Origin of the sequence: Massilia sp. CT11-137, assembly GCF_047302885.1 — a bacterium.
GTDB lineage: Bacteria > Pseudomonadota > Gammaproteobacteria > Burkholderiales > Burkholderiaceae_D > Telluria > Telluria orientalis.
Map to the genome: position 1 here is coordinate 1375115 of NZ_JBKYMP010000002.1, position 56588 is coordinate 1431702.

The 56588-nt window shown below is 65.5% G+C and carries 54 protein-coding genes (2 of these 54 running past the window's edge); 30 read left to right on the forward strand and 24 right to left on the reverse strand.

The genetic code is table 11. The features are described from left to right. Positions 1–376: the 3' portion of a helical backbone metal receptor gene (locus tag ACEN98_RS22840; RefSeq protein ID WP_413387235.1), read on the forward strand. 413 nt of this gene lie to the left of the window's left edge; 376 of the gene's 789 nt are visible here — the last part of the coding sequence; the start codon falls outside the window, past its left edge; it ends in the stop codon at positions 374–376. On the opposite strand, the gene ACEN98_RS22845 is transcribed toward ACEN98_RS22840, so the two are convergent. From ACEN98_RS22845 to ACEN98_RS22870, 6 genes are all read right to left on the reverse strand, one after another. Next, the gene (locus ACEN98_RS22845) at positions 369–1463 is read right to left on the reverse strand and encodes an acyltransferase family protein (protein WP_413387236.1); all 1095 of its coding nucleotides are present in this window, start codon (positions 1461–1463) and stop codon (positions 369–371) included. The genes ACEN98_RS22840 and ACEN98_RS22845 overlap by 8 nt on opposite strands. A gap of 121 nt (positions 1464–1584) precedes the next feature. Next, a complete protein-coding gene (locus ACEN98_RS22850; RefSeq protein WP_413342307.1) occupies positions 1585–1959 on the reverse strand; it encodes an HPF/RaiA family ribosome-associated protein in 375 nt (124 codons plus the stop codon). A gap of 75 nt (positions 1960–2034) precedes the next feature. Beyond that, positions 2035–2715, reverse strand: a complete 681-nt coding sequence (locus ACEN98_RS22855; RefSeq protein WP_413387237.1) for a DUF1345 domain-containing protein — start codon at positions 2713–2715, stop codon at positions 2035–2037. Further along, positions 2715–3977 carry an MFS transporter gene (locus ACEN98_RS22860; RefSeq protein WP_413387238.1) on the reverse strand — a complete coding sequence of 421 codons (1263 nt, stop codon included), beginning with the start codon at positions 3975–3977 and terminating at the stop codon, positions 2715–2717. Before ACEN98_RS22860 ends, ACEN98_RS22855 begins: the two co-directional genes overlap by 1 nt. A 158-nt stretch (positions 3978–4135) precedes the next feature. Further along, on the reverse strand, positions 4136–4894 hold the full coding sequence (locus ACEN98_RS22865) for a class I SAM-dependent methyltransferase (protein WP_413387239.1): 759 nt from the start codon (positions 4892–4894) through the stop codon (positions 4136–4138). A 121-nt stretch (positions 4895–5015) separates the two neighbouring features. Next, the gene (locus tag ACEN98_RS22870; protein WP_413387240.1) at positions 5016–6044 is read right to left on the reverse strand and encodes a CDP-6-deoxy-delta-3,4-glucoseen reductase; all 1029 of its coding nucleotides are present in this window, start codon (positions 6042–6044) and stop codon (positions 5016–5018) included. An 11-nt stretch (positions 6045–6055) separates the two neighbouring features. On the opposite strand from ACEN98_RS22870, the gene ACEN98_RS22875 reads away from it, so the two are divergent. Beyond that, positions 6056–6937: an NAD-dependent epimerase/dehydratase family protein gene (locus tag ACEN98_RS22875; RefSeq protein ID WP_413387241.1), complete on the forward strand. Its 882-nt coding sequence runs from the start codon at positions 6056–6058 to the stop codon at positions 6935–6937. A gap of 146 nt (positions 6938–7083) precedes the next feature. Further along, positions 7084–7347, forward strand: coding sequence for a hypothetical protein (locus ACEN98_RS22880; protein ID WP_413387242.1), 264 nt, complete (start codon positions 7084–7086; stop codon positions 7345–7347). A gap of 5 nt (positions 7348–7352) precedes the next feature. On the opposite strand, the gene ACEN98_RS22885 is transcribed toward ACEN98_RS22880, so the two are convergent. The 7 genes from ACEN98_RS22885 to ACEN98_RS22915 all read right to left on the reverse strand — a co-directional run bounded on the left by ACEN98_RS22885 (position 7353) and on the right by ACEN98_RS22915 (position 18718). Then, positions 7353–8018: a glycine-rich domain-containing protein gene (locus tag ACEN98_RS22885; RefSeq protein ID WP_413387243.1), complete on the reverse strand. Its 666-nt coding sequence runs from the start codon at positions 8016–8018 to the stop codon at positions 7353–7355. A 164-nt stretch (positions 8019–8182) separates the two neighbouring features. Continuing rightward, complete coding sequence (locus tag ACEN98_RS22890) at positions 8183–10036, reverse strand: CHASE domain-containing protein (RefSeq protein ID WP_413387244.1); 1854 nt, start codon at positions 10034–10036, stop codon at positions 8183–8185. 171 nt (positions 10037–10207) lie between these two features. Continuing rightward, positions 10208–11416: a glycine-rich domain-containing protein gene (locus ACEN98_RS22895; RefSeq protein ID WP_413387245.1), complete on the reverse strand. Its 1209-nt coding sequence runs from the start codon at positions 11414–11416 to the stop codon at positions 10208–10210. 299 nt (positions 11417–11715) lie between these two features. Continuing rightward, positions 11716–13572: a CHASE domain-containing protein gene (locus ACEN98_RS22900; RefSeq protein WP_413387246.1), complete on the reverse strand. Its 1857-nt coding sequence runs from the start codon at positions 13570–13572 to the stop codon at positions 11716–11718. Positions 13573–13785: 213 nt separating this feature from the next. Further along, complete coding sequence (locus ACEN98_RS22905; RefSeq protein WP_413387247.1) at positions 13786–14616, reverse strand: glycine-rich domain-containing protein; 831 nt, start codon at positions 14614–14616, stop codon at positions 13786–13788. 327 nt (positions 14617–14943) lie between these two features. Continuing rightward, positions 14944–16734 carry a CHASE domain-containing protein gene (locus ACEN98_RS22910; protein WP_413387248.1) on the reverse strand — a complete coding sequence of 597 codons (1791 nt, stop codon included), beginning with the start codon at positions 16732–16734 and terminating at the stop codon, positions 14944–14946. Between the two features lie 235 nt (positions 16735–16969). Continuing rightward, positions 16970–18718 carry a glutamine--tRNA ligase/YqeY domain fusion protein gene (locus tag ACEN98_RS22915; RefSeq protein ID WP_413387249.1) on the reverse strand — a complete coding sequence of 583 codons (1749 nt, stop codon included), beginning with the start codon at positions 18716–18718 and terminating at the stop codon, positions 16970–16972. Positions 18719–18901: 183 nt separating this feature from the next. Here ACEN98_RS22915 and ACEN98_RS22920 point away from each other — a divergent pair, with 183 nt between their 5' ends. The 5 genes from ACEN98_RS22920 (at position 18902) to ACEN98_RS22940 (ending at position 21972) form a co-directional block, all read left to right on the forward strand. Next, positions 18902–19192, forward strand: coding sequence for a DnaJ domain-containing protein (locus tag ACEN98_RS22920; protein WP_413387250.1), 291 nt, complete (start codon positions 18902–18904; stop codon positions 19190–19192). A gap of 41 nt (positions 19193–19233) precedes the next feature. Next, positions 19234–19749, forward strand: a complete 516-nt coding sequence (locus ACEN98_RS22925) for a hypothetical protein (protein WP_413338422.1) — start codon at positions 19234–19236, stop codon at positions 19747–19749. Beyond that, positions 19746–20528, forward strand: a complete 783-nt coding sequence (locus ACEN98_RS22930; RefSeq protein ID WP_413387251.1) for a hypothetical protein — start codon at positions 19746–19748, stop codon at positions 20526–20528. The genes ACEN98_RS22925 and ACEN98_RS22930 overlap by 4 nt, the downstream gene beginning before the upstream one ends. Before the next feature lie 17 nt (positions 20529–20545). Beyond that, a complete protein-coding gene (locus ACEN98_RS22935; protein ID WP_413389071.1) occupies positions 20546–21424 on the forward strand; it encodes a hypothetical protein in 879 nt (292 codons plus the stop codon). A 227-nt stretch (positions 21425–21651) separates the two neighbouring features. Next, on the forward strand, positions 21652–21972 hold the full coding sequence (locus ACEN98_RS22940; protein ID WP_413387252.1) for a hypothetical protein: 321 nt from the start codon (positions 21652–21654) through the stop codon (positions 21970–21972). 6 nt (positions 21973–21978) lie between these two features. Here ACEN98_RS22940 and ACEN98_RS22945 read toward each other — a convergent pair whose 3' ends face one another. The 3 genes from ACEN98_RS22945 to ACEN98_RS22955 all read right to left on the reverse strand — a co-directional run bounded on the left by ACEN98_RS22945 (position 21979) and on the right by ACEN98_RS22955 (position 27402). Further along, a complete protein-coding gene (locus ACEN98_RS22945; RefSeq protein WP_413387253.1) occupies positions 21979–23247 on the reverse strand; it encodes a CaiB/BaiF CoA transferase family protein in 1269 nt (422 codons plus the stop codon). A gap of 36 nt (positions 23248–23283) precedes the next feature. Then, positions 23284–25065, reverse strand: coding sequence for a cation:proton antiporter (locus tag ACEN98_RS22950; protein ID WP_413387255.1), 1782 nt, complete (start codon positions 25063–25065; stop codon positions 23284–23286). Positions 25066–25140: 75 nt separating this feature from the next. After that, positions 25141–27402 (reverse strand): family 1 glycosylhydrolase, encoded by a 2262-nt coding sequence (locus ACEN98_RS22955; protein ID WP_413387256.1) that lies wholly within the window; start codon positions 27400–27402, stop codon positions 25141–25143. A gap of 301 nt (positions 27403–27703) precedes the next feature. Here ACEN98_RS22955 and trpS point away from each other — a divergent pair, with 301 nt between their 5' ends. Both trpS and ACEN98_RS22965 read left to right on the forward strand, forming a co-directional pair. Next, positions 27704–28726, forward strand: a complete 1023-nt coding sequence (gene trpS, locus ACEN98_RS22960) for a tryptophan--tRNA ligase (RefSeq protein ID WP_036238519.1) — start codon at positions 27704–27706, stop codon at positions 28724–28726. 125 nt (positions 28727–28851) lie between these two features. Next, complete coding sequence (locus ACEN98_RS22965; RefSeq protein ID WP_413387257.1) at positions 28852–29901, forward strand: serine endopeptidase; 1050 nt, start codon at positions 28852–28854, stop codon at positions 29899–29901. A 9-nt stretch (positions 29902–29910) separates the two neighbouring features. Here ACEN98_RS22965 and ACEN98_RS22970 read toward each other — a convergent pair whose 3' ends face one another. The 3 genes from ACEN98_RS22970 to ACEN98_RS22980 form a co-directional block, all read right to left on the reverse strand. Next, on the reverse strand, positions 29911–32100 hold the full coding sequence (locus ACEN98_RS22970) for a glycoside hydrolase family 9 protein (RefSeq protein WP_413387258.1): 2190 nt from the start codon (positions 32098–32100) through the stop codon (positions 29911–29913). A 242-nt stretch (positions 32101–32342) separates the two neighbouring features. Then, complete coding sequence (locus ACEN98_RS22975) at positions 32343–32801, reverse strand: DUF3597 domain-containing protein (RefSeq protein WP_413387259.1); 459 nt, start codon at positions 32799–32801, stop codon at positions 32343–32345. A 31-nt stretch (positions 32802–32832) separates the two neighbouring features. Further along, on the reverse strand, positions 32833–33351 hold the full coding sequence (locus tag ACEN98_RS22980; protein ID WP_413387260.1) for a hypothetical protein: 519 nt from the start codon (positions 33349–33351) through the stop codon (positions 32833–32835). 210 nt (positions 33352–33561) lie between these two features. Between ACEN98_RS22980 and ACEN98_RS22985 the strand changes: the two genes are divergently transcribed. From ACEN98_RS22985 to ACEN98_RS23030, 10 genes are all read left to right on the forward strand, one after another. Then, positions 33562–33750, forward strand: coding sequence for an alpha/beta fold hydrolase (locus tag ACEN98_RS22985; protein WP_413387261.1), 189 nt, complete (start codon positions 33562–33564; stop codon positions 33748–33750). 51 nt (positions 33751–33801) lie between these two features. Next, positions 33802–34143, forward strand: coding sequence for a DUF1294 domain-containing protein (locus tag ACEN98_RS22990; RefSeq protein WP_413387262.1), 342 nt, complete (start codon positions 33802–33804; stop codon positions 34141–34143). Between the two features lie 21 nt (positions 34144–34164). Then, positions 34165–34917 carry a glycerophosphodiester phosphodiesterase gene (gene ugpQ, locus ACEN98_RS22995; RefSeq protein ID WP_413387263.1) on the forward strand — a complete coding sequence of 251 codons (753 nt, stop codon included), beginning with the start codon at positions 34165–34167 and terminating at the stop codon, positions 34915–34917. 69 nt (positions 34918–34986) lie between these two features. Next, on the forward strand, positions 34987–36645 hold the full coding sequence (locus ACEN98_RS23000) for a flagellinolysin (RefSeq protein ID WP_413387264.1): 1659 nt from the start codon (positions 34987–34989) through the stop codon (positions 36643–36645). A gap of 145 nt (positions 36646–36790) precedes the next feature. Then, entirely contained in the window at positions 36791–39406 is a 2616-nt protein-coding gene (gene alaS, locus ACEN98_RS23005; protein ID WP_413387265.1) for an alanine--tRNA ligase, read from the forward strand. Positions 39407–39729: 323 nt separating this feature from the next. Beyond that, complete coding sequence (locus ACEN98_RS23010) at positions 39730–39957, forward strand: sulfurtransferase TusA family protein (RefSeq protein ID WP_036238555.1); 228 nt, start codon at positions 39730–39732, stop codon at positions 39955–39957. Between the two features lie 201 nt (positions 39958–40158). After that, entirely contained in the window at positions 40159–40908 is a 750-nt protein-coding gene (locus ACEN98_RS23015; RefSeq protein ID WP_056129015.1) for an electron transfer flavoprotein subunit beta/FixA family protein, read from the forward strand. Between the two features lie 13 nt (positions 40909–40921). Further along, positions 40922–41854, forward strand: coding sequence for an electron transfer flavoprotein subunit alpha/FixB family protein (locus tag ACEN98_RS23020; protein WP_413387267.1), 933 nt, complete (start codon positions 40922–40924; stop codon positions 41852–41854). A gap of 132 nt (positions 41855–41986) precedes the next feature. Further along, the gene (locus tag ACEN98_RS23025; protein ID WP_413387268.1) at positions 41987–43777 is read left to right on the forward strand and encodes an acyl-CoA dehydrogenase; all 1791 of its coding nucleotides are present in this window, start codon (positions 41987–41989) and stop codon (positions 43775–43777) included. Between the two features lie 170 nt (positions 43778–43947). Then, positions 43948–44673 carry a hypothetical protein gene (locus ACEN98_RS23030; RefSeq protein WP_413387269.1) on the forward strand — a complete coding sequence of 242 codons (726 nt, stop codon included), beginning with the start codon at positions 43948–43950 and terminating at the stop codon, positions 44671–44673. A gap of 17 nt (positions 44674–44690) precedes the next feature. Here ACEN98_RS23030 and ACEN98_RS23035 read toward each other — a convergent pair whose 3' ends face one another. Beyond that, positions 44691–45104, reverse strand: coding sequence for an NINE protein (locus tag ACEN98_RS23035; protein WP_413387270.1), 414 nt, complete (start codon positions 45102–45104; stop codon positions 44691–44693). A gap of 203 nt (positions 45105–45307) precedes the next feature. Here ACEN98_RS23035 and rpsP point away from each other — a divergent pair, with 203 nt between their 5' ends. From rpsP to ACEN98_RS23085, 10 genes are all read left to right on the forward strand, one after another. Next, positions 45308–45556: a 30S ribosomal protein S16 gene (gene rpsP, locus ACEN98_RS23040; RefSeq protein WP_036238507.1), complete on the forward strand. Its 249-nt coding sequence runs from the start codon at positions 45308–45310 to the stop codon at positions 45554–45556. A 65-nt stretch (positions 45557–45621) separates the two neighbouring features. Continuing rightward, complete coding sequence (rimM, locus tag ACEN98_RS23045; protein WP_413387272.1) at positions 45622–46152, forward strand: ribosome maturation factor RimM; 531 nt, start codon at positions 45622–45624, stop codon at positions 46150–46152. A 26-nt stretch (positions 46153–46178) separates the two neighbouring features. Further along, a complete protein-coding gene (gene trmD / locus ACEN98_RS23050; protein WP_413387273.1) occupies positions 46179–46940 on the forward strand; it encodes a tRNA (guanosine(37)-N1)-methyltransferase TrmD in 762 nt (253 codons plus the stop codon). Positions 46941–47029: 89 nt separating this feature from the next. Beyond that, positions 47030–47413, forward strand: coding sequence for a 50S ribosomal protein L19 (rplS, locus tag ACEN98_RS23055; RefSeq protein WP_413387274.1), 384 nt, complete (start codon positions 47030–47032; stop codon positions 47411–47413). A 60-nt stretch (positions 47414–47473) separates the two neighbouring features. Continuing rightward, positions 47474–48139, forward strand: coding sequence for a CoA pyrophosphatase (locus ACEN98_RS23060; RefSeq protein WP_413387275.1), 666 nt, complete (start codon positions 47474–47476; stop codon positions 48137–48139). 215 nt (positions 48140–48354) lie between these two features. Then, positions 48355–49314 carry a CobD/CbiB family protein gene (locus ACEN98_RS23065; RefSeq protein ID WP_413387276.1) on the forward strand — a complete coding sequence of 320 codons (960 nt, stop codon included), beginning with the start codon at positions 48355–48357 and terminating at the stop codon, positions 49312–49314. Between the two features lie 113 nt (positions 49315–49427). Then, entirely contained in the window at positions 49428–49772 is a 345-nt protein-coding gene (locus tag ACEN98_RS23070; RefSeq protein WP_056129044.1) for a DUF3579 domain-containing protein, read from the forward strand. Between the two features lie 62 nt (positions 49773–49834). Further along, positions 49835–50284, forward strand: a complete 450-nt coding sequence (locus ACEN98_RS23075) for a CBS domain-containing protein (protein ID WP_056129047.1) — start codon at positions 49835–49837, stop codon at positions 50282–50284. Positions 50285–50351: 67 nt separating this feature from the next. Further along, positions 50352–53084 carry a M16 family metallopeptidase gene (locus ACEN98_RS23080; protein WP_413387277.1) on the forward strand — a complete coding sequence of 911 codons (2733 nt, stop codon included), beginning with the start codon at positions 50352–50354 and terminating at the stop codon, positions 53082–53084. Positions 53085–53234: 150 nt separating this feature from the next. Further along, complete coding sequence (locus tag ACEN98_RS23085; RefSeq protein WP_371764849.1) at positions 53235–54017, forward strand: SDR family oxidoreductase; 783 nt, start codon at positions 53235–53237, stop codon at positions 54015–54017. An 11-nt stretch (positions 54018–54028) separates the two neighbouring features. Here the strand turns inward: ACEN98_RS23085 and ACEN98_RS23090 are convergent, their stop codons facing one another. The 4 genes from ACEN98_RS23090 to ACEN98_RS23105 all read right to left on the reverse strand — a co-directional run. Then, positions 54029–54286, reverse strand: a complete 258-nt coding sequence (locus ACEN98_RS23090; protein WP_371764848.1) for a hypothetical protein — start codon at positions 54284–54286, stop codon at positions 54029–54031. A gap of 23 nt (positions 54287–54309) precedes the next feature. Next, a complete protein-coding gene (locus tag ACEN98_RS23095) occupies positions 54310–55050 on the reverse strand; it encodes a GntR family transcriptional regulator (RefSeq protein ID WP_036238498.1) in 741 nt (246 codons plus the stop codon). 55 nt (positions 55051–55105) lie between these two features. Beyond that, positions 55106–56173, reverse strand: coding sequence for a flavodoxin family protein (locus ACEN98_RS23100; protein WP_413387278.1), 1068 nt, complete (start codon positions 56171–56173; stop codon positions 55106–55108). Positions 56174–56310: 137 nt separating this feature from the next. After that, positions 56311–56588, reverse strand: the 3' portion of a protein-coding gene (locus ACEN98_RS23105; RefSeq protein ID WP_413387279.1) for a tetratricopeptide repeat protein. The gene runs 1021 nt beyond the window's last position; only the last 278 of its 1299 coding nucleotides appear in the window; its start codon lies beyond the right edge, outside the window; the stop codon is at positions 56311–56313.

Consider the following 56588-nt stretch of genomic DNA (forward strand, 5'->3'; position numbering starts at 1 on the left):
TGCCTTCGAGGCCGAGTACGCGGCGCTGCACGCGTCGCCGAAGGGACCGGCGCGCACGGTGCTCTACTGCATCTGGCAGGATCCGTGGATGACGGTGTCGAAGGACACGTATATCGCGAACATGCTGGCCGAACTGGGCTGGCGCGTGCCGGACCTGGGCACGGACCGGTATCCGCGCTTCGCCTGGTCGCAGGCGCTCGTCGACGGGCTCGATGCCGTGCTCCTGTCGACCGAGCCTTACCGCTTCACGGAAGAGCACACGGACGCGCTGGAAAAGCAGCTGGGGATTCCCGTGGTTCTCGTCGACGGCGAGATGATGTCGTGGTACGGCAGCCGTGCGCTGGCCGGGCTGCGTTACCTGCAGACGCTCAAGTAAAGGCCGGGGCCGCGCCGCGGCGGGCCCACACGTTGCGCAGCCACCTGGCCACCGGCTTTTCGACGCAGCGGTGCACGACCAGTGCCGCCACGCAGGCCACGGCCACGGCACCGGTCAGCAGCAGGGCGCCCGATCCGGCGTAGTGCAGCTTGCGCGCGGCCTCGACGGCGATGCTGATCGCGATGCCGTGCGTGAGGTAGAGCGGATAGGACAGCGCGCCCAGCAGGCCGCCGATGCGGCCCACGCGCAGGTTGCCGGCGGCCTCGGCCGCGACGAGGCCAATGATGATGCAGGCGGAACTCACGCCGTACAGCACGACCGGCAACAGGCCGTGCTCGGCCATGCTCTTGTAGAGACCGGTGTCCTCCACGAGGCCCGTGGCCAGGAAGGCGAGGCCCCCCGCCAGCGCGAGCAGCCGCGGGAAGCGGATCGTGCGGTGGCGCAGCACCCACGCGACGCCCATGCCGAGGAGGAACAGCAGGTTGTACGGGGAGGCGAGCGTCCGGACGGTGTCGCCGAACAGCCCGGCCGGCAGCTGGAGATCGACCACGCGCGCCGTGCAGAACAGGATCGCCCAGGCAAGCAGCACCCAGCGGCTCACGCGCACGCGCCAGATGGCCAGGCCGAACAGGGCGTAGAACAGGACTTCGTGGACGAGGGTCCAGGACTGGATCAGCATCGGCAACTGGCTCTGCGGCAATAGCAGCACGGATTTCACCCAGTAATCCCACGCGAGGTTCCCCGCGAACCAATATTTCGCGGTGATCAGGACCATCACGACCAGGTACAGCGGATAGATGCGCGTCGCGCGCTTCCACGCGAACGAACCCAGCCTGCCGGAACGGTCGAGGTCGGCATGGTGGATGTAATAGATGATGTAGCCGGACAGGACGAAGAAGAACGGCACGCCCGCGTGGCCGAAGGCGAAGAAGCCGCCGAACGGCGCGCCGCGGTCGGGCTGGGCCAGTTCGACGACGTGCGATCCGTGGAAGAAGGCGACGAGCAGGGCGGCAATGCCGCGGGCCGCTTCGATGGTCAGGAGCTTGTCGGTCCGGGCGACGGGTGTGGGTTGTGCAGTCGTGGTCATGATGCTTGCAGTTGTCCGGACAAGCGTATATGGACGCTCCGGATGACGCAAGCATATTTTAATTTTTGCAACACTTTTGGCGGGCAACGGACTGGCGGCAGTCCGTTGCCCGCGACTGCGATCAGGAATTGCTGGTCAGGTCTTTATCGGACTCGGCGTCCACGGGCAGCGGTTCGCGCTTGTTCTTGTCGTTCAGCCGGCCGATGGCGCTGTCCAGGGCGCGCTTGAGCTTGCCGACGGCGCTCGTGATCGACTGCTGCAGGTTTTCCGCATGCGCATGCACGACGACGGGCGCATAACCGGAGACGAGCGCTTCCATCATGCAGTAGTTGCTGCCGTCTTCGTGCTTTTCCTTGTTCTCGTTGGAGAGGTGCACGTCCACGCGGCGCACGTGGTCGCCGAAGCGGGAAATGGCTTCTTCGACCATGGTGCGGACGCGTTCGTCGAGGCCCGAATGGCGCTGGATGGTGTTATCGGTGTTGACATTAACTTCCATAAACTCCTCCAAAAGTGGTCACATTTGCATCGATGTTACCCGCTCCGGAGAAAACCCGGCGTCCCGCACGCGCACTCAGGTGTTCACGAGGCTCGCCGCGATGTTCACGGACAGGCCGAGGATGACGAGGTTGAAGAAGAACGCCAGCACGCAATGGCCCAGCACGAGCTTGCGCATGGCGCGCGTCCTGACGGTCACGTCCGACGTCTGCACGGCGACCGACAGCGTGAACGAGAAGTACAGGAAGTCCCAGTAGTTCGGCTGCGTGTGCTGGTCGGGGAATTCCAGCGGCAGCGCGTGCTTGCTGGCCGTGTAGTAGATGTGCGCGTAATGGAAGCAGTACATCACGCCGACCAGCAGCCAGGAACCGATCACGGTCAGCGCCGTGAATCCGTAGTGCAGCGCCTTGACGTGCTCCGACGCTTCCTTCATGTTCGCCAGTTCCGTCACGATGGCATAGACGCTCAGGATCGCGCCGACGATGACGGCGCCCAGCACGGCGCCGCCGCTTTCGTCCTGCCTTTCGGCGATCGCGCGCACGCGGCTGTGGTCGGCGCGGAACATCGTCCACGCCATGATCAGCAGATAGGACCAGACGCCGCTGTTCCAGCCGATCAGGGCGCGCCGCAGGTCGCTGCCGTGTCCCATGTTGCGGTCCGGGACGAGGATCCCGACCGCCACGCCGAGCATCAGCGCGCCGAGCAGGTACGGGCGGCTGCGGATGAAGCGCAACAGGAAGCCTGGCTGCTGTTCCATCACGCGGCCCCGGCCTTGGCCGCCTGTTCCGCCTCGTGGTGCGGGAAGCGGTCCATGCGCGACAGCACGGGGAACAGCTTCATCCACGTGCCCGTGACGACGAGCGTGGCGACGCCTCCGAACACGATCGCGCGCACCAGGCCGAACCAGCTCGCCGTGAGTCCCGATTCGAATTCGCCCAGTTCGTTGGACGCGCCGATGAACACGGCATTCACGGCGCTGACACGGCCGCGGATCTCGTCCGGCGTCTCGTACTGCACGAGCAGGTGGCGGATGTAGACGCTGACCATGTCGCCCGCGCCCAGCAGGAACAGCGCGACGAGGGCGACATGAAAACTGTGCGTGAGGCCCATCGTCACGGTGGCCGCGCCGAACAGGGCGACGCCGCCGAACATCCACGCGCCGACCTTGCGCGTGATGGGCCAGAACGCGAGCGCGATCGAGCACAAGGTGGCGCCGGCGCCGGGGGCCGTGCGCAACAGGCCCAGGCTCGTCGGCCCGGCATGCAGGACGTCGTGCGCATACGCGGGCAGCAGGGCGGTGGCGCCGCCGAACAGCACGGCGAACAGGTCGAGAGAAATGGCGCCCAGCACGATCGGCCGCGACCACACGAAGCGCAGTCCTTCCAGCAGGGTGTGCCAGCTGACGGGCGCCTTGCTTCTGGCCTGCGGCGCGCTCTTCGTGCCGGCCATCAGCAGCACAGCGATGACGAGCAGCGTGCTCGATACGGCATAGACGACGTTCGGCCCGAACACGTACAAGAGGCCGCCCAGCACGGGACCGGCGATCACGGACACCTGGAACGTCGACGAGCTCAGCGCCACGGCCTGCGAAAAGTCTTGCGTGGACACGAGGTTGCGCAGGACGGCCTGCGAAGCGGGCTGCATGAACGCGCGCGCGCTGCCGAACAGCACGAGCACGGCGTAGACGGGCCACACGGTCTTGCTGCCGGACAGGGTAAATGCGACGAGCAGCAGGCTGCACAGCAGTTGCGTGGCCATGCACGCGAGGACGATCTTGCGGCGGTTGTGCGTGTCGGCCACGTGGCCGGCCCACAGGATCAGGACGAGGAACGGGGCGAACTGGGAGAGGCCGATCAGGCCGAGGTCGAACAGGCTGTGCGTGATCTGGTAGACCTGCCAGCCGATGGCCACGCTCTGCATCTGGACGGCGAGCGTGCCGAGGAAGCGCGAGGAGAGGTAGAACGAAACGTTACGGTTGCGCAGGACGGCAAGGCGCCCTGTCGGAGAAAGCACGGACATAGGTTGGGAGAGGGAATGGCGGGAATGCAACCCTCATTGTGCCCGATGTCGGGGGAATGCGCTGTCTTGACGCTTGCGCAGGGTGGGCGGAGGCCGCCCACCCTACCTCGAACGTGGCCGTAGGATGGGCACCCCGTGCCCACCAGCCAGGCCGCGGTTTATTTCTTGACGAACCGGATCGCGAACTTGTCGTCCGGGGCGCCCTTCATTTCGAAGAACGGCTGCTCGCGCGGGTCGGACGGCGCGCGCAGGTAGTCGCTCTTCGCGTCGACCTTGAAGCCGGCCTTCGTCACCTCGTCGACGACCGTGTCCTCGTCGATGCGGTGCAGGGTCTTCGTCGCCGTGAGGCCGCTGCCCTTCTTCGCCGCGTTGTCGATGATGACGAGGTGGCCGCCCGGCTTGAGGGCGTCGTACAGGCGCTTGTTCAGCGCGGCGCGGTCGGCCGGCGTGTTGGCGATGTCATGGTACGACATGTTGATCGTGACGAGGTCCAGCGGCGGCGTGCCTTTCGGGACCGGATCGTTGAAGTCCGCGACGACGGCGTGCAGGTTCGGCAGCGTGGCCTGGCCCAGGCGCGCGTCCAGCTTGGCGTTCGGCTTGGCGTTCTGGGCCCAGACCTCGCCCTTGGGGCCCACGGCCGCCGTCAGCAGGGCCGCGGTGGCGCCGCCGCCGGACGACACGTCGAGCACCTTCATGCCCGGCTTCACCTGGGCGAACGCGAGGAATTCGGCGGATTTGCGGTGTGCGTCGCCCTTGCGGTCGTCGTCCGTGCGGAGCGGGCTGGCGAGGACGGTTTGCCAGTTGTTGCCCGCCTGGTCGGCGGCGTGGGCGGGGAGGGCACCCGAAAGGAGAGCTGTCGATACGAGGGCGGCCGACAGGGCGAGCAGGACAGGGGCACGGCGGAGCGTCTTGTACATGTTATTGGACCCTTTCTTGTTTGGTAACCGGCCGGTGCGGCCGGGGCAAACGGGAACATACTCCAAATCCTTGTCGAGATATACAGGAATCGCGTCTGCATGTGCGCCCCGCCCGAGGACGTCAGGACTGGGCCAGGTCCGCTTCCGTCGTGAAGGCGTCGGCGTAGAACTCGTCGGCCGGCAGGCCGCATTGCTCGACGTAGTCGCGCCGCGCGGAATCGACCATGATCGGCGCGCCGCACGCATACACCTGGTGGTTCGACAGGTCGGGGATGTCCTGCATCACCGCCGCATGCACGAAGCCCGTGCGGCCCGTCCAGCCGTCTTCCGGCAGCGCGTCCGAGATGACCGGCACGTACGTGAAGTGGGGCAGCTCGCGCGCCCACTGCTCGCACAACTCGTGCATGTACAGGTCCTGCGGCCGGCGTCCGCCCCAGTACAGGGCGACGGGGCGTTCCGATTTCAGGTGGATCATGTGCTCGACGAGCGCCTTGACCGGGGCGAAGCCGGTGCCCGAGGCCAGCAGCACGATCGGCTTGTCCGACTCCTCCCGCAGGAAGAACGTACCCAGCGGACCCTCGAAGCGCAGGATGTCGCGTTCCTTCATCGCCCCGAACACATGGTCCGTGAAGGCGCCGCCCGGGAGATGGCGGATGTGCAGCTCGAGCGGGCCGCCCAGCGACGGCGCGCTGGCGATGCTGTAGGCGCGGCGCTTGCCGTCCTTGAGCATGAATTCGATGTACTGGCCGGCGCGGTAGGCGAGGGCTTCGTTGGCCGGCAGTTGCAAGGTGAGGATGGCGACGTCCGGCGCGGCGCGGCGGATGGCGGTGACGCGGGTCGGCATCTTGCGCACCGGGTACTCGCTGCTGCCGCCCACTTCGCGCGCTTCGATCACCACGTCGCCCTCGGGCACGGCGCAGCACATCAGCGCGAAGCCCTGCAGCTTTTCCTGCTCGGTCAGCGCGCGCGCCTGGTGCGGCTTGTGGTGGATCGTGCCTTCGACGACCTTGCCCTTGCAGGAACCGCAGGCGCCGTTCTTGCAGCCGTACGGCAGGCCGATGCCGGAGCGGATCGCGGCCGCGAGCACGGTTTCGTCCGCGTCGCAGTCGTAGTGGTGGCCGCTGGGCTGGACAGTGATCTGAAACGTCATACAATCCTCGAATGGATACAAAAAACAAAGTCAGGTTCAACAAGCCGCGCCTCCTGATCGTGGGCTGCGGCGACGTCGGCATGCGTTTGCTGCCGCTGGTGCGCGAGCGTTTTCGCGTGTTCGCCGTGACGAGCCAGCCCGCCCGGTGCGCGGCACTGCGTGCGGCGGGCGCCGTCCCCGTCGTGGCCGACCTCGACCGGCCAGCGACGCTGAAGCGATTGGCAGGACTGGCGCGGCGGGTCGTTCATCTTGCGCCGCCACAGCAGGACGGCGTGCTCGATTTGCGCACGCGCAATTTGACCGCCATTCTACCCGAGGGCGCGCGGGTGGTTTATGTCAGCACCTCGGGCGTCTACGGCGACCGTGGCGGCGCGGCGACCCCCGAGACGACGCCCGTCGCCCCGCGCAATGCGCGTGCGCGGCGCCGCGTGGACGCCGAACGCGTGCTGCGCGCATGGGCCGTGGCGAGCGGGGGCAAGGTGGCGATCCTGCGCGCGCCCGGCATCTATGCGGCGGACCGCCTGCCCATCGAACGGCTGCAGCGGGGCACGCCGGCGCTGGCGAGCGCGGACGACGTGTACACGAACCACATCCACGCCGACGACCTGGCGCGGCTGTGCGCGCTGGCGCTGTTCCGCGCCTGGCCGGGGCGCGTCTACAACGCGTCCGACGACACGCGCATGAAGATGGGGGATTATTTCGATCTCGTGGCCGACGCATTCGGCCTGGCGCGGCCGCCGCGTCTCGCGCGCGCCGAGCTGGAGAAGGCGGTGTCGCCGATGCTGCTGTCCTTCATGTCGGAATCGCGCCGGCTGGACAACCGCCGCCTCGGCACGGAGCTGCGGGCCCGGCTGCGTTATCCGCATGTCGGCGGCGGCATAAGGGCGTCTTAAGCATTTCGCAACTAATCCATGTATCATTCGGGTACGCCATAGAGCGACCACACAAAGAACTTATATTTCCCGAAACTGGCTGATTTTCCATAACCCGCTATGGGCTGTGGAAAATTTCCCATGGATGTCACAAGCGAAAGACGAACATGCCCATCAGACGCATACCTGACGGCGCCGAGTACGACCCGAACCGGATCCTCGACGCCATCATCGATAAACTCAAGCTCAAGAACGACGCCGCGCTGTCGCGGCTGCTGGAAGTGGCGCCGCCCGTGATCAGCAAGATCCGCCATCACACCCTGCCGATCGGCGCCACCCTCCTGCTGCGCATGCACGAGGTGTCCGACTACAGCATCCGCGAGCTGCGCGCGCTGATGGTGCGGTCCCACGGGGAGACCAGCGCGGCCTGACCCGCTCAGGCGGCCTTGTCGGCGCTGTGCGGGCTGGCGCACCAGGCGGTGGCGCTGCCGCCCTGGGTCAGCTTGCCGATGTGCGGGCTCGCGCACCAGGCCGTGTCGATCGCGCGCCGGGTCAGTTTGTCGATGTGCGGGCTCGCGCACCAGGCGGTGGCGGCAGCGCGCTTGCCTGCGGTATGCGGGCTCGCGCACCATGCGGTCGCGCTGTCCGTCGCCTGGCCCGGCTCGATGTGCGGGCTCGCGCACCACGCGGTCGCGCCGTCCGCGGCCTGGGCGACGGCGCCCGGATAGGCGTCGCCGAACGTGGCTTCGTACAGCTCTTTCATGCGGTCGCCGCTGGCGAGGCGGAACTGTTCGTCATCGTCGCCGCGCATGCCGACGTACGGGTAGTGGTGCAGGAAATAGCCGAAGGCCTGCTCGCAGTCGGCGGCATATTTCATCGTGTCGAGGATGTGGTAGTGCCAGAACGTGTCGACGTCGACCAGCGGCGCCGTGTCCTCGTCCGGATACATTTTCATCAGGCACAGGAAGCGGCGGTATTCCTTTTCCACGGCGTTGGCCTTCTCCAGGCTCCAGCCTTCGCCCGATGCCGCATGCATCAGCTTCATCTTGATCGGTTCCAGGTCGAGTTGCATCACGGCGTTAAACAGGTCGTTGGTGTTCATGGTCATCCTTGTCAAGGGTTCAGGAGTGGTCGGGCGTGTGTTGCATGTCCTCAATGTAGTTGAGGGAATTCGCCCAGATTTTGATATTTGTCAAACAAATAATATGAGTTGTTTGAACGGCTATGCAGAAGTTCGATAGTGGAGTAAGGCGAGCCGGTGAAATGTCAGATGACGGCCGAACCCGCGCCCTGTTCCTGTTCCTGGGAGAGAACGGGTTCGGGGCCGCCGATGACGGGCGCCGAGACGATGACGGTCGTGCCGCCGTCCGGCTCGCTGAACACGGCGCAGGTGCCGCCGAGGATCACGATGCGTTCCTCGATGCCGACCAGGCCGAATGAGCCGTACTTGTTGCGCCCGCCCGGCGGCAGGCCGCAGCCGTTGTCGCGTACCGTCAGCGACAGCCAGCCGCCGTTCAGGCGCAGCTCCACTTTCACGCGCGTCGCGTTGGCATGGCGGACGATGTTCGTCAGCGATTCCTGCAGGATGCGGAAAAAGGCCGTCGCGCAATGGTCGGGCAGGGCGATCTCGCCGTGGTCGTCCTGGATGTCGCACTGGATGCCGGTGCGGCGCTGGAACTGGTTGACCTGCCATTCGACGGCCGCGGACAGGCCAAGGTCGAGCACGGTCGGGCGCAGGTCGTTGATGATCTGGCGCACGCTCCTGATCGTCGTGTCGATCTGCTGCAGCGTGGCGCGGGCGCGCTTGTGCAGGTGGCTGTGCGTGTCCTGCGTGCGTCCGGCCAGCAGTTCCGCCTCGATGCGCAGGGCGAGCAGGCTCTGGCCGAGGTCGTCGTGGATCTCGCGCGCGATGCGCTTGCGCTCCATTTCCTTGATCTGGTACGCATGGTCGGCCAGGCGCCGGAGCTTCTGGTGCGACAACTGCAGCCTGGCCTGGCTTTCGCGCAGCTCGCTCGTCATCTCCCGCGCGAGCGCGAGGGCGGCGCGGCGCGACGACGTGAGCGTGTGCAGCAGGGCATAGAGCAGGATCGAGCCGAGGAAGCCGAACGCCATCATGAGCTTCGGATAATAGGTGTCGAATTCCGTGTACAGGGCGGCCCTGGGCGCGCTGAACGTCGTTTTCCATGGACGGCCGTTGAAATCGAGCGGCAGGCTGGTCGTGAAGACGTCATCGCCGACGTCGAGCGCCGGCGTCGGCTCGGCGCGCGTGCCGCGGCTGTCGAACAGCGCGAGCGGCTTCGATACCGTAGGCTGGCCGCGGGCGTCGATGCCGGGGCCGACGTCGTACAGCGTCATGCGCAGGTTCGCGACCGGAACTTCGTCCATGACGCCGTTCAGCAGCTTGGGGATACTGAACGCGATGCCGAGCGAACCCGTGTAGGCCGCGCGGCGCTGGTCGACTGTGCGCAGCGGCACGCCTTTGCGGTAGACCGGCATACGCATGCCCACGTAGATGTTGTTCGGACGCGACAACATTGGGATCGGCGTACCGGTCGAAAAAATCATGCCGCTATCGCGCTCTTGCAGCAGCAAGTTCCCGAAATAGCGGTTGGCCTTCAGGTCGATCGCATAGTAGTGGGCGCCCGGCGGCGCGGGTTCGACGAAGGCGACGACCAGGTACGACGGCCGGATGCCGGGCGGCATGATATCCAGGTCGACCGGCTTGCCAAAGATGTGCGACACGTCCGTGCGCAGTGCGGCAACGAACGCGTCGCGCCCCTCATGCGGCACCTGGACCGCGTAGTTGATGTAGTCGACCGCCGGGAAGCTCCTGGCCAGGTCCAGTCCGGCCACGAATTCGTGGAAGCCCTGGTGCGTCAGGACGTCGGAACTCTGGATCATGCTGCCCGTGGCGCGCAACAGGTCCGTATACGATTTCACGCGGACCGTGATGACGCTTTGCGCATGCCTGGCATGGCTGATGAAACGGGCTTCGGCGTCGCTTTCGATGGAACGTGCCGTGAACAGATACAGCAGCGCGCCGACCAGCGAAGACAGCAATGCTCCGGCCCAGAACGAGAACCGGGTCACGGAAAAAGTGTCTTTCAGCGTCGTCGCCATCAAATACGCTTTCGAAAAGAATGTGTTCCAGCACGGCCGGATATGCAATGTTAATTTGTTGCAAAACTTGTGTCGAGAGTCGCGCGAAGTCCTTTGCACAAGAAAAAGCCCGCTCCGGAAACCGAAGCGGGCTGGGATGTTGCAGGAATTGAAAGGTGTTCCTGTGGCGGGTCAGGCGGTGGCCGCTTCACTGCGACCGGGCTGCGTCTGGACCCGGGGGCTGGCGCAGTAGGCCGTGGCGGCGCCTTTGCGTGCTTCGATGCGCGGGCTGGCGCAGTAGGCGGTGTCGATCCGCGGGCTGGCGCAATACGCAATCGCCGCCACGGCGTCTTCGCGTGCTTCCTTGCGTGGGCTGGCGCAGTACGCCGTGTCGATCCGCAGGCTGGCGCAATATGCGGTCGCCGCCACGGCGCCTTCGCGTGCTTCCTTGCGCGGGCTGGCGCAGCGGGCCGTGCCGATCCGCGGGCTGGCGCAATACGCGGTCGCCGCCACGGCGCCTTCGCGTGCTTCCTTGCGCGGGCTGGCGCAGTAGGCGGTGTCGATCCGCGGGCTGGCGCAGTACGCGGTCGCCGCCACCGCACCTTCGCGTGCTTCCTTGCGCGGGCTGGCGCAGTACGCCGTGTCGATCCGCGGGCTGGCGCAATATGCGGTCGCCGCCACGGCGCCTTCGCGTGCTTCCTTGCGTGGGCTGGCGCAGTACGCCGTGTCGATCCGCGGGCTGGCGCAATATGCGGTCGCCGCCACCGCACCTTCGCGTGCTTCCTTGCGCGGGCTGGCGCAGTACGCCGTGTCGATCCGCGGGCTGGCGCAATACGCGGTCGCCGCCACGGCGCCTTCGCGTGCTTCCTTGCGCGGGCTGGCGCAGTAGGCGGTGTCGATCCGCGGGCTGGCGCAATAGGCCGCCTCGATACGGGGGCTCGCGCAGTAGGCGGCTTCGATGCGCGGGCTGGCGCAGTAGGCGCCGGCGCCGGCGCCGTCCGCGGCCTGGGCGACGGCGCCCGGATAGGCGTCGCCGAACGTGGCTTCGTACAGCTCTTTCATGCGGTCGCCGCTGGCGAGGCGGAACTGTTCGTCATCGTCGCCGCCCATGCCGACGTACGGGTAGTGGTGCAGGAAATAGCCGAAGGCCTGCTCGCAGTCGGCGGCATATTTCATCGTGTCGAGGATGTGGTAGTGCCAGAACGTGTCGACGTCGACCAGCGGTGCCGTGTCCTCGTCCGGATACATTTTCATCAGGCACAGGAAGCGGCGGTATTCCTTTTCCACGGCGTTGGCCTTCTCCAGGCTCCAGCCTTCGCCCGATGCCGCATGCATCAGCTTCGTCTTGATCGGTTCCAGGTCGAGTTGCATCACGGCGTTAAACAGGTCGTTGGTATTCATTGGTCATCCTCGTAGTAGTTAGTGAAGTACTGCTATCCCTAGTTATGGTTTTATGCGGTGAATCTGCCGCTTTCAAACAACATTTCCATTAAACATGTGATGACGCCCGGCAACTCTTCGTCAGATTTGCGGACGTGTCTTACACGTGCTCAATTTAGTTGAGGCAATTCACAGCGTTATTGATATTTGTCAAATAAACAACATTTGTTGCTTAGGTAGATACGCCAAAGCCTTTGGATAGGGTAGGCGTATCTGGAGAGAATAGCGGAGGGAAAGGAAGCCGGGGAGGGGGGCTTCAGTCAGATGACGGATGAGCCGGAGCCGTGCTCGATCGGCGCGGGCAGCGGGCGGTCCGGACTGCCGATGACGGGCGCCGACACCATGACGGTCGTGCCGCCGTCCGGCTCGCTAAACACGGCGCAGGTGCCGCCGAGGATCACGATGCGTTCCTCGATGCCGACCAGGCCGAAAGAGCCGTACTTGTTGCGCCCGCCCGGCGGCAGGCCGCAGCCGTTGTCGCGTACCGTCAGCGACAGCCAGCCGCCGTTCAGGCGCAGCTCCACTTTCACGCGCGTCGCGTTGGCATGGCGGACGATGTTCGTCAGCGATTCCTGCAGGATGCGGAAGAAGGCCGTCGCGCAATGGTCGGGCAGGGCGATCTCGCCGTGGTCGTCCTGGATGTCGCACTGGATGCCGGTGCGGCGCTGGAACTGGTTGACCTGCCATTCGACGGCCGCCGACAGGCCAAGGTCGAGCACGGTCGGGCGCAGGTCGTTGATGATCTGGCGCACGCTCTTGATCGTCGTGTCGATCTGCATCAGCGTGGCGCGGGCGCGCTTGTGCAGGTGGCTGTGCGTGCCCTTCGTGCGGCCGGCCAGCAGCTCGGCTTCGATGCGCAAGGCGAGCAGGCTCTGGCCGAGGTCGTCGTGGATCTCGCGCGCGATGCGCTTGCGTTCCAGTTCCTTGATCTGGTACGCGTGGTCGGCCAGGCGCCTGAGCTTCTGGTGCGACAGCTGCAGCTTGGTCTGGCTTTCGCGCAGCTCGCTCGTCATTTCCCGCGCGAGCGCGAGGGCGGCGCGGCGCGACGACGTGAGCGTGTGCACCAGGGCATAGAGCAGGATCGAGCCGAGAAAGCCGAACGCCATCATGAGCTTCGGATAATAGGTGTCGAATTCCGTGTACAGGGCGGCCTTGGGCGCGCTGTAGGTCGTTTTCCAGGTACGGCCGTTGAAATCCAGCGGCAGCGTCGTGCTGAACATGCGCGTGTCGCCGTCCGCGAGCGGCGGCATCGGGTTCTTGCTGGTACCGTGGCTGTCGAACAGCGTGCGCGGCGTCCCCGCGGTTTCATGGCCATGGACGTCCAGGCCGGGGCCGATGTCGAACAGCGTCATGCGCAGCCCCTTGACCGGTATCTCGTCCATGACACCGTACAGGAGTTTCGGCACGCTGAACGCAATGCCCAATGACCCGACATAGGCGGCGCGGCGTGCCGCCACGGTGTCGGGCTTGGTGCCGAAATAATAGATCGGCATGCGCATGCCCAGATGGGTATCGTTGGGACCGGACAAGGCAAGAATGGGTGTGCCGGAAGCGTAGACCGTGCCGTTGTCGCGCGACTCGGCCAATTGCTTGCTGAAATAACGGTTGGCCATCAGGTCGATGCCGTAATGGCCCGGGCCCGACTGGTCCGGTTCGATGTAACTGATGATCAGATAGGCGTCGCGCTGCCCCGGCGGCACGATGTCCAGCGGCGCCGCGGCGTCGATGTGCCCTCCCATTTCCTCGCGCAGGTCGCTGAGGAAGGGCTGGCGCCTGTCGTCCGTGACGTACAGCGCAAAATTGATCGAATCGACCGCCGGGAAGTTGTTGGCGAGGTCCAACCCGAGCACGTATTCGTGAAGTTTGCGGTGGCTCAGGATGTCGGTGCTATGGATCAGGCTTCCGGTCGCGCGCAGCAGGTCGGTATAGGACTTGATGCGCACGTTGATGACGCTTTGCGCATATTTGGCATGGTTGATGAACCGTTCCTGGGCATTCGTTTCGATCGACCGCTGGGTCATCACGTACAGGGCGCTGCCGACGAGCGTCGACACCAGTGCGCCGGTCCAGAACGAAAACCGGTTAACGGAAAATGCGTCCCTCAGAACGGCCTGCATAATCTTCCCAGAGGCGTGCGGCCGAATCGCGTTCGGCGACACAAAGTTTGTAATTTGCAACTTACTCGTCTCGGATGCGGTGCGACACCTAGTCATTCGAAGAGTTGTTCACTGGCAGAATTATCTCAAAAGAAAAAGGCCCGCGCCTGTTCCGGAGCGGGCAATGGGTAGGCGCGGGGAGTGCGTACGAGGAACGCGCTCCCCGGCGGTACTTCACACGTTCAGCGGCGACGTCGCGGTGGCCGGTTTCCAGGGCCCGGCGCAGTACGCGGTGGCGGCATTGTTCCCGGTCCGTGCGCCCTCCTGTTTCCACGGGCCCGCGCAGTAGGCGGTGGCGGCGTGCTTGTCCCACGGGCCGGCGCAGTAGGCGGTCGTGGCCTGGGCGGCGCCATGGGCATGCGGCTTGTCCCACGGACCCGCGCAGTAGGCGGTGTTGGCGTGCTTGTCCCACGGACCCGCGCAGTACGCCGTGCTGGCGTGCTTGTCCCACGGGCCGGCGCAGTAGGCCGTACCGGCGCCGGCGGCGGCGCGGGCACGGGGTTTGTCCCACGGACCGGCGCAGTAGGCGGTCTCGCCGCGGGCGGCGGCCTGCGCGCCCTGCTTGTCCCACGGACCGGCGCAATAGGCCGTGCCGGACGCTTCTACCGGCGCCGCGTCCGCCACCGGATAGGCTTCGCCGAACGTCGCTTCGTACAGGCTCTGCATGCGCTCGCCGCTGTCGATGCGGAACTGTGCGTCGTCGCCACCGCGCATGCCGACGTATGGGTAATGGTGGACGAAGTAGCCGAACGCCTGCTCGCAGTCGACCGCGTACTTCATCGTGTCGAGGATGTGGTAGTGCCAGAACGTGTCCACGTCGACCAGGGGCGCGATGGACTCCTCGGGATACATCTTCATCAGGCACAGGAAGCGCCGGTATTCCTTTTCCACGGCAGTGGCCTTGTCCAGGCTCCAGCCTTCGCCGGACTCCACGTGCATCAACTTCGTCTTGATCGGTTCCAGGTCGAGTTGCATTACGGCGTTAAACAGGTCGTTGGCGTTCATGTTTGTCATCCTCATTCGTTGTCGAAGATTGCGTTGTGACTGCTTCCCTAGTTATGGTTGTGTCGGCTTGTCGGGCCAGCGCTGGACAGTAATTCCTCAAGGCTCGTGATGACATCTGCCAGCGAGTGGGTCGATTCGTGGGCGCGCCTTACACGTAGTCAATGTAATTCAGGCAATCTGATGAGATATTGATATTTGTCAAAGAAACAACATTTGTTGTTGAAGCGGCTATGTAATTTCTTTCTTATGAAGTTGCGATACCCGCGGGGAACAGGCGTGACGAGGCGTCGCCCGGTTGGGCGGCGCTGGTCGTTGCGAAGGAAGTGTTTAGACGACGGCCGAACCCGGGCCGTGTTCCTGCTGCAGGGGAGCGGCAGGTTCCGACCCGCCGATGACGGGCGCCGACACGATCACGGTCGTGCCGCCGCCCGGTTCGCTGAAGACGGCGCAGGTGCCGCCGAGGATCACGATGCGCTCCTCGATGCCCACCAGGCCGAACGACTCATACTTGTTGCGCCCGCCCGGCGGCAGGCCGCAGCCGTTGTCGCGTACCGTCAGCGACAGCCAGCCGCCGTTCAGGCGCAGCTCCACCTTCACATGGGTCGCGTTGGCATGGCGGACGATGTTCGTGAGCGATTCCTGCAGGATGCGGAAGAAGGCTGTCGCGCAATGGTCGGGCAGGGCGATCTCGCCGTGGTCGTCGCGGATCTCGCACTGGATGCCCGTGCGCTTCTGGAACTGGTTCACCTGCCATTCGACGGCCGCCGACAGCCCCAGGTCGAGCACGGTCGGACGCAGGTCGTTGATGATCTGGCGCACGCTCTTGATCGTCGTGTCGATCTGTTGCAGCGTGGAACGGGCGCGTGTGTTCAGGTGGTTGTGCGTGCCCTGCGTGCGTCCGGCCAGCAGTTCGGCTTCGATGCGCAGCGCGAGCAGGCTCTGGCCGAGGTCGTCGTGGATCTCGCGCGCGATGCGCTTGCGCTCCAGTTCCTTGATCTGGTACGCGTGGTCGGCCAGGCGCCTGAGCTTCTGGTGCGACAGCTGCAGCCTGGTCTGGCTCTCGCGCAGCTCGCTCGTCATCTCCTGCGCCAGTTCGAGGGCGGCGCGGCGCGACGAGGTCAGGATGTGCAGCAGGGCGTACAGCAGGACGGAGCCGATGAAGCCGAACGCCATCATCAGCTTCGGATAATAGACGTCGAAATGCGTGCGCAGGCGGGCTTTCGGCACGCTGTACGTGGTTTGCCATGGACGCCCGTTGAAATCGAGCGGCAGCGTGGCCGTGAACACGTCATCGCCGCCGTCGAGCGGCGGCGTGGGATTGGCGGCCGTGCCATGGCTGTCGAACAGCACCTTGGGCCAGGTCGTCGTATCGTGCCCGATCACCTCGCGCGGGCCGACGTCGAACAGCGTCATGCGCACGCCGGGAATCGGCATCTCGTCCATCACCCCGTGCAGCAGCTTGGGCAGGCTGAACGCGATCCCGAGCGAGCCGAGATAGGCCGCGCGCCGTTGTTCCGCGCCGGCCAGCAGGGGGCCGTGCCGGTACACCGGCAGGCGCATGCCGAGGTGGTTGTCGTTGGGCGCCGACACCGCCGCGATCGGCCGGCCGGACGCGCGCAACCTGCCGTCGTCGCGCGACTGCGCGAGCTGCGTGCGGAAATACGGATTGCTCATCAGGTCGAGGCCGTACAGCTGCGTATTCGTGGCGTCCGGCTCGATGTAGGTGACGACGAGGTACGCGGAACGGCGGCCGGATGGCGTGACGACCGGGCGCGCGCCCGGGCCGAGGAAGGCCTGCAGTTCGCGCGCGAAGTCCGCCTCGAATTGCGGACGCTCGTCTTCGCGCACCCAGGTAGCGAAGTTGAGGGTGTCGACGGCCGGGTAATTCCTGGCCAGGTGCAGCCCCTGCACGTAGTCGTGGAACTGGCGGTGGCTGATCGTATCGCCGCTCTGCAGCAGGCTGGCCGCGCCGTGCAGCAGGTCCGTGTACGACTTGATGCGCATGTTGATGACGGCCTGCGCATATTTCGCGTGGCGGGAGAAGCGTTCCTGCACGTCGCTCTCGATGGAGCGTGTCGTGACCACGTACAGCACGCCGCCGACCAGCGTCGACAGCATGACACCGGTCCAGAACGAGAACCGCGTAACGGAAAATGCGTCTCTCAGCGTGATCGACATGTGGCACCGCGACGGCACGAAATTGTTGGTTTAATTCAACTTACGCGGCTTGGGTGCGTGATGAACCTAGCAGATCGGGGAGTTGCCGAGCCAGCACGACGCTGGGCTCCCAGTGGAGAAAAGAAAAAGCCCGATTCGTCGCCGAACCGGGCTTTTGCGCTAGATCAAATGAGTTTTACTTGCCCCAGCTGTCCTTGAGCGTCGTCACGCGGTTGAACACGGGTTTGCCCGGCACCGAGTCGACGCGGTCGGCGACGAAATAGCCGTGGCGCTCGAACTGGAAGCGCTGGTCGGCCTCGGCCCCGGCCAGGCCCGGCTCCAGGTACGCGGTGACGGTTTCCAGCGCGTTCGGATTGAGCACGCTCATGAAATCCTTGCCGCCGCCGTCCGGTTGCGGGTCGAGGAACAGGCGGTCGTACAGGCGCACTTCCGCTTCCAGCGCGTGCTGCGCGCTGACCCACGTGATATTGCCCTTGACCTTGTAGTTGTCCGCGCCCGGCGTGCCCGATTTCGAGTCCGGGAAATAGTTCACGTGCACGGCGACGACGTTGCCGTTCTCGTCCTTGTCGAAGCCGGTGCACTCGGTCACGAAGCCGTACTTCAGGCGCACGCGCGAGCCCGGCTTGTCGTCGATGGGCGGGTAGAAGCGGTGGTACCCCTTCGTCGGCACTTCCATGAAGTCTTCCTGCTCGATCCACAGCTCGCGCGCGAACGGGAACGAACGGGTGCCCCATTCCGGATGGTGCGGGTGGACGGGTGCGCTGCACTCCACCGTTTCGCCTTCGGGGAAGTTGTCGACGATGAGTTTCAGCGGACGCAGCACGGCCACGGCGCGCGGCGCCTTCGGGTCGAGGTCGTCGCGCAGGGCGCCTTCCAGCGTGCTCATGTCGATCCAGCCGTCGGCCTTGGAGACGCCGATGCGCTCGCAGAACAGCTGGATGGATTCGGGCGTGTAGCCGCGGCGGCGCAGGCCGACGATCGTGGGCATGCGCGGGTCGTCCCAGCCGGACACCACACCGTCAAGCACGAGCTGGCGCAGCTTGCGCTTCGACGTGACGACGTAGGTCAGGTTCAGGCGCGCGAATTCGTACTGGCGCGGCACCGGACGTTCGAAGAAGCCGCCGGCCGCCAGCGTCTCGACGAGCCAGTCGTAGAACGGGCGGTGGTCCTGGAATTCCAGCGTGCACAGCGAATGCGTGATGTTTTCCAGCGCGTCCGAGAGCGGGTGCGTGAAGTCGTACATCGGGTAGATGCACCACTTGTCGCCCGTGCGGTGGTGATGCGCATGGCGGATGCGGTACAGCGCCGGGTCGCGGTTCGTCATGATGGGCGAGGCCATCGCGTCCTCGCTCATCTTGGCGCGCAGCACGTGTTCGCCGTCCTTGTACTTGCCGGCCTTCATGTCACGGAAGATCTGCAGCGATTCCTCGACCGGACGGTCGCGGAATGGCGAGTTCGTACCCGGCGTGCCGAAGTTGCCGCGGTTGCGCGACATGTCTTCGGCGCTCTGGCTGTCGACGTAAGCCTTGCCATTCTGGATCAGGTATTCGGCCATCGCGTACAGCTGGTCGAAGTAGTCGCTGGCGTAGTGCAGGTGGGAGTCTCCGCCTTGCTCCCACGTGAAGCCCAGCCACTTGACGCTGTCCATGATCGTGTCGACGTATTCCTGGTCTTCCTTTTCCGGATTCGTATCGTCGAACCGGAGGTGGCAGCGGCCCTGGTAGTCGCGTGCCAGCCCGAAGTTCAGGCAGATGGATTTGGCGTGGCCCACGTGCAGGTAGCCGTTCGGCTCCGGCGGGAAGCGCGTGATCACGGACGGCATGCCGGCACGCGTGTGGGTGCCCGCGGCGAGGTCGGATTCGACGATCGCGCGGACAAAATTCGGCGACGGGGTGGCCGCCGCAGCGTTCTTGTCGTTACTCATGAAGCCTATCTTGAATGGGTATGATTCCCGGCATTTTACCGTAGAAGGCGGCATGCGGTCCGCTATGTGGCCAAGCGCACGGTCCACGCGCGGGGCAGTCCGCATACTGCGCCTGTCAAGTTGGCGCTTTCTATAGGATAATCTCGGTTTAATGTTTTTTCGGCCACAGCCGGAGAGTTCCAAGTGGAAAATTTATACGCGATCCTCGGCGTCGCGCCGAATGCCAGCGACGACGACATCAAGAAGGTCTACCGTTCGCTCGCCATGCGCTACCACCCGGACCGCAACCAGGCGCCGGGCGCGGAAGCGCGCTTCAAGGCCGTCACGAAGGCGTACGAGGTGCTGTCCGACCCGATCAAGCGGGCGGAATACGACCAGAGCGTGAACCACCGCATCGTGCTCGACGCGGAGGCCGAAGCCTTCGAATTGTGGCGCTCGGTGTTCGCCCTGAACGGCGTCAATTTGGTCAACTGAGCTCCCTGCCTGAACACGTTCCAACAGAATACGAGTCAATCATGAAAAAAGTACATCCGGAGTTCGCTTTCCAGTCGCGCGAGCTGGAAGGCCAGATCGAAGGTACCCTGGGTGACCCGCCCAACCGCAAGAACTACGACATGATGGTGCAGGCCCTCGTGTCCGAATACGCCAACGGCGATGGCCTCGACGACGTCAACATGATGGCGTTCGCGCTCGTCGACCGCATCCGCTTCACGGACCCGAAAGGCCTGATCCGCGAAGCCTACGACTACGAGGGCGGCGACCCGGCCAAGGTGTTCGCGATGGCCAACTGCGACGGCGACGACGAAGGCCGCGCGATGTATGCCGCCATCTGCGACAACCATCCGGAACTGGCGCGCCAGGCCATCGTGACGGCGTTCCTGTACAAGAACCAGGCCCGCTGGGAAGACGACGACCAGTCGCTCGACCAGCTTGCGAAAGACGACGAAGGCGACGACGAGGAACTCGACGAAACCTCCGTGGGCGACGATTTCTCCCAGCTGTTCGACCAGGATGGAGGTGAGCGCGAATGAGCGACGACAACAAATCCAACCTGCCCGCGCTGAGCAAGCAGGTCGGCGAACTCGTGCTGGCCGGTTCGCTGCACCACGCCGAGGAGGCGCTGTCGCAGGCCGCCGACGAGCATGGCGACTACGCCGTGGCCGAAGTGCTGTCCACGCTGCCCCCGCAGGTGACGGCGCTGCACCTGGCCGGCTTCGACGGTGCCAAGACGTCGGTGGCGACCCTGCTGGTGCCGCCGAAGGCTTGGGCCGAAAGCCTCGCCTACCTCGCCGCCACGTGGCCGGACGACATGATCGAGGACGACCCCGAGCGCATCGCGGAAAACCTGTTCAACCACATCCACGGCATCGTCTACGCGACCGATGACGACGGGCGCCGCCACGATCTGCTGACGGAAGCGTCGGCCACCGACTACGGCGCGACGGCGTTCGCCATCGTGTGGTCGCTGGCGCCGCGCGAGATCCTCGAAGTGGCCGGCGAGATCAACAACCGCGGCCCGCACATCAACGTGCACACCACGTCCGACAGCGACATCGTGCCGCTCGCCGTCGACCTGGCCAAGGCCAGCGAGGACGGCTGGCAGCGCTCGCTGCTGGAACTGTTCCCGGAATACCGCAACACGGCCGACCTCGCGGACGTCGAGTTGCCGGACGATCCGGACGAGGAGACGGAATTCCAGCAGCGCGGCACGCGCGAACTGCTGTACCGCCTGCGCAAGCAGGTGCCGTCCGTCCGCAGCCTGCAGCGCCGCAGCGGCCGCCGCAGCATGGGCACGGACATCTTCTCGTGACGGGGGCGAGCGCATCGATGCTGCCGGCTATCGTCATCGAAAAACTGCCCCGCCTGATCCGGGCGATCCGGCAGATCCCGGGGAACGCCAATGCCGAGGAGGCGGCCGGCCTCGCCGACGAGCTGGCCGGCATCACGGCGATGGTGGCCGAGAAGTTCACCAACGACCGCACGGCCGAAGGCATCCAGCGCGCGCAGCTCTTGAGCATCGGCTGCGTGTCGCTGGGCCTGGAGCACCTGGTTGAATCGGACGACGCCCAGGGCGACCTGGACGCGCTCGACGTGCTGCTCGACGAGGGCGCGGAATTCGTGTTCCAGCAGGGGTTCCGCCTGATCCGCGACCTGGCGGCGCTGCCGGAGGACACCTTGATCGGGGAATTCGACAACGACCCCGTGTACTCGGCGCGGCGCCTGAAGGAGTTGTTCGTCGACATTTGCACGGCCGACCCGGGCGAGACGTGGTCCGGCTACGAGCGCTACCAGGGACAGCTGAAGCAGCGCCGGGACGTGCAGGCCGTCGTGCGCGCCGCGCAATGGCTGCGCCGGCACCATTGGGAAGGCCCCGTCAAGGATCCGGACCTGAACGCGGAAGGCGTGATCGCGCTCGCGATCATCTTCGGCGTCGAAGGCGGCGGACGCATCGTCGCGCGCACGGGGCAGAAGGAATTCGAGCGCTTCGTGCAGACGGTCCGCAAGGCGAAGCCGGACTTCGACGCGGGCTGGGCGGCGCTGCTGGAACAGATCCCGGCCGCGCACCAGGCCATCATCGCCGACCGCATCCAGAGCTATCGCAACAGCATCCTCCTGCAGAACATCGCGGGCAAGGTGCCGCTGAAGGAGCTGTTCGTGGAGCTCGAGAATTATGCGGGCTCCGAGATCGACGCCGAGTATCCGTAACCGTAGCGTGGGCTCGGGGAGCCCACCCTACATATCACCGCAGCCGTAGGGTGGGCACCCCGTGCCCACGCGATGCCCGAGTCGTCAAATCCGGTAAATCAAGCTCCCGGCGCCAAGCTCGTCAATACGGTTCGTGCGCCCCCCGATTCCCATCAGGACTACCATGACGCTCCAGCCCCGCATCCCGTGCGGATGCGGTATCGAGCCATCAATGCAAGGAGTACGTCATGTTGCAAGCAAACGAAATCCAGCAGCGATTCACTCATATTCAGCAAACCATTCAAGAAGCCCAGCAGGCCTGCCAGCAGGATGCGCCCAACGAGATCCGCGACTGCATCGAAAAACTGTCGCGCGAAGCCAGGCAGGCGCAGAGCGTGATGCAGTCGAACGACCAGCAGCGCATCCAGCAATGCGTGGACAGCCTGGAAGACATGGGCGACGAAGCCAAGCGCATCAGCCGCTCGCTGCCGACGATGCCCGCCCACGTCGAAGCCGCGGTGACCCGCGTGCATGCCGAACTGTCGGACCTGAAGCACAAGCTGCACTGACAGGCCTCACACGACGCCGCCCTCGCGCAGGGCGGCGATCTCCGCGTCGGTCTTGCCCAGCACGTCGCGCAAGACTTCCTCCGTGTGCTCGCCCAGCAGCGGCGGTGCCTTGTCGCTCGTGGCCGGCGTGGCCGACATGCGCATCGGGCTGCGCACCAGTTTCACCTGCCCGGCGGTCGGATGCGGCAGGGCGATCTCCATGCCGCGCGCGCGCACCTGCTCGTTGGCGAACACCTCGTCCAGGTCGTTGATCGGACCGCACGGCACGCCCACGGCTTCCAGCAGCGCGATCCACGCCGCGCGCGGCCGCGCGCGTACCATGTCCGCCAGCAGCGGCACGAGCACGTCGCGGTTCTGTACGCGTGCGGGATTGGTGGCGAAGCGCGGGTCGCGCGCCAGTTCCGGGCGGCCGCCCGCTTCCACGAACTTCTGGTACTGGCCGTCGTTGCCGGCGGCGACGATGATGTGGCCGTCGCTGCACGCGAACGTCTGGTACGGCACGATGTTCGCGTGCGCATTGCCCCAGCGTGTCGGCCGCTTGCCGCTGTTCAGGTAATTGCTGCCGACGTTCGCCAGCATCGCGACCTGCGTGTCCAGCAGCGCCATGTCGATGTGCTGGCCTTCGCCGGTGCGGTCGCGGTGGGTCAGCGCGGCGAGCACGGCGACGGTCGCGTACATGCCCGTCATCAGGTCGGTCAGCGCGACGCCCACTTTCTGCGGGCCGCCCCCCGGCAGGTCATCGCGCTCGCCCGTTACCGACATCAGCCCGCCCATGCCCTGGATCAGGAAGTCGTAGCCGGCGCGGTGCGCGTACGGCCCGTCCTGGCCGAAGCCCGTGATCGAGCAGTACACGAGGTCCGGCCTGATGGCCTTCAGCGTGTCGTAATCGAGGCCGTAGCGCTTGAGGTGGCCGACCTTGAAGTTCTCGATGACGACGTCGCAATGGCGCACCAGTTCGCGCAGCAGCGCCTGGCCCGGTTCGCTCGCGATGTCGACCGTGAGCGAGCGCTTGCCGCGGTTGGCCGACAGGTAGTAGGCGGCTTCGGTGGTGGGCCGGCCATCGGCGTCCGGCGCGTACGGCGGGCCCCAGGCGCGCGTGTCGTCGCCGGCGCCGGGGCGCTCGATCTTGATGATGTCGGCGCCAAGGTCGGCGAGGTTCTGCGAGCACCACGGCCCGGCCAGCACGCGCGACAGGTCGAGCACGCGGATGTGGCCCAGCGCGCCCTGCAGGCGATTGTCCGGACCGTTGTGCGGTCCGTTCGGAATGAATGCCATCTGGTCTCCGATTCGATGAGTTGTTCTCGGCGCGGATTATACGTCGCGCTCGTCGCGCTCCCGCGAGCGGGCGTCGTCCAGCGCGGCGGCGAATGCGTCGCGTTCGCGGTCGACGATGTCGTCGACCATGCGCTCGTCCAGCCCCATCCCTTCGAGCACGAAGGCCGACAACTGCAGGCTCGCTTCGAGCGTCTCCGGCACGACGACGTTGGCACCGGCCCGCTTGAGGGCGCGTGCGTGTTTTTCGTCGCGCGAGCGCGCGTACAACTGCACGTGCGGGAATTCGCGCCGGATGCCGCGCACGGCCTGCAGCGCGGAGGCTGGGTGATCCATCGTCAGCACGATTGCCGGCGCCTCGTCCGCATGCACGCGGCGCAGCAGTTCCGGCCGCGCCGCGTTGCCGAAATAAACGGGCACGCCGTTCGCGTGCAGCTGCGAGACGAGCTTCGCGTCGTTCTCGAACGCGACGTAGGGAATCTCCTGGGCCGCGAGCAGCTTGGCCAGCTGCTGGCCGACGCGTCCGAAACCGGCGATGATCACGCGGCCCCGTGCCGCATCGAGCTCGTTGTCGGCGAGGTGAGCCGCGGCGCCCTGGGATTCCGCCGCCGAGCGCTCGCCGATCGCATGGCCGATGCGCGCCAGCAGCGGCGTAATGAACAGCGACAGGCCGACGGCCAGCATCACGCGCGCGCCGAGGGCGCCGTCCAGCAGCTTCGACGCGGTCGCGTAGCCGATCACGATGAACGCGAATTCGCCGCCTTGGCCCAGCAGCAGGCCGCCTTCGATCGCGCGGCCCCACGGCAGGCCGCCGAGCCGCAGCAGCGGCGCGACGACGACGCCCTTGAGCAGGACGAGGCCCAGCACGGCGCACGCGAGCCACAGCGGCGCGTGCAGGATCTGCAGCGCGTCCATGCCCATGCCGACCGTCATGAAGAACAGCCCCATGAGCAGGCCCTTGAACGGCTCGACCATCAGCTCGACCTCGTGCTTGAATTCCGTTTCCGCGAGAAGGAGTCCGGCAATCAGCGCACCGAGCGCCATCGACAGTCCGGCCAGGTGCGACAGCGCGGCGATGCCGAAGGTCGACAGCAGGATCAGGGCCATGAACACGTCCGGCTGGCGATGGCGGGCAAACGCGCGGAACAGCGGGTGCACGACCTTGCCGCCGACGAGGTAGATGAGGGCGATGGCGACGGCCGCCTTGGCCATCGCGAGCAGGGCGATCAACGCGACGTTCGCGCCGCCGCCTTCGTTCTTGCCGAGCGCCCCGATCAGGATCAGGATCGGCACGACGGCGAGATCCTGCAGCATCAGCACGGCGAACGCGGCCTGGCCGACTGGGCTCGCCGTGCGCTGGCTCTCGGCCAGCAACTGCATCACGACGGCCGTCGACGACAGCGACAGCACGAGGCCCAGCACGAGCGCCGCGCCGAGCCGCTGGCCGAGCAGAAGATACGCCGCACCGCCGATCAATGCGGCGCACAGCACCACCTGCGCGCTGCCGGTGCCGAACACCCAGCGCCGCATGGCCCACAGGCGCGCGGCCGAGAGCTCCAGGCCGATCATGAACATGAGGAACAACACGCCCAGCTCGGCCAGCATGGCGACGTTGTCGTTGTTGGGGAACGTGAACAGGCCGAGCGGCGCGAAATCCTGCGCCATGCGCCCGAGCCCGAACGGGCCGAGGAGGGCGCCGACGGCGAGGAAGCCCAGCACCTGGTTGATGCGCAGGCGCTGCAGCAGCGGGATCAGGATGCCGGCAAGGGCGAGGAACAACAGGATTTCGCGCAGGAAGGGGAAGGCGTGTTGCTCTTGCACGGGGTCTGGCCTTTAACGGATGATCATCCCGGCAATTTTAACGCGTGGGCACCCCGTGCCCACGATGCGCAGCCTTCAGGCCTGCCTGCTCTCCGCCATCAGGATCACTTCCTCCATCTCCTGGTCGATCTCGTTGCGCAGCTCGAGATAGCGTCCCAGCGCATGGTCCAGCGACGGCAGCAGGATCCCGCGCTCGCTGTGCAGCCCCGTGTAGCGCGGCCGCGGCGCCGCGAAGCCGTACGACTCGGCCGCTACGGCTTCCAGCCGGCTGGAGTCAACGCCCGCGCGCGCCGCCGCCTGTTCGGCCAGCTCGGCCCACGTCAGCGTGCCGACGTTGGCCAGGTGCCAGACGCCGGACTCGCCGTCGATCGCGAGGTCCAGGCAGGCGTGCACGAGGTCGGGCACGTACGTTGGCGACACGGCCATGTCGCGCGCGGCGCGGAACGGTTCGCCCCGCTCCAGCGTCTGCAGCGCGAGGGTGACGAAGTTGTACTTGTCCCACGGGCCGAAGAAGGCGCTCGTGCGCACGACGAGGGCGCCCGGGTGCTTGTCCTGCACGCGCAGCTCGGCCTCGGCCTTGCTGCGGCCGTAGACGTTCAGCGGCGCGACCGCATCGCTTTCCACGTACGGCCGGTCGAGCGCGCCGTCGAACACGAGGTCGCTGGAGAACGTCGTCAGGTGCACGCCGTGGCGGGCGCACGCGGCGGCCAGGATCGCGGGGCCGATCGCGTTCTCGCGGAAGCAGCGCTCGGCGTCGCGCTCGGCATCGTCCACGCGCACGTAGCCCGCCGTGTTGACGACGGCCCAGGGCCGGTACTTGTCCAGCGCGCGTTCGACGGAGGCCGGGTCCGTGATGTCCATGTCCTGGCGCGACAGCAGCCGGTACGCGAGGTTGCGCTTGCGGCAGATGCGGGCGAACGCGCGGCCCAGCGTGCCGGACGCGCCCGTGATCAGGATCGGTGCCGCGTCCTTGCCGACGAGCGTGTGGCCGTCGGCGGTAATCGACGTCAGCGCATCGGGCGTCGCGACGGGCGTGCACAGCCAGCGGCCCGGCCGGCGCCACCAGCCCTGGCCGCGCAGCACCGGGTGCGACAGCGGTGCGTCGGCCGATAGTTCCCGCATCATGCGCGCGACGGCCGTCGGACGCGGTTCCGGCGCGCGCACGTCGAACGGGCCCGGTTCGTAATAACCGTTGTTGCACGTGACGAGGCTGTTCCAGTCGAACGAGCCCAGCAGCGACCAGACGGTGACGGCGCGCAGGTCGACGCCGTTCGCGCGCACTTCCTTGCCCGCTTCCCAGATCTCCAGCAGCCAGCGCAACTGGTCTTCGCGGTTGGCGTCGATGTGGGCCTCGGTGACGGCGAGCGGGATGTGGTACCGGTCCCAGATCTCGTGCAGCAGCGGGGCGATGCCGGCCGTGGGCGTCGCGAGCGCGCGCGAGGCCTCGATGTCGGCGCACGGGATGCCGTCGGCCACGCCGCGGTGGTGCGCCGGATAACGGTCCGGACGGTGGTCGAGCCAGCGCTCGCTCGTGACGTAGTAATTGACGCCGATGACGTCCGGCGGGCACGGGTTGTCGCGGAACCACAGGAATTCCTCGGCCGGAATACCGGTCTTCGTCAGATACGACCACAGCGCGTGCTCGGGACCGACCATGCCGCACAGCAGGTCCCACGCGAGCCAGCGGCGCTCGTTGTAGAACTCGGCGACTTTGGCCATCTCGGGCGTGCTGTAGGTCTTGCCGAGATCGTCCGTCTGCACCAGTTTCGCGTTTGGATTCACGGCGCGGATCGCGCGCATGGCCAGCACCACGGCGCGGCACTGGTTCAGCAGGGCCTGCACGAACGTGCGGTCGTCGCGGCCGTGCGGGTACCACACGCCGTACAGCCCGGCGAAGCGGGCCGTCGTGCACGGTTCGTTGACGGGGGTGTAGTACTCGATCCAGGGATAGCGCGCGGCCACGGCGCCGGCGTATTCCGCCAGCTGTTCCGCGAACGCGGGGTCGACGAGGCTCGTGTGGCGCGGGCCGCTGCCGTGGTGGATCAGGCCCGCGATCGGCGTGACGCCGTGGGCGCGGAGCGCGTTCAGGCGCTCGTCGGGCCAGGACCAGTCGGCGGCGTGGACGCCGTCGGGCGCCGTGCGTTCCCACAGCACGGGGTAGCGGATGGCGCGGATGCCGAGGGAAGCGAAACGGGCGATGTCGTCGGCCCGGGAGGCGTGGCCGTTACGGTCGAGCTGGTGGAAGTAGTCGTCGCGGACGCGGTTGACGGTGCATTCGAGGCCGCCCCACAGTTCGAGAGGGCGGGCGTGGCTGTTCGTGCTCTTCGTGGAATCCATAAATCACCAATATTGTTAATTTTATTGCAACAAAAAATACGGCATGGCCCCGAACTGGCAAAAAAGTCGGGGAAGCGTTTTGGCTTTCGAGTGGTGGCGGTTGACAGCGACGCGTCAACCTGCAACCATGCCATCCATGAATTTTTCGTATCCACATCCTGTTCTCACCTGGTGGCGCCGCTGATTGCGCGCGGCCAGTGAATTGGATAGGTATTCCGAAACGCCGCCTCGATTCCAAGGTGGCGTTTTTGTTGGCGCAGCAGGATCGAGGCAGGGCGGTTAAACTCCCAAGGAAAACTCGATGAGTCTGCAAACCCCTACCGCTACCACGCCCATCATCCTCACCGGCGACCGTCCCACCGGGCCGCTGCACCTCGGCCACTTCGTCGGCAGCCTGCGCAATCGCGTCACTTACCAGGACCAATATCGCCAGTTCATCATGCTCGCGGACGCCCAGGCGCTCACGGACAATATGGATGATATCGGTAAGGTACACCGGAACGTGATCGAGGTGGCGCTCGATTACCTTGCCGTAGGGATCGACCCCGCCAAATCGACCATCCTGATCCAGTCGCAGATCCCGGAGCTGGCCGAGCTGACCTTTTATTACCTGAACCTCGTGACCGTCGCGCGCCTCGAGCGCAACCCGACCGTCAAGCAGGAAATCATCCTGCGCGGCTTCGAGCGCGACATCCCGGCCGGCTTCCTCACCTACCCGGCCAGCCAGGCCGCCGACATCAGCGCCTTCAAGGCGACCATCGTGCCGGTCGGCGAGGACCAGATCCCGATGATCGAGCAGTGCAACGAGATCGTGCGCAAGTTCAACCGCAACGCCGGCCGCGACATCCTCGTCGAGTGCAAGGCGATCGTGCCGGAAGTCGGCCGCCTGCCGGGCATCGACGGCAAGGCCAAGATGAGCAAGTCGCTGGGCAATACGATCAACCTGGGCGCGTCCGCCGACGAGATCCGCGCCGCCGTCAAGATGGTCTACACGGACCCGCTGCACCTGAAGGTATCCGACCCGGGCCACCTGGAAGGCAACGTCGCGTTCCTGTACCTGGACGCGTTCGACACGGACAAGGAAGGCCTGGCCGAGATGAAGGCGCATTACGTGCGCGGCGGCCTGGGCGATTCCGTCGTCAAGAAGCGCCTGGAAGGCATCCTGCAGGACATGCTGGCGCCGATCCGCGCCCGCCGCGAGGAACTGGCCAAGGACAAGGGCCAGGTCATGCAAATCCTCAAGGAAGGCACGATGAAGGCGCGCGAAGTGGCGGCGCGTACGACGGACGAGGTGCGCAAGGCCCTCGGGTTGTCGTATTTCTAAACCGCAGCGGGTAGCGGAAAACGCGCTTTGAGGTAGCGCAAGGTGATCGCCTTGCGCTTTCTTGTGGTCCGGTTTGTGTATCGATGGCAAGCTGCGGCTTTCGCCACCGATGAAGGAGCCGCACCATGAGCAAAGGATTGCGTTGGACCGAACAATGGATGCGCCGGGCGCTGTGGCTCGTCGCGTTCGTCTTCGCCGGGTTCCTGATCGGGCTCGGCAACCAGGTCGTCGACAACGTGATGTACCTGGAGCCCGTGCCCCCAGCCGAACAATTTCTCGATCCCGCGCAGGCGGGCCCGCTGCGGGCCGCGGTCGAGCAGGCGCAGCAGACGCGCGAAGCGGCGGACGCGGCGCTGGAGCAGGCGCAGCAGAAACACCGCGTGGCGCAGGCCAACACGACAAGCGCACGCGACGCCTTCGACAACTGGATCGCGACGCGCCACGTGACGGCGCGCCCCGACCAGGACACGGAACTGATCGCGCGCAACCGGGAACTCGATAAACTCGTGGCAGCGGAACGCGCCGCGCTCGCCGCGGTCGAAGCCCAGGAGCAGGTCGAACTCGACGCCAAACAGGCCCAGCAGAAGGCCGCGGCGGCCTACGAGGCACTGCTGGAACCGGCACGCGAGGCCGCGAACGAGGCCGCGGCCAGGGCCGCGCGCAAGGTCTTCCTGATCCGTCTCGGCGTGACCCTGCCGCTGCTGCTGGTCGCGGGCGCGCTGTTCAAATACAAGCGCAACGGCACGTACTGGCCGTTCACGTGGGGTTTCATTTTCTTCGCGCTGTTCGCGTTCTTCGTCGAGCTGGTGCCTTACTTGCCCAGCTACGGCGGCTACGTGCGCTACGGCGTGGGCATCGTGGTGACGGTCGTCGTGGGCCGCTACGCGATCCGCTGGCTGCACGCGTGGCTGGAACGCCAGCGGGCCGCGGAGGCCATGCCCGATGCCGAGCGCCGCACGACGATGCGCTACGACGTGGCGATGGAACGCATCGCCAAGAGCGTGTGCCCGTCGTGCGAGCGTGCGACGAATTTCAAGGACGAACACCTGGCCCATTGCCCGCACTGCGGCATCGGCCTGTTCGACCGCTGCCCGGCGTGCACGACGCGCAAGAACGCTTTCACGCGCTACTGCTTTTCGTGCGGCACGCCGGCCAACGTCAGCCTTGCGGACTGAGCGGGGAGCTTACTTCACGAAGCGGGCCAGCAGGCGGATGTACGCCGTCTGGTAGCCGTTCGACGGCTCGCTGACCGACCACGAGTTCAGCGGCCAGCCGTCGTTGAAGTCGAGATAGGTCTTCTGCGACGGTTGGCCATACGGCGGCGACGGCGGGGCCGAGCCGCACTGCGCCGACACGTTCGGGCAGTTGCTGTCCCAGTTGTACTGCGTGCCCGCCGGACCGCCAGCCAGGTAGCCCGGTGCCGGGCCGTACGGCGACTGCTTGGCGTCGTTCCAGGGCGTGCCCTGGGTGAACCACGTATGCCACAGACGGTTGACGGAATTCTCCGCACCGAAGCTGACCATGTTCGACAGGTAGACTTTGCCCAGCGGGTTCACGCCATGCAGGTAGTGCACGTAGTCGGCCGCAGCATTGGCATCCTGCTCGGCCGTGTGGCGGCTGATGCCGTAATAGCTTTCTTCCGCGAACAGCGAGCCGGCGTTCGCCTTGACCGCGTTGCTGGCCCACGTGTACGAGCCGATGAAGGCGCGGTACGGGTCCGTCTGCGCATCGACCTTGCCCCAGCCGTCGTAGTCCGCGCGGCCCCACAGGTCGAGGAATTGCGTACGGATCGCGGTGGCCACGGTGGACGTCGCGTTCGGGAGCGACGCGTAGTACAGCAGGTTGCGGGCGTCGCCGGCGCTGAAGCCCGACAGGTTCCAGCTCTTGAACATCGCCGCATCGGTGTAGTTCGCGTCGACGTAGCTCTTGTACGTGGCATCGCCGGTGGCGGCGAACAGCCGGACGGCAGCCATCAGCTTCAGCGACTTGCGTCCGTTGTCGTCGGTCTCCTGCTGGCCGACGGCGAGTCCCTGGGTGCCGCGGTTCGCATCGTTGTTGTAGAACAGGACGTTCGGGTTGGCCTGCGCCCAGTTCCACGCGTTTTTCGCACGCGTCAGCAGGTCGGCCGCATACGTGTTCAGCGACGCGTTGTTCAGGCTGCCCAGCACCTTGGCGCCTTCCGCGAACGCGGCGGCCGCCGCCAGCGTGGCCGTCGTGCTGGCGTCGCCGTAGTAGCTGGGGCCGGTGGACGAGGACGGCGGGCTCGCACCCACGACGCCGACGACGGACAGCACGGAGCCGTCGCTGTTCTGCATGCGCTTCAGCCAGTCCAGGCCCCACTTCGCTTCGTCGAGGATGTCCGGGATGCCGTTCCACGATTCCGGGAGATTGAAATCGTCGGTGAACACGGTCGGATTCTGGACATAGGCGTCCATCAGTTCGCCCGCGTAGCCGGCCGCCCAGCTCGTGTACTTGTTGTAATCGCCCGCGTCGGCCCAGCCGCCGCGCAGGTCGCGCGCCGTGGCGGCGTTGCCGGAATCGAGGAAGCGCCGTGCCTGCGAATCCTGGCCCGGGCCGAGGTTGCTGGCGCCGTCGGCCCAGTTCAGGCCGGCATTGTTCGCGGTGTGGGCCTGGCCTAGACGCTGGTAGTAGAACATGCGCACGGCCTGGACCAGCACGTTGCGGTAGACGTTGTCGCCGATCTCGAAGCGGGCCGAGCGCTGGCCGCCGGCATCGACGATTTCATACGTGCCCGGCGTCGTGATGTTGCTGAAGTCGAAGTGCCAGACCTGGTCGCCCGACGACGGATCGGTGGCGCGCGTGTTCCACTCCGTGGGCCACCACGTGTACACGGTCGCGCCCGTGGCTGAGTTCACCACGCTGACCTGTTGCGGCCAGAACTGGGGGCTGTTCGCGTCGTAGCCGGCGCGGGGCATGCGCAGCACCGCCACCTTGCGCGCGTTGGTCAGGTAGCCGAACTGGTCGACCATGATGTACTTGCCGGCATTGGCCGCCTGCGCCGGCCACACCGTGAAGTTGTACTGCTGGGTCGACTTGGCGCCGCAGCTGTTCGTGTACGTGGCCGTGGCCGTGCAGGTGGTGGCGCTGGTGCCGGTATTGGCGAGCTTGATGGTCTGTTCGCGCGCCGCCCCCGATGTGCCGCAACCACTCCACGCCCACGTGCCGCCCGATGCCGGTTGCGGCCCGAGGACGACGGTCGAGCCGGTGTTCAGGGCGAGCGACGACGTCATTGCCCATGACGTCGTGCCATTGATGTTGACGTACGGGGTGGTGGTACTGGATTGGCACGTTTGTGCCCACGCGGGTGCGCTCAAGGCTGCCAGTGTCAGCAGTACGCTTTTTTTGATCTCCATCCTTTTTCTCGTTGTCGTGTGCAGGCCGGGCTCGTCGCGCCAGTCCCGTTCAGGCGTGGGCAGGCCGGACTTCAACGGCCGGCCGTCGTTGAAGCCGCTGAAAGCAGCGGATGATGCGTCATCGGGGATGTATGGTTGAGTTGATTATGCGAGGGACATGGCGTCGCTGCCAGACCGAAAACCGTCAACTCGAGGTATGAAATTCGCCGACGGCATGGACGCCGCCGGCGGGTGGGAGGAGGTTAGTCCTTGAGGTCGGCCGGCACCTTGCCGCCGTTTGCCGCCAGCTTGTTCATGACCTGGCGGTGCAGCCAGATGTTCATGCTGGCCGAGTCGCTGGTATCGCCGGAATAGTTCAGCTCGGCGGCCAGTTCCTTGCGTGCCTGCAGGCTGGAATCGAGGCCCAGCAGCTTCAGCAGGTCGACGATCGACGTGCGCCAGTTCAGCTGTTGGCCGGATTGCTGCTGCATGTTGTTCAGGACAGCTTCCACGTCGACCTGCTGCATCGGTGCCGCCGCCGGCGCGCTTGCCGCGGGCGCGGCCTGCGGTGGTTGCGCGGGCTGCTGTGCCGGTTGCTGCGCGGGTGGCTGCGTCGGCTGCGGCGCGCGTTGCTGGGCGCCCGGGGCCGCCTGGCTGCTGTTCTGCGCGGCCGGGTGCGAGGACGGGAAAATCTTGTGGAAGATATTGCTCAGGATACCCATGTCGATTCCTTCTCGATGATGGTGGATGCGCTCAGTGGCGCTGCATGCCCTGGGCCATGTGGCCAAGCGCGATCGCCAGTGCGGCGCCGCCGATGGCCTTGACCAGGGTCGGGTGTTCGGCATAGAAGTCGCCCATGCGTTCGACGATGCCGGGATTCTGCTGCTCGGCCTTGGCGGCCAGTTCCTGCACCTGTTCCGGCGAGACCTGGTTCGCCTGTTCCGGCGACACGCGGGCCTGGTCGGCGCCGAGCAGGTTGCCGAGCGAGCCGCCGGCGACGGACGCCAGCACGGACGGTCCCACATTGGCCAGCAGGTGGTTCAGCATGCCGGCACGCTGGTCGGGATTGCTGTTGCCAAACAGCTGGCCGACCATCTGCGAAAACGGCGGTGTCTGGTCCGAGCGCAGCGCCTGCGTCACGCCCTGCGCGACGGTGGCGCGCGGCACGTTCTGCGCCACGTGGTCGAAATCGTTCTCGGCCTGCGCCGGGTTGGCGTTCGGGTTGGCTCCGCCCAGGTATTGCTGCAACAGGTTGCCCAAATCAAAGCTCATGATGTTCTCCACGTTGAAACCTCGAAGCGCAAGGGTAGGCGTTCGCGGAGCATTCCTCCGTACGTTCGCTAACGGAGGGGCGGCATCTATAATCCGCATTGCTGTACATAAATAAAACAACTTGCCCGAGAGAGACTATGCACGGGCGAACTGGGCAACGCGCTGTTCGGCGGCGGCTTCACGCAATACCGCTACGCCCATCCGGAACGGATGACGATGCCCGTGCTCGTGCTGGCCGGCGCCGCGGACGATGCGATCGGCCTGCCGGCCCAGCGCGCGCTGGGCCAGGCGTTGCCGCATGCGCGCGTCGTCGACTACGCGGGCGCCGGACACTTCCTGTACCTCGATGCGCCCGACCGGTTGACGCGCGACGTCACGGACTTCCTGGCCACGCCCTGACGGTGGGGTTGCCCGGTGGACACCCGCGCCGCCGGCGCGTAAGCTGGCGCCATGATCTATACGCCGCTGCTGTTCTTTTTTGCCCTGTATGGCTACGCCGCACTTGCCCTCGGCCTGCCGGCCGCGGTGGGCGTCGCGTACGCGCTCGCGAGCGCCGCCTGTTTCGCACTGTATGCGCGCGACAAGGCGGCCGCGCGGCGCGGCGACCGGCGTACGCCCGAGTGGCACTTACTGCTGCTGGGGCTGGCCGGCGGCTGGCCGGGCGGCTTGCTGGCGCAACAATGGCTGCGGCACAAGACCGTGAAACGTCCGTTCCGGCAGGGGTTCTGGCTGACCGTCGGCCTCAACCTGGCCGGTTTCTGCTGGCTGGCGCGCGCGCTGGCGCCGGCCTGACTACCGTTCGGGAGGAATACCATGTGGCCTTACCCCAGGATCCTGGCCCACCGCGGCGGCGGCACGCTGGCGCCGGAAAACACGGTGGCCGGACTGCGCCGCGGCATGGACGCGGGTTTTCGCGCCATCGAATTCGACGTCATGCTGGCGCGCGACGGCGTCCCCGTCGTGCTGCACGACCCCAGGCTGGGCCGCACGGTGGCCGGGACGGGATCGGTGGCGGACATCGATGCGCTCGACCTCGCCGCGCGCGATGCGGGCTCGTGGTTCGGTCCGGAATACGAGGGCGAACCGGTGCCGCTGTTCGTCGAATTCGCGCAGTATTGCAAGGCCCACGGCGTGTGGATGAACATCGAGATCAAGCCCGTGCCCGGCCATGACGAGGCGACCGGCACCGTGGTCGCGCGCCTGGCGGCCGCGCTGTTCGCCGCCGAGATCGCCGCAGGCAGGATGGCGCAGGTGCCGCTGCTGTCGTCGTTCAGCGAGACCGCGCTGGCGGCGGCCCGGGAGGCCGCGCCCCAGGTCCCGCGCGCCTGGCTGACGGAGGCGTTGCCGCGGGATTGGGAAGCCCGTGCGCGGGCGCTGGACGCCGTCGCGATCCACACCGACCATACGCGGCTGACGGCGGCCGGCGCCGCGCACGTGAAAGCCGCCGGCTTCGGCCTGTTCTGCTACACGGTCAACGCGCCGGCGCGGGCGCGCGAACTGTTCGGCTGGGGCGTGGACGGGTTGTGCACGGACCGGATCGACCTCATCCCGCCTGATTTTTCCTAGAACCAAAATTTTCCCTCAAGAATTGTAACGTCTTGTCGTTAATGACATTCGGCTCCCGGTCACGGCCTTATGTCACTTTCGATCAATAATCAATCGTTGTCCCTGAACGCCCAGCGCAAGCTGGCGGAGCACACGAACGAGGTGACGCGCCTCGTCGCGCGCCTGAGCTCGGGCACCGGCATCGCGAGCGCCGCCGACGATCCGGCCGGCCAGGCCATCACGGGCCGCATGAGGTCGCAGCTGACCGGGATGCGCCAGGCCTCGCGCGGCATCAACGACGCGACGTCGATGCTGCAGGTGGCGGACAGCGCGCTGTCGAACATCAACGACAGCCTGCAGCGCCTGCGCGAATTGGCGGTGGCGTCCGGCAACGGCTCGTACACGGACAGCGACCGCAACACGTTGCAGGCGGAAGCGGACCAGATCCTGTCCCAGATCACCCAGGTGGGCAATGGCGCCTCGTTCAATGGCCAGGCGATCTTTTCGCCGGCGTCCGAGAGCGGTAGCGAGGACAAGAAGAAGCGTGCCGTGCTCGACAGCCTCAAGGCCGGCTGGCTGAGCGCCGCCGAAGACATGGTCCAGCAGTACTACGGCCTGCAGGGCGATGGCTCGACCCTGAAGATCAACCTCGACACGACGGACGGCAAGAGTGGCGTGCTTGCGTCCGTCACGGGCGCGTCGGGGCTCGGCAACGACGTCACGCTGAACATCGACATGGCCGATTTCAGCGACATCAGCACGCCGGACGGCGGCACCGGACCGATGTACGACGACCGCGTCATTGCGCACGAGATGGTGCACGCGATCATGCTGCACTCGACCGGCATGAATCTTCCCCAGTGGTTCATCGAGGGCACGGCCGAGCTGATCCATGGCGCCGACGAACGCCTGGCCGGTGCGCTGGCGGGCGGGCAGACGGCGCAGGGCATCGTCGACACGATCACGGGCGGCGGCTTCAGCTATGAAGGCGGCTACGTCGCCTCGCGCTACCTGCATGAGCGGTTGAAATCGATGGGCGTCGATGGCGGCATGAAGGGCCTGATGACTTACCTGAACGGGCACCAGGGCACCGACCTCGACACGGCGCTGAAGGCCGTCACGGGCGGGCAGTACCAGGGCACCGGCGACTTCATGACGGAATTCGCCGCCAATGGCGCCGGCTTCATCGGGGGCATGAACCTGGCGAATGCGGACACGGGCGCGATCGGCGGCCTCGACGCGGACGGCGGGCCGACGCGCGACGCGCGGGGCGTCGTGCCGGAATCCGGCTTCGGCACGACCGCCCGGCCGCTGCGCAACTTCAAGGTCGAGTATCCGGACATCGGCGGCGGGGGTGTGGGCAGGCACCGGATGCAGATCCAGGTCGGAGCGTCCGCCGGCGACCTGGTCGAGATGGAGTTCGCGGCCGTGAACGCCAGCGCGCTGGGCCTCGCGGACCTGGACATGCGCAACCCGGCGGTGGCGCTGCTGCACATCGACGACGCCCTCGCGTCCGTCAACGAGCAGCGCGTGCAGGTGGGCGCCTACAGCAACCGCATGGACGCCGCGGCCAGCAACAACCAGACGATGTCGATGAACCTGGAGGCGGCGAAGAGCCGCATCGAGGACGTCGACTATGCCGGGGCCGCGGTCCGGCTGACGCGCGCCCAGATCCTGCAGCAGGCGGCATCCGCCATGCTGAGCCAGGCCAATGGCGAGCCGAGGGCGGTGCTGGCCCTGTTGCGCTGAGCGGCGCCCGGTGGGCACGGGGTGCCCACACTACGGCCTGTTGTCGTTTCTGCAACGGCAAATTGCACAAGTACAGTTAACTGCCGATACCACGCTATAATCGATTTTCTTTATATAGCAAGCTGCCTGAATCCGCCCCTACGACATGAAATCCACCGAAATACGCGAAAAGTTTCTCAAGTTCTTTGAGTCCAAAGGCCACACGATCGTCCGCTCCAGCCCGCTCGTGCCGGGTAACGACCCGACGATGTTGTTGACCAACAGCGGCATGGTGCAGTTCAAGGACGTGTTCCTGGGCCTGGATACGCGTCCGTACAAGCGCGCCACCACCGTACAGCGCTGCGTACGCGCCGGCGGCAAGCACAACGACCTGGAAAACGTCGGCTACACCGCGCGCCACCACACGTTCTTCGAAATGCTGGGCAATTTCAGCTTCGGCGATTATTTCAAGCGCGACGCCATCCACTTCGCCTGGGAACTGCTGACCAAGGTCTATAACCTGCCGGCGGAAAAGCTGACCATCACCGTCTACTTCGAAGACGACGAAGCCTACGGCATCTGGGCGAATGAAATCGGCGTGCCGACGGAACGCATCATCCGCATCGGCGACAACAAGGGTGCGCGCTACGCGTCGGACAACTTCTGGCAGATGGCCGACACCGGCCCGTGCGGTCCGTGCACGGAAATCTTCTACGACCACGGCGCCGAGATCTGGGGTGGTCCTCCGGGCTCGCCGGAAGAAGACGGCGACCGCTTCATCGAGATCTGGAACCTCGTGTTCATGCAGTTCAACCGCGACGAAGCCGGCGTGCTGACCCCGCTGCCGAAGCCGTCGATCGACACCGGCATGGGCCTGGAGCGCCTGGCCGCCGTGCTGCAGCACGTGCACTCGAACTACGAGATCGACCTGTTCCAGAACCTGATCAAGGCTGCCGCCCGCGAAACCGGCGCGACCGACCTCGCGAACAACTCGCTGAAGGTCATCGCCGACCACATCCGCGCCGCCAGCTTCATGATCGTCGACGGCATCATCCCGAGCAGCGAAGGCCACGGCTACGTCCTGCGCCGCATCATCCGCCGCGCGCTGCGCCATGGCCACAAGCTGGGCCAGACGAAGCCGTTCTTCTACAAGCTCGTGGACGACCTCGACGTCGAGATGGGCGCCGCGTATCCGGAGCTGCACGACGCGAAAGAACGCGTGATGCAGACCCTGAAGGCCGAGGAAGAGCGCTTCGGCGAAACCCTCGAGCACGGCATGAAGATCCTGGAAGCGCAGCTCGCGAAGGATCCGCAGAACCTCGACGGCGGCACCGCCTTCACCTTGTACGACACCTACGGCTTCCCGCTGGACCTGACCGCGGACATCTGCCGCGAGCGCGGCATCAAGCTGGACGAAGAGGGCTTCGCTGCCGCCATGGAGCAGCAGAAGAAGACCGCCCGCGCCGCCGGCAAGTTCAAGATGGCCGCCAACGTGGAGTATTCGGGCGAGAAGACGACCTTCGTCGGCTACGACGCCCTCGTGCACAACAGCCGCGTGCTCGCGCTGTACTCGGGCGGCGCACCGGTCCAGGAACTGAAAGCGGGCCAGGACGGCATCGTCGTGCTGGACACGACCCCGTTCTACGCCGAGTCCGGCGGCCAGGTGGGCGACAAGGGCCTGCTGAAGGCACAGGGCGGCGTGTTCGAAGTGGAAGACACCCTGAAGATCCAGGCGGAAGTGTTCGGCCACCACGGCGTGCTGCAGTCCGGCTCGCTGAAAGTGGGCGACATGGTCGACGCGCAAGTCGACGAAGTGAAGCGCGCCCGCACGATCCGCAACCACTCGGCGACGCACCTGATGCACAAGGCGTTGCGCGAAGTGCTGGGCGGCCACGTGCAGCAGAAGGGCTCGCTGGTCGATCCGGACAAGACCCGCTTCGACTTCAGCCACAACGCGCCGCTGACGGCCGAGCAGATCGCCCAGGTGGAAACCATCGTGAATCGCGAAATTCTCGAGAATCACGCGACCCAGGCCCAGCACATGTCGATGGACGATGCGATCAAGCATGGCGCCATGGCCCTGTTCGGCGAGAAATACGGCGACACCGTGCGCGTGCTGGACATCGGCTCGTCGAAGGAACTGTGCGGCGGCGTGCACGTCACCCGCACGGGCGACATCGGCCTGTTCAAGATCGTGTCCGAATCGGGCGTGGCCGCCGGCATCCGCCGCGTGGAAGCCGTGACGGGCGAGGGCGCTCTGGCCCTCGTGCAAGCGATCAACCGCAAGCTGAACGAAGCGGCCGGCGCGCTGAAGACGAGCCCGGACGAACTGCCGTCGCGCATCGCCCAGGTGCAGGACCAGGTCAAGTCGCTGGAGAAGGAAATCGCCGCGCTGAAGTCGAAGCTGGCTGCCGGCCAGGGCGACGAACTGGTGACGAAGGCCATTGACGTTAACGGCATCAAGGTGCTGGCCGCCACGATGGAAGGCGCCGACGTTGGGAGTCTCCGCGAGACGATGGACAAGCTGAAGGACAAGCTTGGGACGGCCGCCATCGTGTTGGCGTCGGTGCTTGAGGGCAAGGTCAGCCTGATCGCCGGCGTCACGGCCGACGCGACGTCCAGGGTCAAGGCGGGCGATCTCGTCAACTTCGTCGCCAAGCAGGTCGGCGGCAAGGGCGGCGGCCGTCCGGACATGGCCCAGGCCGGCGGTACGGATCCGGCGGCGCTGCCGCAGGCGCTGGCGGGCGTCGCCGGCTGGGTCGGCGAGCGCGTTTCCGCATAACCGTAATCGCGCGTTGTAACCGCGCCGCCGCAATATGCATGTCGTGGCGGCGCGTACGTTGTAAATCGAATGGGATTTGAGCTGAATCAACTCTTGTTTCGATGGGTAAGTGGACGGCACAGCCGTCCGCCCCGCATCCCTCTCATCCGGTCATCTCCGCCTCATCTCTATCTGCCTGTCAAGTAATTGCCGTTGTTACAACGCAACACTGATACCAAATTTTGGTGCGGCGCGTCATAATGGGCTAATTGGAGTACTATCGGGTCCATGCCCTACCAACTAGCAGGCAATCGATGAGCGAAACCATAATCGACACCGGCACCATCGAGGTCCAGAAGGACCTGGATGCGCGTGGCTTGAATTGCCCGCTGCCGATCCTCAAGGCCAAGAAGGCCCTCGCGGAACTGGCCAGCGGCGAGGTGCTGCGCATCGTCGCCACCGACACCGGTTCGGTACGCGACTTCCAGGCGTTCGCCAAGCAGACGGGCAACGCCCTGCTGGCGCACACGCACATCAACGGCGAATTCACGTTCTGGCTGCGCCGGAAATAACGACAGCCTTTTCCTGAAGCCCGGCACGCCGGGCATTCCATCCCCACCCGCAAGGAAACCCGCTGACGCACAATCAAGTACGATTAGGGCATTTCCTCTAACCGAAAAACGCACGATCGTGCTTTAATTCTGACCTGAACGGAATTTGCTCTTATAATTCGGATCATTTTTAGTCTTTCACCCATTTTTCAAAGGCACACTATGAAAGTCCTGGTACCCGTCAAACGCGTGGTCGACTACAACGTCAAGGTCCGCGTCAAGTCCGACGGCAGCGGCGTCGATATCGCCAACGTCAAGATGTCGATGAACCCGTTCGACGAGATCGCGGTGGAAGAAGCCACGCGCCTGAAGGAAGCCGGCAAGGTCACCGAGATCGTGGCCGTGACCTGCGGCGTGGCCCAGGCCCAGGAAACCCTGCGTACCGCGATGGCGATCGGCGCCGACCGCGGCGTGCTGGTCGAGACCGGTGCCGAGATCGAGCCGCTGGGCGTCGCCAAGGTGCTGAAAGCGCTGGCCGTCGAAGAGCAGCCGCAGCTGATCATCCTGGGCAAGCAGGCGATCGACGACGATTCGAACCAGACCGGCCAGATGCTGGCTGCGCTGCTGGGCTGGCCGCAGGCGACGTTCGCGTCGAAGGTCGTGCTGGAAGACGGCAAGGTCACCGTGACCCGCGAAGTGGACGGCGGCCTGGAAACCGTGGCCCTGAGCCTGCCGGCCATCGTCACCACCGACCTGCGCCTGAACGAGCCGCGCTATGTCACGCTGCCGAACATCATGAAGGCCAAGAAAAAGCCGCTGACGACCGTCAAGCCGGAAGACCTGGGCGTCGACGTCACGCCGCGCCTGAAGACCGTCAAGGTCGCCGAACCGGCCAAGCGTTCGGCCGGCGTCAAGGTGCCCGATGTGGCGACCCTGGTTGCGAAGCTGCGCACCGAAGCTAAAGTCATCTAATTAAGGAATAACCATGGTCGCACTCGTCATTGCTGAACACGACAACGCCCACCTGAAGGCTGTCACCCTGAACACCGTCACCGCGGCCGCGCAATGCGGCGGCGATGTCCACATCCTCGTCGCCGGCAGCGGCTGCGGCGCCGTCGCGGAAGCCGCCGCCAAGGTCGCGGGCGTGGCGAAAGTGCTGGTCGCCGACGCGCCGCAGTTCGCCGACGGCCTCGCCGAGAACGTCGCCGAGCAGATCCTGGCCGTGGCTGGCGCTTACTCGCACATCCTGGCCCCGGCTTCTGCCTTCGGCAAGAACGTGCTGCCGCGCGTCGCCGCCAAGCTGGACGTCGCCCAGATCTCGGAAATCACCAAGGTCGACTCGCCCGACACGTTCGAGCGTCCGATCTACGCCGGTAACGCCATCGCCACCGTGCAGTCGACGGACAACGTGAAAGTCATCACCGTGCGCGGCACCGGCTTCGACGCCGCCGCAGCGGAAGGTGGTTCGGCCGCCGTCGACACCGTCGCCGCCGTCGCGGACTCGGGCAAATCGTCGTTCGTCGGCCGCGAGCTGGCCAAGTCGGACCGTCCGGAACTGACCGGTGCCAAGGTCGTCGTTTCCGGCGGCCGCGGCATGGGCTCGGGCGACAACTTCAAGATCCTGGAGCCGCTGGCCGACAAGCTAGGCGCCGCGATGGGCGCATCGCGCGCCGCCGTCGACGCGGGCTATGTGCCGAACGACTGGCAGGTGGGCCAGACCGGCAAGATCGTCGCCCCGCAGCTGTACATCGCCGTCGGTATCTCGGGCGCGATCCAGCACCTCGCCGGCATGAAGGATTCGAAGACCATCGTCGCCATCAACAAGGATCCGGAAGCGCCGATCTTCTCGGTGGCCGACTACGGCATCGTCGGCGACCTGTTCGAGGTCGTGCCGGCGCTGGTCAAGGAACTGGGCTAAACCGTCGTTCCCGCGCAGGCGGGAACCCATGCTGAATCAAACGTAGTCACTGCGGCGTGTATTTTGTATGGGTTCCCGCCTTTTTTGCGCCCGACGATTGACGTTTACGTAAAGAGAAACTAGGAGACTGCGGTGACCTACAACGCCCCCCTGAAGGACATGCTGTTCGTCGTGAACGAACTGGCCAACCTGTCCGAGATCAACCAACTGCCCGGCTGCGAAGACGCGACGCCCGACACCGTCGAAGCCGTGCTGGAAGAGAACGCGAAGTTCTGCGGCGAAGTCGTCGCCCCGCTGAATCATTCCGGCGACAAGGAGCCGAGCTACTGGCACGACGGCCAGGTCACGACGTCGAAAGGTTTCAAGGAAGCGTTCCGCGGCTTCGCGGACGCTGGCTGGCAGGGCGTGCAGCACCCGGCCGAATTCGGCGGCCAGGGCCTGCCCAAGCTCGTCGCCACGCCGTGCATCGAGATGCTCAACAGTGCGAACATCGCGTTCGCCCTCGTCGGCCTGCTGACGGACGGCGCCATCGAAGCGCTGCTGACGGCCGGCAGCGCCGAGCAGAAGACCCGTTTCATCGAGCCCCTGATTACCGGCAAGTGGACCGGCACGATGAACCTGACGGAGCCGCAGGCCGGTTCCGACCTCGCCGCCGTGCGCACGCGCGCCGTGCCGCAGGGCGACGGTACCTATAAAATCTTCGGCACCAAGATCTTCATCACCTACGGCGAGCACGACATGGCCGAGAACATCATCCACCTCGTGCTGGCGCGCACGCCGGACGCGCCCCCGGGCGTGAAGGGGATCTCGCTGTTCATCGTGCCGAAGTTCATGGTCAATGATGACGGTTCGCTGGGCGAGCGCAACGACGTGCATTGCGTGTCGATCGAGCACAAGCTGGGCATCAAGGCGAGCCCGACCGCAGTGCTGCAGTTCGGCGACCATGGCGGCGCGATCGGCACGCTCGTCGGCGAAGAGAACCGCGGCCTCGAATACATGTTCATCATGATGAACGCGGCCCGCTTCGGCGTCGGCATGCAGGGTATCGGCCTGGCCGAGCGCGCGTACCAGCAGGCCGTCGCGTTCGCGAAGGAGCGCGTGCAGTCGCGCGCCGTCGAAGGTTCCGCCGGCCCCGTCGCCATCATCCACCACCCGGACGTGCGCCGCATGCTGATGTCGATGCGCGCGCAGACGGAAGCGGCGCGCGCGCTGGCCTACGTCGGCGCGGGCCTCTCGGACCTCGCGCACAGCCATCCGGACGAAGCGACCCGCAAGGCCAACCTGGCCGTGTACGAATACCTCGTCCCCGTGATCAAGGGCTGGTCGACGGAGATGAGCGAGAACGTCGCCCGCGACGGCGTGCAGGTGCATGGCGGCATGGGCTTCATCGAGGAGACGGGCGCCGCGCAGCACTACCGCGACGCCAAGATCCTCACGATCTACGAAGGCACGACCGCGATCCAGGCCAATGACCTCGTGGGACGCAAGACCGTGCGCGACGGCGGCGCCGTGGCCAAGTCCATCCTGGCGCAGGTGCGTGCGACCGAGGCGCAGCTGGGCGATGCCCAGGACGCGGACTTGGCGGCAATCCGCGCGCAGCTGGCGGCCGGCAGCGCGGCGCTGGAAGCGGTCGTCGACTACGTCGTGGCGAACACGAAAGCCGACCCGCGTGCCGTGTTCGCGGGCAGCGTCCTGTATCTGAAGCTGGCCGGCGTCGTGCTGGGTGGCTGGCAGATGGCGCGTGCGGCCCTCGTGGCCCGCCAGAAGCTGGACGCCGGCGATGGCGACGCGGCGTTCTACCGCGCCAAGATCGCCACCGCGCGCTTCTTCGCGGACCACGTGCTGGCGCAGGCGGATGGGCTGCGCCACGCGATCGTGGACGGTGCCGCCGGCGTGCTGGCGCTGGACGTCGAGCAGTTCTGACGGCTGGATGTGATCTCGAAGCGGCCTGCGGGCGGCTTTTTTCATGGGCCGCAGCAGGCGATTTGTTGCGTACTGCCGACCGCTGCTCTGCGTTTGATGCCCGTCATGCATAACGGGTAAGCGACGCTCCTAGAATCGATTCGTCGCATCCACAATCGAAGGAGCGCCCCATGAATCCCCTGAAGCCTGGCAAGGTATTACCGATCGCCGTCGCCGGCGCCGCATTGTGCGCGCTGGTGGCCTGCGGCGGCGGCAGCGACGCCACCCCCACGACGGCCGCGAACGATCCGCCGGCGGTGCCGAGTCCCACGCCCGCGCCGACACCGACGCCGGCGCCGACACCGACACCCGCCCCGGCGCCGCAGCCGCCCGACGATCCCGCGCCGCCGACAGACATCGTGCTGGAGCCGGGCTACACCAAGCTCTATACGACCCTGGACAGCAGCCCGCACTGGCCGGCGTGGAGCCATACGGGTACGGCCGTCGTGGACGGCGTAGGGTGCGCGAAGAACGAGGATTACCACATCCACGCGCTCCTCTCGATCTACCAGGACGGCGTACGGCTCGGCTTGCCGGATTCGATCGGGCGCGGCAGCGGCTGTTCGTACGAAATGCACACCCACGACATCACCGGCATCCTGCACATCGAGACGGATGTGCCCAAGGTCTTCACGCTGGGGCAGTTCTTTGCGTTGTGGGGACAGCCGCTCGGCACCGCGGCGGTGGCGGGGCTGCCCGGCACGCCGACCTATTACGTGATCGACAAGGAGCAAGTAACGCGCTTCACGGGCGACCCTGCCACGATCGTGCTGAACGCGCACCGCGAGATCGTGATCGTGACGGGCACGCCGCCGGTGCAGGTGCCGCGGTATGACTGGAGCGCGACCGGCCTGTGAAGCTGATGCCGAGCTGGTCAGCCGTACGCGCCGCCCGTGTAGAGCAGGTCGAACAGCCGCGAGATGGTGGCGATGAGTGCCGTCGTGCCCACCAGCATCGTGACCACGACGAGCAGGATCACGAACCAGTGCGACGCGGAGCGGCGGCTGGAGTTGCGGTTGTAGCGGGCATCCCATTTCTCGTCCGGCGTGAGGCCGAGGATCAGTGCTTCGCCGAAGCCGACGAGCCAGGACAGGATCAGGGGCAGCAGGACCCAGAACGGATTCGGCGCGTGGCCGAGGCCGTACACGAGGCCGGCCGCCGGAAGGCTGCAGACGTGGAGCAGGCCGAGGCGGTCGACGCTGCCCTTGAGATAGAAGCGGTGCGCGCCGAGTCCGCCGAGCAGGAAGGCGAGGGTGGTGGCGAAGGTCTTGTTCTTATGTTGCGACATCGACTGTTTGTTGAAAGGAAAGCCATCAGTATCGTCCAAAAGCGGCCGCCATAGTGGCGGAGTGTCGCGAAATCGGCGATAATCTTGGATTCGGCCGGGACTGCGCGCCAGCGTTCTTGGTTTTTATGTAAATGCTTGCTGATGCAGGATAGAGCGCGCTATAATCGTCGGCTTTCTCCGTCCAGCTTACTTTTGGAAATATTATGGTCGTTATTCGTTTAGCTCGTGGTGGTGCCAAGAAGCGCCCGTTCTACAACATCGTTGCAACCGACTCGCGCAATCGCCGCGACGGCCGTTTCATCGAGCGCATCGGTTACTACAACCCGATGGCTTCGGGCAAAGAAGTCGCCCTGAACGTCACCGCTGACCGCCTGTCGTACTGGCAAGGCGTGGGCGCACAGCTGTCGCCGGCTGTTGCTCGCCTGGTGGCTACGCAAAAGGCTGCTGCTTAATACAGCGAAGGTTCTACGGTTTGACCGATTCTGCAGCACATTCGACATCGGTATCCGCGCAAGCGGTGCCTGACGACCTGATCCAGGTCGGCCACATCACCGGTGCCTACGGGCTCCGGGGCGGCGTCCGCGTGACGCCCTATTCGATGGATGCGGATGCGCTGCTGAGCGTCAAAACCTGGTGGATCGACAAGCCGTCGCTGCGTACCGTGCAAGTGCGGAACGCGAAATACCACAGCGGCGACGTGACGGCCACGCTGGTCGAAGTGACCGACCGCGAAGCGGCCGAGGCGCTCAAGGGTGCCACGGTGCAGGTCTCGCGATCGGACTTTCCGGAACTTCCGGAAGACGAGTATTACTGGACCGACCTGATCGGCTTGGATACGGTCAACTTGCAGGGCGAAGCGCTCGGCAAGATTTCCGACATGATGCACAATGGCGCGCAGTCCATCCTGCGGATCACGCCCGTGCCCGATCCGAACGCCGCTCCCGATGCGAAAGCGCCGGAGCGGCTGGTGCCGTTCGTGGACCAGTACGTCAAGACGGTCGACTTGCAAGCCAAAGTGATTACCCTGGACTGGGGCCTGGATTATTGATCCCGTCCACCTGAAGCGAGGTCTCGATGCAGTTTGACGTCGTGAGCTTGTTTCCCGAAATGTTTGCCGCATTGACGCAGTCGGGCGTGACCCGGCGCGCGCACGAGCAGGGCCTGTGGAATTTGTCGATCTGGAATCCGCGCGATTTCACGACGGACCGCCACCGCACCGTGGACGATCGCCCGTATGGCGGCGGTCCCGGCATGGTGATGCTGGCCAGGCCGCTCGAAGCGACGATCAACGCGGCGAAGCAGCGCCAGATCGACATGGGCTTGCCCGCACCGCGCGTCGTGTTCATGTCGCCGCAAGGCAAACCGCTGACGCACGAACGTGTGATGGGCTTGAAGAACGAGCCCGGTCTCGTCGTGCTGTGCGGACGCTACGAAGCGGTCGACCAGCGTTTGCTGGACCGTGTCGTCGACGAGGAAATCTCCCTCGGCGATTTCGTGCTGTCCGGCGGAGAACTCCCTGCGATGGCGCTGATGGATGCCGTGGTGCGGCTGTTGCCCGGTGTACTGGGCGACGACGCGTCCGCAGTCGAAGACAGTTTTGTCAACGGCTTGCTGGATTCGCCGCATTACACGCGTCCGGAAGTTTACGAAGGCGACGCCGTGCCGCCCGTACTGATGGGCGGCAACCACGCCGAGATCATGAAGTGGCGTCGACAGCGCATGCTGGAGGCGACCGCGAAGAAACGGCCGGATCTGCTGGACAAGGCGCGTGGCGCCGGTCTGCTGACGAAGGCCGACGAGCAGTTTCTCGCAACCTTGCAAAAGGTCGCGGAATAAAGGCGGTGCCCATCGGGGTACCGCATGTCTAATCCCATCCTCTACCGGGCATCGAACGCGCCGGCAAGATGGTAATAGGAGTCATAAAAATGGATCTGATCCAGCAACTCGAGCAAGAAGAAATTGCGCGCCTCGGCCGCAACATCCCTGATTTCGCACCGGGCGACACCGTCGTCGTCAGCGTCAACGTCGTCGAAGGCAACCGCAAGCGCGCCCAGGCATACGAAGGCGTCGTCATCTCGCGTCGTAACCGCGGCCTGAACTCGAACTTCATCGTTCGCAAGATCTCGTCGGGCGAAGGCGTCGAGCGTACGTTCCAGCTGTATTCGCCGCTGATCGCTTCGATCGAAGTGAAGCGTCGTGGTGACGTGCGTCGTGCGAAGCTGTACTACCTGCGCGAGCGTTCGGGCAAATCGGCACGTATCAAAGAGAAACTGCCGACCCGCAAAGCCGCTACCACTGCTGCGCAGTAATAGCGATTGCGGTAGGGAAAAGGCATCCGGTCGGATGCCTTTTTCTTTTGGAGAAAGCCCTTGGCAAAACTGCATATCGATCCCAAGCGCCTGCCCGTCGACGCCATCGCCGGCGAGCCCGCCTTGCCGGCCGAGCGCCTGGACGTCGCCTGGCTGCGCGAACGCCTCGCCCATCCGCCGTCGTGGGCGCCGGAGTTGCCCGAGGACATGCGCCAGCGCTTCCCCACGTTGCGCCGCGCGGCCGTCCTCGTGCCCCTCGTGCGCCGGCCGGACGGCCTCACGGTCTTGTTGACGCAGCGCACCGAACACCTGAGCAACCACGCGGGCCAGGTCAGCTTTCCCGGCGGCCGTGCGGAAGAGGACGACTCGTCGCCCATCGAGACCGCGCTGCGCGAGACGGAGGAAGAGATCGGCCTCACGCGCCGCCACGTCGAGATCGTCGGCGTGCTGCCCGACCACGTCACCGCGTCCGCCTACATCGTCACCCCCGTCGTGGGCCTCGTCACGCCGCCGTTCGACCTCACGGCCGAATCGAACGAAGTGGCCGACATCTTCGAAGTGCCCTTGCGGTTCCTCATGGATGGCATGAACCACCAGATCATGTCGTTCGACCTGCCGGACGGCGCCGGCCGCCGCAGTTTTTATGCGATGCCGTACGAACGCTTCTTCATCTGGGGCGCCACAGCAGGTATGCTCCGCAATCTGTTTCATTTGTTACGCGCCTGACCAGGCACGTCGAAAAACCTGCTGCGCGTTGCATATTGGCGGGGGCGCCTAGCCCTGCGATGCTCACTGTACTTTCGTACAGCTGCGCTTCTCGGCCAAATCTGCTGCCGCTCGCGACGGTTTTTCGAGGTGCCTTAAAGGGCATGGACTCCAGTCGGTCTCTGCGCTACCCTAGCGGGCAATGAAGTAAGGCAACAACGTACAAAGGACCGTGCATGACATTTTTCTCCATTCTGTGCGCGCTGCTCATCGAACAGCTGAAGCCGCTGCGCGCGGATAACCAGATCTACGCCGAGATCAAGCGCTTTGCCATGAAGATCGAGAGCTGGTTCAATGCCGGCCAGGTCAGTCATGGCCGGCTGGGCTGGTTCCTGATGATGGCCGTGCTGATGGTGCCGACGGCCGTCATCTACGGTGTCCTCGTGCACTACCGCTTCGTGTTCGCCGCGTTCGCCTGGAACGTGCTGATCGTCTACCTCACGCTCGGTTTCCGCCACTACAGCCATTACTTCACGTCGATCCAGTTCGCCCTCAATGCGGGCGACGAGGCGACGGCGCGGACACTCCTGGCCGAGTGGGCCAGGATCGACACGGTCGGCATGGATGCCACCGAGATCGCCCGCATCGCCGTCGAAAAATCCCTGATCACGACGCACCGCAACGTGTTCGGCGTGTTCTTCTGGTTCCTGATGCCGCTGGGCCCGGCTTGCGCCGTCATGTACCGCGTGTCCGAATATCTCGCGCGCGCGTGGAACGAGCCGGATCACATGCGCAACGAGGCGTTCGGCCAGTTCGCGGCCCGTGCGTTCTACTGGATCGACTGGATTCCCGTGCGCCTGACGGCGATCGCGTTTGCGGTGGTCGGCAATTTCGAGGATGCGATCTATGCGTGGCGCAATTTCGCCAATCGTTGGGCCGACGAATCGAAAGGCATCATCCTGGCCGCCGGCGGCGGCGCGATGGGCGTGCGCCTCGGCAGCCCGGCCGAGAACGCACCGCACGTCCTGCCGGCCGACGCGGCGACGGTCGACAGCACCGCCAGCGAGGACGACATGCTGCCCGGCGACGAGCCGAGCGTGCGCGCACTGCAAAGCACGGTCGGCCTGGTCTGGCGCGCGCTGTTATTATGGATGCTGCTCCTGCTGCTGTTGTCGGGCGCAGTCCTGCTTGGCTGATGTCCATCGTGCCGGTCCGACCAGAGCCGGCACAAGGGGCTCGTCCGCAGGTCTTCTATAAGATATAATAGTCGGGTTGTTCTCATCCACGCCTTTGTTTCAGAAGCCGCACTATGGCCGACTCACCGCAAACCGGGAAAGGCGCCGACGAATTCTTCATTCTCGGCGTGACAAGTAAGGGCAGGCAATTCCGCCCGAGTGACTGGGCCGAGCGTCTGTGCGGCGTCATGTCGTGTTTCCGGCCGGCCGGCAGCGGTGGTCCGAACGCCCACCTGAAGTTCTCGCCCTACGTGCACCCGACCGTCGTGAACGGTGTCAAGGCGGTCGTCGTGAACAACGCCCTCAAAAGCATCGAACCGCTGGCCTACCACTTCGTGTGCAATTTCGCCAAAGACAACGACCTGCAAGTCGTCGAGGCGTGCTTCGTCCCACCTGCGGACGAAAAGAAGAAGTCCTGATCTACCTCAAACTCCGATCAATGCACCATGGGTAGCTTTAACGCTTGACGTTGGAGCTCGCCATGGAAGTCGGAAAACTCTGCACGGTCGACACCGTCTGCTGCGCCCGCGATGAAAGCGTGCAGGGCGCGGCCTTACTCATGCGCAAACATCACGTGGGCGACATCGTCGTCGTCGACGACGTCGATGGCGAACGCACGCCCGCCGGCATCGTGACGGACCGCGACATCGTCGTGTCCGTCGTCGCCCTCGGCCTCGATCCGGCCGGCCTGCAGGTCGGCGACATCATGACGGACGACCTGCTCACGGCCGACGAGCACGACGACGTCTCCGTCACCATCGAACGCATGCGCCTGCGCGGCATCCGGCGCGTGCCCGTCGTGGGCGAGGGCGGACGCCTGGCGGGAATCGTCAGCGCGGACGACCTGCTCGGCTTCCTCGCCGAGGAAATGGAAGACCTCGCCCGCATCAGTCCCTACCAGCAACAGCACGAACGCCGGGTGCGGCAATAATGGTAAGCCTGGCCTAAGTACCCGTCTGTTACCATGTCCCGAGGACAACAGTAACTGACGGAGTGACATGAGCTTGACGTTTTTCCAGCGCGGCCTGGCCGCTTATACGGTCGCGGGCGGCCTGACGTTCATCGCGACCGGCAACGCCTTCGCCTTCGACCTGCCCAAGGGTGTCGTGCAAGGCCCGTCCGTCGAAGGCATCACGGAATACCGGCTGCCGAACGGCCTGAAAGTGCTGCTGTTCCCCGATTCGTCGCGACCCACCGTCACCGTCAACGTCACGTACCTCGTCGGCTCGCGCCACGAGAATTATGGCGAGACGGGGATGGCCCACCTGCTTGAACACCTGATGTTCAAGGGCAGCCCGAAGCATCCCGACATCACGCGCCAGTTCCAGGACCGCGGCATGCAGTTCAACGGGACGACGTCGCTCGACCGCACGAATTACTACGAGGTGTTCCAGGCGTCCGACGATAACCTGAACTGGGCGCTGGGCATGGAAGCGGACCGCATGACGCATTCCAGCATCGCCAGGAAGGATCTCGATTCCGAAATGACGGTCGTGCGCAACGAGTACGAAAACGGCGAGAACTCGCCGGGCGCCGTCCTCATGAAGCGCATGCAGAGCGTGGCCTACGACTGGCATTCGTATGGCCGCTCGACGATCGGCAACAAGAGCGACATCGAGAACGTCAGGATCTCGAACCTGCAGAATTTCTATCACACGTATTATCAGCCGGACAATGCCGTGCTGCTCGTCGCGGGCAAGTTCGATCCCGCGAAGACCCTGCTGTCGATCAATCGCCTGTTCGGCGCGATCCCGAAGCCGAAACGCACGTTGCCGGAATTCTGGACCGTCGAGCCCACGCAGGACGGCGACCGTACGTTCACCGTGCGGCGCCAGGGCGACGTGCAGATCGTCGCGCTCGGCTACAAGGTGCCGTCCGGCCTGCACGACGACAGCGACGTGCTGAGCTTCGCCTCGACCATCCTCGGCGATTCGCCGACGGGCCGCCTCCACAAGCTGCTCGTCGAGACGGGCAAGGCGAGCCAGGTATTCGCCTATGGCCAGACGGGCTATGCGCCCGGCCTGCAATACTTCGGCGCTGTGGTGAAGAAGGACGCGCCGCTCGAACCCGTGCGCGCCGCCCTCACGCAGGCCGTGGAAGAGTTCGCCAAGAACCCGCCGACCCCGGAAGAGATGGAGCGCACGAAGCGCACCTTCCTGAACGAATTCGAGCGCAGCCTGAACGATCCGCAGCAGGTCGGCGTCGCGCTGTCGGAAGTGATCGCGCTGGGTGACTGGCGCCTGTTCTTCGTCGGCCGCGACCGTGTCAACAAGATTACGTCGGAACAGGTTGCCGCGGCAGCGGGGCGCTATTTCAAGCGCGATAACCGCGTCACGGGCGAGTTCATCCCGGACGACAATCCGCAGCGCGCCGTGATCCCGCCCGCGCCCAGCGTGCAAAGCCTGCTCAAGGATTTCAAGCCGCGGGCATCCACCCTGAGCGCCGAGGACTTCGATCCGAGCCAGGCCAACATCATGAAACGCACGACGCTGACGACGGCGGGCGGCGTGAAACTGGCCTTGTTGCCAAAGAAGAACCGCGGCCAGACGGTCACCGTCGACCTGCGCCAGCACATCGGCGACGAGCAGAACCTGTTCGGCAAGGCGGCGCTGCCGGGGCTGACGAACGCGATGCTGATGCGCGGCACGACGAAGTACGACCGCGTGCAGTTGGCCGACGCCTTCGACAAGCTCAAGATTTCCGGCAGCCTCACGCACTTCCAGACGACGCGCGACAACCTGCCCGAAGCGCTGAAACTCGTCGCCCACGTGTTGCGCGAACCGAGCTTCCCTGCTGCCGAATTCGAACAATTGCGCCAGCAATCGATCGTCGGGCTGGAAGCGAGCCGTAGCGAGCCGACCAACGTGGCATCGCGCGCGCTGAACGAGCATTTTGATATTTATCCCAAGGGTGATATTCGCCACGAAACGACGCTCGAGGAAGATCTTGCGGACATCAAGGGCGCGACGCTGGACCAGGTCAAGGCCTTCCACCGCGATTACTACGGCACGGTACCGGCCGAGATGGCCATCGTGGGCGATTTCGATGCGCAGGCGATCACGCCCCTCGTCGACCAGCTGTTCGGCCGGTGGAAGGCCCCGATGCACGTGGCACCCGTGCTGCGCAAGAACGGCGACATCGCGCCCATCCATACGTTCCTGAATACGCCCGACAAGGAAAACGGCTTTTATACGGCGCGGATCAATGTCGATCTCAACGTGGAAGATCCGGATTACCCGGCGCTGATGCTGGCCGATTACATCTTCGGCGGCGGCGGGATGCGCTCGCGCCTGATGGACCGCATCCGCCAGAAAGAAGGGCTGTCGTACGGCGGCGGCTCGAATCTCGTCGCCGGCGACCTCGACCGTGCAGGCATGTTCGCGATCAGCGCCATCGCCGCGCCGCAGAACCTGGCCAAGGTCGACGCCGCCGTACGGGAGGAACTCCTGCGCGTGCTCAAGGATGGCTTCACGACGGCGGAACTCGCTGGCGCCAAGTCGGGTCTGATGCAACAGAGGATCCAGAACCGTGCAGACGACGGCGCGCTGGCCGCCGGCTGGACGTCGTACATGTACCGCGGCCGCACCTTCGAGTGGTCGGCCGAGTTCGAGCAGCGTTTGATGGCCGTCACCTTGCCCCAGCTGAACGCGGCGTTCCGCAAGGCGGTCGACCCCGCGAAGATGTCCGTCGTCATGGCTGGAGACAAGGCAAAAGTGAAACCTGCACCCTGATTGCAACACTCGGCCGTTCATACGCTTGCAGAATGGCTGAGAAACTTGGTCATTGCCCGGGACGGGCGCTATCATGTTGCCTGAGCGCAGTATTGCTTGTAGGAAGCAAAGCTTGCGCAAGGATATTGAAAAGGAAGCATGATGAAGGGCATGACCAAGCAGACTCCGAGCGGCATTTCGTATGCAGGCAAGGTAGTGCTGGTAACCGGCGGTGCCAGCGGCATCGGCCGGGCGACGGCGCTGGCATTCGGGCGCGCGGGCGCCTGTGTCGTCATCGCCGACACGTCGGTCGACGGCGGCCACATGACTGCGGCGCTAATCGTCGAAGCGGGCGGCAAGGCGCTGTTTGTGAAATCCAATGTCACGGTCGCGGCGGACGTCGAGGCCTTGATGGACAAGGCGGTCGGCCATTACGGCCGCATCGACTGCGCCGTCAATGGCGCCGCTGTCGAGGAAGAATACCTGCCGCTGGCCGAAGGCGAGGACGACCAGTTCGACCGCATCATGGGCGTCAACGTCAAGGGTGTCTGGCTGTGCATGAAGAGCCAGCTGCGCCAGATGCTCAAGCAGGAAGGCGGCGGCGTGATCGTCAACATCGCGGACGCCGGCGGTCTCGTGGCGGCACCGCACCGCGCCATCTACTCGGCGTCCAAGCACGCCGTCGTCGGCCTGACGAAGAGCGCGGCCGTCGAATACGCCAAGGACGGCATCCGCGTCAACAGCGTGTGCCCGGGCGCCGTCAAGACCCCGATGCTGGCGCGCATGCTCGAGCGCGAGCCGGGGCGCGACAAGAAGCTCAAGGCGGCGCATCCGATGGGCCGCATCGCCGACCCGTCCGAGATCGCCAACGCGGCGCTATGGCTGTGCTCGGAGCAGGCGTCGTTCGTCACCGGCCACCAACTGGCCATCGATGGCGGCCTGACGGCGATCTGACGGGCGCCTGCCTACCGTTTCTTGTGGGTGGCGCGCTGTTGCTTCGCTTGCGTGCTCACCCGGGCCTGGCGTGCCTTGTATAACGCCACGGCATCCTCGCGCGCACGCGTGAGCGTCCGCATGTCCGGATGGTCGTCGTGCGGCGAAAAATACTCGGCCGCCTGCGCGTCGACGACGAGCTTGATGGCGGTGGCGTCGTCGAGGTCGTACAGCTCGGTCAGCAGGGTGGCGACTTCGTCGAGATAGGCTTCGTAGGTCAGGTTGGTCATGGTGTTGTTGTTGTAAAAGTTGATCAGCCGGCGCTCAGCTCGGCCACGAAGTCGTACATGTCGCCCCGAAAATAGGAGCGGCAGAATTCCACGGCCTGGCCGTCCGGCAGGAAGCCCAGCCGTTCCACGCACAGTCCCGCATCGCCTTCCTTCGATTGCAGCAGCTTCGCCTGCTCGGCGTTCAGCAGCAGGGCGGACAGGCGCTGCAGCGCGCGCACGGGACGCTTGCCGTTCGCTTCCAGCGCTTCGTACATCGACACGTCCACCGCGTCCAGCGAGGGCAGGGCGGACGCGGCAATGGTCGCGTATTCCAGGCACATCGGCATGTCGTCGGCGTAGCGGATGCGGTTGAAGCGATAGACGGCGGCGCCCGGCGACAGGCCGAGACGCAGTGCTTCTTCCGGCGTCACCAATCCTTCCGAACGCTTGAGCCAGACGCTGCGCGGCGTGCGGCCACGCGATCGCATGTCTTCCGAGAACGACGTCAGCTTGGCGAAATTCTTCTCGATGCGCGTGTTGATGAAATTGCCGGATCCGGCGCGGCGCACGAGCAGGCCTTCCTCGACGAGGCCGTCGATTGCCTTGCGCACCGTGATGCGCGAGATGTCCAGTTCGGCCGCGAGCTGGCGCTCGGCCGGCAACGCTTCCGCCGGGCCGTAGACGCCGCGGTCGATCGCGTCGCGCAGGGCGCGCTGCAATTGCTGGTAGAGCGGCAGGTTGCTGGTGGCGGAAAGCTGATGCATCAGCTGCGCGAGGTGGGACATGCGGCGGGGTTCATTGGCAAGCGATCCCGGGATGATACCAAAAAAAGACCGCCCATCACTTCGGCCGGGGATTGGCCAGCTTCCGGTTCGGCTGCAGCAGCTTGCCCGAGCGCACCGCCGCGACGGCCGCCGACACGGAGCGCGCCACGTTGCGCACCTCTTCCTGGAACGCCGTGTCCTTGTCGAGCGTGTCGTGGCTTTCGGCATACGATTCGTAATAGCCGACGTAGCGGTCGAGCAGGGCAGTGGGGCCCGCGTCGATCAGGCCCATCCAGTCGAGCCAGTCGGACAGCGAGCGCCGCGTCGATTCGATGCCGGCCACGTCGCCATGCACGACGAGGCCGTAGACGCGGCCCGCGAGATGCTTCGGATAGTCCCAGTCCTGCTCCAGCACCTTCGCTTCTTCCGCCTTTTTGCCGTGCGTGGAGGTGGGATCGGGGTTGCCGCCGTCGGCGCACACGAGCCGGTCGATCATCAGCTTCAGCACGGATGGCGACTGGTACCAGTACGTGGGCGTGAGGATGATGACCCCGTGTGCGGCCACCCAGCGCTCGTAGATCTCGTTCATCCAGTCGTTTTCCTGGTTCAGCGAATGGTTCGGGTAGCAGCTGCACGGCCAATGGCACAGCGGCATCGCCGTCGACACGCAGGCCTTGCACGGGTGGATGTGGCGGTCGTAGTCGGAAATGAGGCGCGACAGGTCGAGCAGATCCGTCTCGATGCCCTCGGCCGCGATGGTGGCCTCGCACAACTGCGCGAGCCGCCACGTCTTCGAGATCTCGCCCGGGCAACTGCCGTCGTTGCGCGCCGCGCCATTGATCAAGAGGATGCGGTGCGGCGTCGCCGGATCTTTCTGGCGGGCCTCGGCGGCCAGCAGGCGGTCGTGCGCCTCTTTCCATTCGGCGGATAAGTCGTAGTCCGGGTCGGCGAACCCGGGGCCGGCCTTCACCGTGATCGGCGCCTTGTGCGAATCAATGTAGGCGCGCCACGCGACCTCTTCGACGGCCGCCAGTTCTTTCGCGACGGCCTGGTAGGCGGGATCGTAGAAGTCGCGCGAAAAGACGAGATGAAATTCGTCGCGGTTCAGTTTCGCGGGCGCCTGGCCCTTGCGTACGGTCGTCATGGCCGCCCTTTCCAGAAGAGTTGCGGCGATTATCGGCCGCATGCTCCGGCTCTGCCCGTACGGTAATTCACACAGACGAAAAAAAGCGGCGCGAACCGTGGTCCGCGCCGCCCTGTCTGCCGGTGATCCGGCCGGGATTACTTGGCCGCCATCGCACCCGTCGGGTGGTTCAGCAGCAGGATCCAGTACTTGGCCGTGTCGGACAGGCCGCCGCCGGCTTTCACTTGCTGGAAGGTCTCGATGGCCTTGTCCTTCTGGCCGGCTTTCGCGTAGGCCATGCCCAGGCGCAGCTTGGCTTCGTCCGGCGACTTCAGGCCGCCCTTGGCGATACCTTGCTGGATGAACGGGATGCCCTTGTCGAACTGGTCCATCGTGACGTATGCCCAGCCCAGGTTGACGAGGCCGGCACCGGTCT

Bases quoted from the DNA above. Each gene is read 5' to 3' on its own strand.
- ACEN98_RS23030 (WP_413387269.1), top strand. From the start codon at position 43,948: ATGAATCCCCTGAAGCCTGGCAAGGTATTACCGATCGCCGTCGCCGGC.
- rplS (WP_413387274.1), top strand. From the start codon at position 47,030: ATGGATCTGATCCAGCAACTCGAGCAAGAAGAAATTGCGCGCCTCGGC.
- ACEN98_RS23015 (WP_056129015.1), top strand. From the start codon at position 40,159: ATGAAAGTCCTGGTACCCGTCAAACGCGTGGTCGACTACAACGTCAAG.
- ACEN98_RS23035 (WP_413387270.1), bottom strand. From the start codon at position 45,104: ATGTCGCAACATAAGAACAAGACCTTCGCCACCACCCTCGCCTTCCTG.
- ACEN98_RS23095 (WP_036238498.1), bottom strand. From the start codon at position 55,050: ATGTCCCACCTCGCGCAGCTGATGCATCAGCTTTCCGCCACCAGCAAC.
- ACEN98_RS22850 (WP_413342307.1), bottom strand. From the start codon at position 1,959: ATGGAAGTTAATGTCAACACCGATAACACCATCCAGCGCCATTCGGGC.
- ACEN98_RS22910 (WP_413387248.1), bottom strand. From the start codon at position 16,734: ATGCTGTCGACGCTGGTCGGCGGCGTGCTGTACGTGGTCACGACACGC.
- ACEN98_RS22965 (WP_413387257.1), top strand. From the start codon at position 28,852: ATGAGCAAAGGATTGCGTTGGACCGAACAATGGATGCGCCGGGCGCTG.
- ACEN98_RS22860 (WP_413387238.1), bottom strand. From the start codon at position 3,977: ATGTCCGTGCTTTCTCCGACAGGGCGCCTTGCCGTCCTGCGCAACCGT.
- trpS (WP_036238519.1), top strand. From the start codon at position 27,704: ATGAGTCTGCAAACCCCTACCGCTACCACGCCCATCATCCTCACCGGC.
- ACEN98_RS23075 (WP_056129047.1), top strand. From the start codon at position 49,835: ATGGAAGTCGGAAAACTCTGCACGGTCGACACCGTCTGCTGCGCCCGC.
- ugpQ (WP_413387263.1), top strand. From the start codon at position 34,165: ATGTGGCCTTACCCCAGGATCCTGGCCCACCGCGGCGGCGGCACGCTG.
- rpsP (WP_036238507.1), top strand. From the start codon at position 45,308: ATGGTCGTTATTCGTTTAGCTCGTGGTGGTGCCAAGAAGCGCCCGTTC.
- ACEN98_RS22930 (WP_413387251.1), top strand. From the start codon at position 19,746: ATGAGCGACGACAACAAATCCAACCTGCCCGCGCTGAGCAAGCAGGTC.
- ACEN98_RS22895 (WP_413387245.1), bottom strand. From the start codon at position 11,416: ATGAATACCAACGACCTGTTTAACGCCGTGATGCAACTCGACCTGGAA.
- ACEN98_RS22845 (WP_413387236.1), bottom strand. From the start codon at position 1,463: ATGACCACGACTGCACAACCCACACCCGTCGCCCGGACCGACAAGCTC.
- ACEN98_RS22900 (WP_413387246.1), bottom strand. From the start codon at position 13,572: ATGCAGGCCGTTCTGAGGGACGCATTTTCCGTTAACCGGTTTTCGTTC.
- ACEN98_RS23070 (WP_056129044.1), top strand. From the start codon at position 49,428: ATGGCCGACTCACCGCAAACCGGGAAAGGCGCCGACGAATTCTTCATT.
- ACEN98_RS23090 (WP_371764848.1), bottom strand. From the start codon at position 54,286: ATGACCAACCTGACCTACGAAGCCTATCTCGACGAAGTCGCCACCCTG.
- ACEN98_RS23080 (WP_413387277.1), top strand. From the start codon at position 50,352: ATGAGCTTGACGTTTTTCCAGCGCGGCCTGGCCGCTTATACGGTCGCG.
- ACEN98_RS22915 (WP_413387249.1), bottom strand. From the start codon at position 18,718: ATGAGTAACGACAAGAACGCTGCGGCGGCCACCCCGTCGCCGAATTTT.
- ACEN98_RS22980 (WP_413387260.1), bottom strand. From the start codon at position 33,351: ATGAGCTTTGATTTGGGCAACCTGTTGCAGCAATACCTGGGCGGAGCC.
- ACEN98_RS22945 (WP_413387253.1), bottom strand. From the start codon at position 23,247: ATGGCATTCATTCCGAACGGACCGCACAACGGTCCGGACAATCGCCTG.
- ACEN98_RS22990 (WP_413387262.1), top strand. From the start codon at position 33,802: ATGATCTATACGCCGCTGCTGTTCTTTTTTGCCCTGTATGGCTACGCC.
- ACEN98_RS23000 (WP_413387264.1), top strand. From the start codon at position 34,987: ATGTCACTTTCGATCAATAATCAATCGTTGTCCCTGAACGCCCAGCGC.
- ACEN98_RS22940 (WP_413387252.1), top strand. From the start codon at position 21,652: ATGTTGCAAGCAAACGAAATCCAGCAGCGATTCACTCATATTCAGCAA.
- trmD (WP_413387273.1), top strand. From the start codon at position 46,179: ATGCAGTTTGACGTCGTGAGCTTGTTTCCCGAAATGTTTGCCGCATTG.
- ACEN98_RS22905 (WP_413387247.1), bottom strand. From the start codon at position 14,616: ATGAACGCCAACGACCTGTTTAACGCCGTAATGCAACTCGACCTGGAA.
- ACEN98_RS22985 (WP_413387261.1), top strand. From the start codon at position 33,562: ATGACGATGCCCGTGCTCGTGCTGGCCGGCGCCGCGGACGATGCGATC.
- ACEN98_RS22935 (WP_413389071.1), top strand. From the start codon at position 20,546: ATGCTGCCGGCTATCGTCATCGAAAAACTGCCCCGCCTGATCCGGGCG.
- ACEN98_RS22870 (WP_413387240.1), bottom strand. From the start codon at position 6,044: ATGACGTTTCAGATCACTGTCCAGCCCAGCGGCCACCACTACGACTGC.
- ACEN98_RS23020 (WP_413387267.1), top strand. From the start codon at position 40,922: ATGGTCGCACTCGTCATTGCTGAACACGACAACGCCCACCTGAAGGCT.
- ACEN98_RS22875 (WP_413387241.1), top strand. From the start codon at position 6,056: ATGGATACAAAAAACAAAGTCAGGTTCAACAAGCCGCGCCTCCTGATC.
- ACEN98_RS22970 (WP_413387258.1), bottom strand. From the start codon at position 32,100: ATGGAGATCAAAAAAAGCGTACTGCTGACACTGGCAGCCTTGAGCGCA.
- ACEN98_RS23085 (WP_371764849.1), top strand. From the start codon at position 53,235: ATGACCAAGCAGACTCCGAGCGGCATTTCGTATGCAGGCAAGGTAGTG.
- ACEN98_RS23100 (WP_413387278.1), bottom strand. From the start codon at position 56,173: ATGACGACCGTACGCAAGGGCCAGGCGCCCGCGAAACTGAACCGCGAC.
- ACEN98_RS22975 (WP_413387259.1), bottom strand. From the start codon at position 32,801: ATGGGTATCCTGAGCAATATCTTCCACAAGATTTTCCCGTCCTCGCAC.
- ACEN98_RS22955 (WP_413387256.1), bottom strand. From the start codon at position 27,402: ATGGATTCCACGAAGAGCACGAACAGCCACGCCCGCCCTCTCGAACTG.
- alaS (WP_413387265.1), top strand. From the start codon at position 36,791: ATGAAATCCACCGAAATACGCGAAAAGTTTCTCAAGTTCTTTGAGTCC.
- ACEN98_RS22880 (WP_413387242.1), top strand. From the start codon at position 7,084: ATGCCCATCAGACGCATACCTGACGGCGCCGAGTACGACCCGAACCGG.
- ACEN98_RS22855 (WP_413387237.1), bottom strand. From the start codon at position 2,715: ATGGAACAGCAGCCAGGCTTCCTGTTGCGCTTCATCCGCAGCCGCCCG.
- ACEN98_RS22885 (WP_413387243.1), bottom strand. From the start codon at position 8,018: ATGAACACCAACGACCTGTTTAACGCCGTGATGCAACTCGACCTGGAA.
- ACEN98_RS22865 (WP_413387239.1), bottom strand. From the start codon at position 4,894: ATGTACAAGACGCTCCGCCGTGCCCCTGTCCTGCTCGCCCTGTCGGCC.
- ACEN98_RS23065 (WP_413387276.1), top strand. From the start codon at position 48,355: ATGACATTTTTCTCCATTCTGTGCGCGCTGCTCATCGAACAGCTGAAG.
- ACEN98_RS22890 (WP_413387244.1), bottom strand. From the start codon at position 10,036: ATGGCGACGACGCTGAAAGACACTTTTTCCGTGACCCGGTTCTCGTTC.
- ACEN98_RS22925 (WP_413338422.1), top strand. From the start codon at position 19,234: ATGAAAAAAGTACATCCGGAGTTCGCTTTCCAGTCGCGCGAGCTGGAA.